This is a genomic window from Paenibacillus sp. BK033 (genome assembly GCF_004345425.1).
Taxonomy (GTDB): Bacteria; Bacillota; Bacilli; order Paenibacillales; family Paenibacillaceae; genus Pristimantibacillus.
Genome location: NZ_SLVP01000016.1, coordinates 1 through 57,476, shown reverse-complemented (window position 1 = coordinate 57,476; position 57,476 = coordinate 1). Strand labels below are relative to the sequence as shown.

At 48.8% G+C, this 57,476-nt stretch carries 63 protein-coding genes and 1 riboswitch (1 of these 64 running past the window's edge); of the genes, 11 read left to right on the top strand and 52 right to left on the bottom strand.

What is annotated here, in order from left to right:
- From gatA to EV294_RS28615, 21 genes are all read right to left on the bottom strand, one after another.
- Positions 1-162 carry the start of an Asp-tRNA(Asn)/Glu-tRNA(Gln) amidotransferase subunit GatA gene (gene gatA / locus EV294_RS28705; RefSeq protein WP_132313263.1) on the bottom strand. The gene continues 1,299 nt to the left of window position 1, outside the view, so 162 of the gene's 1,461 nt are visible here — the first part of the coding sequence; it begins with the start codon at positions 160-162; its stop codon lies off the left edge, out of view.
- Positions 163-194: 32 nt separating this feature from the next.
- The gene (gene gatC, locus EV294_RS28700) at positions 195-482 is read right to left on the bottom strand and encodes an Asp-tRNA(Asn)/Glu-tRNA(Gln) amidotransferase subunit GatC (protein WP_132313261.1); all 288 of its coding nucleotides are present in this window, start codon (positions 480-482) and stop codon (positions 195-197) included.
- A gap of 142 nt (positions 483-624) precedes the next feature.
- Entirely contained in the window at positions 625-1,005 is a 381-nt protein-coding gene (locus tag EV294_RS28695; protein WP_132313259.1) for an ATPase, read from the bottom strand.
- 99 nt (positions 1,006-1,104) lie between these two features.
- Positions 1,105-2,538, bottom strand: coding sequence for a PH domain-containing protein (locus EV294_RS28690; RefSeq protein ID WP_165930841.1), 1,434 nt, complete (start codon positions 2,536-2,538; stop codon positions 1,105-1,107).
- Positions 2,531-3,010, bottom strand: a complete 480-nt coding sequence (locus tag EV294_RS28685; protein ID WP_132313255.1) for a PH domain-containing protein — start codon at positions 3,008-3,010, stop codon at positions 2,531-2,533. The genes EV294_RS28690 and EV294_RS28685 overlap by 8 nt, the downstream gene beginning before the upstream one ends.
- A gap of 26 nt (positions 3,011-3,036) precedes the next feature.
- Positions 3,037-4,263 (bottom strand): M24 family metallopeptidase, encoded by a 1,227-nt coding sequence (locus EV294_RS28680; RefSeq protein WP_132313253.1) that lies wholly within the window; start codon positions 4,261-4,263, stop codon positions 3,037-3,039.
- A 134-nt stretch (positions 4,264-4,397) separates the two neighbouring features.
- The gene (locus EV294_RS28675; protein ID WP_132313251.1) at positions 4,398-4,883 is read right to left on the bottom strand and encodes a hypothetical protein; all 486 of its coding nucleotides are present in this window, start codon (positions 4,881-4,883) and stop codon (positions 4,398-4,400) included.
- 20 nt (positions 4,884-4,903) lie between these two features.
- The gene (locus EV294_RS28670) at positions 4,904-5,329 is read right to left on the bottom strand and encodes a hypothetical protein (protein WP_132313249.1); all 426 of its coding nucleotides are present in this window, start codon (positions 5,327-5,329) and stop codon (positions 4,904-4,906) included.
- Positions 5,326-5,472 (bottom strand): hypothetical protein, encoded by a 147-nt coding sequence (locus tag EV294_RS30510; RefSeq protein WP_165930840.1) that lies wholly within the window; start codon positions 5,470-5,472, stop codon positions 5,326-5,328. The genes EV294_RS28670 and EV294_RS30510 overlap by 4 nt, the downstream gene beginning before the upstream one ends.
- Positions 5,473-5,484: 12 nt before the next feature.
- Positions 5,485-5,646, bottom strand: a complete 162-nt coding sequence (locus EV294_RS30505; protein WP_165930839.1) for a hypothetical protein — start codon at positions 5,644-5,646, stop codon at positions 5,485-5,487.
- A gap of 60 nt (positions 5,647-5,706) precedes the next feature.
- Entirely contained in the window at positions 5,707-6,573 is an 867-nt protein-coding gene (locus EV294_RS28665; RefSeq protein WP_132313247.1) for a hypothetical protein, read from the bottom strand.
- 21 nt (positions 6,574-6,594) lie between these two features.
- Positions 6,595-7,539, bottom strand: a complete 945-nt coding sequence (locus EV294_RS28660; protein ID WP_243711831.1) for a type II secretion system F family protein — start codon at positions 7,537-7,539, stop codon at positions 6,595-6,597.
- The gene (locus tag EV294_RS28655) at positions 7,527-8,813 is read right to left on the bottom strand and encodes an ATPase, T2SS/T4P/T4SS family (protein WP_243711830.1); all 1,287 of its coding nucleotides are present in this window, start codon (positions 8,811-8,813) and stop codon (positions 7,527-7,529) included. The genes EV294_RS28660 and EV294_RS28655 overlap by 13 nt, the downstream gene beginning before the upstream one ends.
- Before the next feature lie 77 nt (positions 8,814-8,890).
- A complete protein-coding gene (locus EV294_RS28650; RefSeq protein ID WP_132313241.1) occupies positions 8,891-9,739 on the bottom strand; it encodes a CpaE/TadZ family protein in 849 nt (282 codons plus the stop codon).
- On the bottom strand, positions 9,736-10,449 hold the full coding sequence (locus EV294_RS28645; RefSeq protein ID WP_132313239.1) for a flagella basal body P-ring formation protein FlgA: 714 nt from the start codon (positions 10,447-10,449) through the stop codon (positions 9,736-9,738). Before EV294_RS28645 ends, EV294_RS28650 begins: the two co-directional genes overlap by 4 nt.
- A 348-nt stretch (positions 10,450-10,797) precedes the next feature.
- Positions 10,798-11,148 (bottom strand): type II toxin-antitoxin system PemK/MazF family toxin, encoded by a 351-nt coding sequence (locus EV294_RS28640; protein WP_015842701.1) that lies wholly within the window; start codon positions 11,146-11,148, stop codon positions 10,798-10,800.
- Between the two features lie 3 nt (positions 11,149-11,151).
- Entirely contained in the window at positions 11,152-11,433 is a 282-nt protein-coding gene (locus EV294_RS28635; protein WP_041613299.1) for a CopG family ribbon-helix-helix protein, read from the bottom strand.
- A gap of 216 nt (positions 11,434-11,649) precedes the next feature.
- The gene (gene alr, locus EV294_RS28630; protein ID WP_132313237.1) at positions 11,650-12,834 is read right to left on the bottom strand and encodes an alanine racemase; all 1,185 of its coding nucleotides are present in this window, start codon (positions 12,832-12,834) and stop codon (positions 11,650-11,652) included.
- Positions 12,835-13,001: 167 nt separating this feature from the next.
- Positions 13,002-14,237 (bottom strand): LolA family protein, encoded by a 1,236-nt coding sequence (locus EV294_RS28625; RefSeq protein WP_132313235.1) that lies wholly within the window; start codon positions 14,235-14,237, stop codon positions 13,002-13,004.
- 167 nt (positions 14,238-14,404) lie between these two features.
- Entirely contained in the window at positions 14,405-16,858 is a 2,454-nt protein-coding gene (locus EV294_RS31020) for an asparaginase domain-containing protein (RefSeq protein WP_132313233.1), read from the bottom strand.
- A gap of 34 nt (positions 16,859-16,892) precedes the next feature.
- Positions 16,893-18,266 (bottom strand): asparaginase, encoded by a 1,374-nt coding sequence (locus tag EV294_RS28615; RefSeq protein WP_132313231.1) that lies wholly within the window; start codon positions 18,264-18,266, stop codon positions 16,893-16,895.
- A 379-nt stretch (positions 18,267-18,645) separates the two neighbouring features.
- Here EV294_RS28615 and EV294_RS28610 point away from each other — a divergent pair, with 379 nt between their 5' ends.
- Entirely contained in the window at positions 18,646-19,392 is a 747-nt protein-coding gene (locus EV294_RS28610) for a YqaA family protein (RefSeq protein WP_132313229.1), read from the top strand.
- A gap of 98 nt (positions 19,393-19,490) precedes the next feature.
- Here the strand turns inward: EV294_RS28610 and pyk are convergent, their stop codons facing one another.
- Entirely contained in the window at positions 19,491-20,912 is a 1,422-nt protein-coding gene (pyk, locus tag EV294_RS28605; protein WP_132313227.1) for a pyruvate kinase, read from the bottom strand.
- A gap of 149 nt (positions 20,913-21,061) precedes the next feature.
- On the opposite strand from pyk, the gene EV294_RS28600 reads away from it, so the two are divergent.
- Both EV294_RS28600 and EV294_RS28595 read left to right on the top strand, forming a co-directional pair.
- Positions 21,062-21,841, top strand: coding sequence for an AraC family transcriptional regulator (locus tag EV294_RS28600; RefSeq protein ID WP_132313225.1), 780 nt, complete (start codon positions 21,062-21,064; stop codon positions 21,839-21,841).
- 121 nt (positions 21,842-21,962) lie between these two features.
- Positions 21,963-22,601, top strand: coding sequence for a hypothetical protein (locus EV294_RS28595; RefSeq protein ID WP_132313223.1), 639 nt, complete (start codon positions 21,963-21,965; stop codon positions 22,599-22,601).
- Between the two features lie 58 nt (positions 22,602-22,659).
- On the opposite strand, the gene EV294_RS28590 is transcribed toward EV294_RS28595, so the two are convergent.
- From EV294_RS28590 to EV294_RS28570, 5 genes are all read right to left on the bottom strand, one after another.
- Complete coding sequence (locus EV294_RS28590) at positions 22,660-25,083, bottom strand: EAL domain-containing protein (protein ID WP_132313221.1); 2,424 nt, start codon at positions 25,081-25,083, stop codon at positions 22,660-22,662.
- 303 nt (positions 25,084-25,386) lie between these two features.
- On the bottom strand, positions 25,387-25,866 hold the full coding sequence (locus EV294_RS28585) for a hypothetical protein (RefSeq protein ID WP_132313219.1): 480 nt from the start codon (positions 25,864-25,866) through the stop codon (positions 25,387-25,389).
- Positions 25,867-25,976: 110 nt separating this feature from the next.
- On the bottom strand, positions 25,977-26,981 hold the full coding sequence (locus EV294_RS28580) for a CobW family GTP-binding protein (protein ID WP_132313217.1): 1,005 nt from the start codon (positions 26,979-26,981) through the stop codon (positions 25,977-25,979).
- 138 nt (positions 26,982-27,119) lie between these two features.
- The gene (yjcZ, locus tag EV294_RS28575; RefSeq protein WP_015842688.1) at positions 27,120-27,242 is read right to left on the bottom strand and encodes a sporulation protein YjcZ; all 123 of its coding nucleotides are present in this window, start codon (positions 27,240-27,242) and stop codon (positions 27,120-27,122) included.
- 149 nt (positions 27,243-27,391) lie between these two features.
- Complete coding sequence (locus EV294_RS28570) at positions 27,392-27,871, bottom strand: GAF domain-containing protein (RefSeq protein WP_132313215.1); 480 nt, start codon at positions 27,869-27,871, stop codon at positions 27,392-27,394.
- Between the two features lie 108 nt (positions 27,872-27,979).
- On the opposite strand from EV294_RS28570, the gene EV294_RS28565 reads away from it, so the two are divergent.
- Complete coding sequence (locus EV294_RS28565) at positions 27,980-28,474, top strand: CAP domain-containing protein (RefSeq protein ID WP_132313213.1); 495 nt, start codon at positions 27,980-27,982, stop codon at positions 28,472-28,474.
- Positions 28,475-28,616: 142 nt separating this feature from the next.
- Positions 28,617-29,879 carry an alkaline phosphatase gene (locus EV294_RS28560; RefSeq protein ID WP_132313211.1) on the top strand — a complete coding sequence of 421 codons (1,263 nt, stop codon included), beginning with the start codon at positions 28,617-28,619 and terminating at the stop codon, positions 29,877-29,879.
- A 90-nt stretch (positions 29,880-29,969) separates the two neighbouring features.
- Here EV294_RS28560 and EV294_RS28555 read toward each other — a convergent pair whose 3' ends face one another.
- The 3 genes from EV294_RS28555 to EV294_RS28545 all read right to left on the bottom strand — a co-directional run bounded on the left by EV294_RS28555 (position 29,970) and on the right by EV294_RS28545 (position 32,298).
- Positions 29,970-30,692: an amino acid ABC transporter ATP-binding protein gene (locus tag EV294_RS28555; RefSeq protein ID WP_132313209.1), complete on the bottom strand. Its 723-nt coding sequence runs from the start codon at positions 30,690-30,692 to the stop codon at positions 29,970-29,972.
- Entirely contained in the window at positions 30,685-31,356 is a 672-nt protein-coding gene (locus tag EV294_RS28550; RefSeq protein ID WP_132313207.1) for an amino acid ABC transporter permease, read from the bottom strand. The genes EV294_RS28555 and EV294_RS28550 overlap by 8 nt, the downstream gene beginning before the upstream one ends.
- A gap of 81 nt (positions 31,357-31,437) precedes the next feature.
- Positions 31,438-32,298: an ABC transporter substrate-binding protein gene (locus tag EV294_RS28545; RefSeq protein ID WP_132313205.1), complete on the bottom strand. Its 861-nt coding sequence runs from the start codon at positions 32,296-32,298 to the stop codon at positions 31,438-31,440.
- Positions 32,299-32,543: 245 nt separating this feature from the next.
- On the opposite strand from EV294_RS28545, the gene EV294_RS28540 reads away from it, so the two are divergent.
- Positions 32,544-32,840, top strand: coding sequence for a hypothetical protein (locus EV294_RS28540; RefSeq protein WP_132313203.1), 297 nt, complete (start codon positions 32,544-32,546; stop codon positions 32,838-32,840).
- A gap of 71 nt (positions 32,841-32,911) precedes the next feature.
- Here the strand turns inward: EV294_RS28540 and EV294_RS28535 are convergent, their stop codons facing one another.
- Positions 32,912-34,186, bottom strand: coding sequence for a nucleobase:cation symporter-2 family protein (locus EV294_RS28535; RefSeq protein WP_132313201.1), 1,275 nt, complete (start codon positions 34,184-34,186; stop codon positions 32,912-32,914).
- 3 nt (positions 34,187-34,189) lie between these two features.
- On the bottom strand, positions 34,190-34,798 hold the full coding sequence (locus tag EV294_RS28530) for a xanthine phosphoribosyltransferase (protein ID WP_132313199.1): 609 nt from the start codon (positions 34,796-34,798) through the stop codon (positions 34,190-34,192).
- A gap of 140 nt (positions 34,799-34,938) precedes the next feature.
- Positions 34,939-35,042: riboswitch (purine riboswitch) on the bottom strand.
- Between the two features lie 93 nt (positions 35,043-35,135).
- On the opposite strand from EV294_RS28530, the gene EV294_RS28525 reads away from it, so the two are divergent.
- Entirely contained in the window at positions 35,136-35,663 is a 528-nt protein-coding gene (locus EV294_RS28525) for a DinB family protein (protein ID WP_132313197.1), read from the top strand.
- 102 nt (positions 35,664-35,765) lie between these two features.
- On the opposite strand, the gene groL is transcribed toward EV294_RS28525, so the two are convergent.
- From groL to EV294_RS28500, 5 genes are all read right to left on the bottom strand, one after another.
- On the bottom strand, positions 35,766-37,394 hold the full coding sequence (gene groL / locus EV294_RS28520; RefSeq protein WP_132313195.1) for a chaperonin GroEL: 1,629 nt from the start codon (positions 37,392-37,394) through the stop codon (positions 35,766-35,768).
- A 66-nt stretch (positions 37,395-37,460) separates the two neighbouring features.
- On the bottom strand, positions 37,461-37,742 hold the full coding sequence (gene groES / locus EV294_RS28515) for a co-chaperone GroES (protein WP_132313193.1): 282 nt from the start codon (positions 37,740-37,742) through the stop codon (positions 37,461-37,463).
- 218 nt (positions 37,743-37,960) lie between these two features.
- Complete coding sequence (locus tag EV294_RS28510) at positions 37,961-38,551, bottom strand: TetR family transcriptional regulator (protein ID WP_132313191.1); 591 nt, start codon at positions 38,549-38,551, stop codon at positions 37,961-37,963.
- A 34-nt stretch (positions 38,552-38,585) separates the two neighbouring features.
- Complete coding sequence (locus EV294_RS28505; protein WP_243711829.1) at positions 38,586-39,752, bottom strand: YhgE/Pip domain-containing protein; 1,167 nt, start codon at positions 39,750-39,752, stop codon at positions 38,586-38,588.
- A gap of 286 nt (positions 39,753-40,038) precedes the next feature.
- Positions 40,039-41,064 (bottom strand): aminoglycoside phosphotransferase family protein, encoded by a 1,026-nt coding sequence (locus tag EV294_RS28500; RefSeq protein WP_132313187.1) that lies wholly within the window; start codon positions 41,062-41,064, stop codon positions 40,039-40,041.
- A gap of 450 nt (positions 41,065-41,514) precedes the next feature.
- Here EV294_RS28500 and EV294_RS28495 point away from each other — a divergent pair, with 450 nt between their 5' ends.
- Positions 41,515-42,654 carry a winged helix-turn-helix domain-containing protein gene (locus tag EV294_RS28495; protein ID WP_132313185.1) on the top strand — a complete coding sequence of 380 codons (1,140 nt, stop codon included), beginning with the start codon at positions 41,515-41,517 and terminating at the stop codon, positions 42,652-42,654.
- A 66-nt stretch (positions 42,655-42,720) separates the two neighbouring features.
- A complete protein-coding gene (locus EV294_RS28490) occupies positions 42,721-43,962 on the top strand; it encodes an MFS transporter (protein ID WP_132313183.1) in 1,242 nt (413 codons plus the stop codon).
- 392 nt (positions 43,963-44,354) lie between these two features.
- Here EV294_RS28490 and EV294_RS28485 read toward each other — a convergent pair whose 3' ends face one another.
- A complete protein-coding gene (locus tag EV294_RS28485) occupies positions 44,355-44,645 on the bottom strand; it encodes a hypothetical protein (RefSeq protein ID WP_132313181.1) in 291 nt (96 codons plus the stop codon).
- Between the two features lie 186 nt (positions 44,646-44,831).
- Here EV294_RS28485 and EV294_RS28480 point away from each other — a divergent pair, with 186 nt between their 5' ends.
- Positions 44,832-45,221: a YmaF family protein gene (locus EV294_RS28480; RefSeq protein ID WP_207918208.1), complete on the top strand. Its 390-nt coding sequence runs from the start codon at positions 44,832-44,834 to the stop codon at positions 45,219-45,221.
- A gap of 117 nt (positions 45,222-45,338) precedes the next feature.
- On the opposite strand, the gene EV294_RS28475 is transcribed toward EV294_RS28480, so the two are convergent.
- The 5 genes from EV294_RS28475 to EV294_RS28455 all read right to left on the bottom strand — a co-directional run bounded on the left by EV294_RS28475 (position 45,339) and on the right by EV294_RS28455 (position 49,046).
- A complete protein-coding gene (locus tag EV294_RS28475; protein ID WP_243711828.1) occupies positions 45,339-45,641 on the bottom strand; it encodes a cation transporter dimerization domain-containing protein in 303 nt (100 codons plus the stop codon).
- Positions 45,642-46,456: 815 nt separating this feature from the next.
- Positions 46,457-46,981: a P-loop nucleotide/nucleoside kinase family protein gene (locus EV294_RS28470; RefSeq protein ID WP_132313179.1), complete on the bottom strand. Its 525-nt coding sequence runs from the start codon at positions 46,979-46,981 to the stop codon at positions 46,457-46,459.
- A 745-nt stretch (positions 46,982-47,726) separates the two neighbouring features.
- Complete coding sequence (locus EV294_RS28465; protein WP_132313177.1) at positions 47,727-47,957, bottom strand: hypothetical protein; 231 nt, start codon at positions 47,955-47,957, stop codon at positions 47,727-47,729.
- A 73-nt stretch (positions 47,958-48,030) separates the two neighbouring features.
- Complete coding sequence (locus EV294_RS28460; protein ID WP_132313175.1) at positions 48,031-48,504, bottom strand: GNAT family N-acetyltransferase; 474 nt, start codon at positions 48,502-48,504, stop codon at positions 48,031-48,033.
- Between the two features lie 209 nt (positions 48,505-48,713).
- A complete protein-coding gene (locus tag EV294_RS28455; protein ID WP_132313173.1) occupies positions 48,714-49,046 on the bottom strand; it encodes a hypothetical protein in 333 nt (110 codons plus the stop codon).
- Positions 49,047-49,346: 300 nt separating this feature from the next.
- On the opposite strand from EV294_RS28455, the gene EV294_RS31160 reads away from it, so the two are divergent.
- On the top strand, positions 49,347-49,559 hold the full coding sequence (locus EV294_RS31160; protein WP_132313171.1) for a DUF6199 family natural product biosynthesis protein: 213 nt from the start codon (positions 49,347-49,349) through the stop codon (positions 49,557-49,559).
- Positions 49,560-49,622: 63 nt separating this feature from the next.
- Here the strand turns inward: EV294_RS31160 and EV294_RS28445 are convergent, their stop codons facing one another.
- From EV294_RS28445 to EV294_RS28405, 9 genes are all read right to left on the bottom strand, one after another.
- Positions 49,623-50,165: an HAD-IIIA family hydrolase gene (locus tag EV294_RS28445; protein WP_132313169.1), complete on the bottom strand. Its 543-nt coding sequence runs from the start codon at positions 50,163-50,165 to the stop codon at positions 49,623-49,625.
- Positions 50,166-50,276: 111 nt separating this feature from the next.
- Positions 50,277-51,521: a group II intron reverse transcriptase/maturase gene (gene ltrA, locus EV294_RS28440; protein ID WP_279513633.1), complete on the bottom strand. Its 1,245-nt coding sequence runs from the start codon at positions 51,519-51,521 to the stop codon at positions 50,277-50,279.
- Positions 51,522-51,931: 410 nt separating this feature from the next.
- A complete protein-coding gene (locus EV294_RS28435) occupies positions 51,932-52,510 on the bottom strand; it encodes a GDSL-type esterase/lipase family protein (protein ID WP_132313165.1) in 579 nt (192 codons plus the stop codon).
- Between the two features lie 120 nt (positions 52,511-52,630).
- On the bottom strand, positions 52,631-53,176 hold the full coding sequence (locus EV294_RS28430) for a P-loop nucleotide/nucleoside kinase family protein (RefSeq protein WP_132313163.1): 546 nt from the start codon (positions 53,174-53,176) through the stop codon (positions 52,631-52,633).
- Positions 53,177-53,318: 142 nt separating this feature from the next.
- A complete protein-coding gene (locus tag EV294_RS28425; protein WP_132313161.1) occupies positions 53,319-53,801 on the bottom strand; it encodes a peptide ABC transporter substrate-binding protein in 483 nt (160 codons plus the stop codon).
- Positions 53,802-53,944: 143 nt separating this feature from the next.
- Positions 53,945-54,751: an imm11 family protein gene (locus tag EV294_RS28420; protein ID WP_132313159.1), complete on the bottom strand. Its 807-nt coding sequence runs from the start codon at positions 54,749-54,751 to the stop codon at positions 53,945-53,947.
- 529 nt (positions 54,752-55,280) lie between these two features.
- Entirely contained in the window at positions 55,281-55,760 is a 480-nt protein-coding gene (locus EV294_RS28415; RefSeq protein WP_132313157.1) for a hypothetical protein, read from the bottom strand.
- A 186-nt stretch (positions 55,761-55,946) separates the two neighbouring features.
- Positions 55,947-56,462 (bottom strand): hypothetical protein, encoded by a 516-nt coding sequence (locus tag EV294_RS28410; protein WP_132313155.1) that lies wholly within the window; start codon positions 56,460-56,462, stop codon positions 55,947-55,949.
- Positions 56,463-56,596: 134 nt separating this feature from the next.
- Entirely contained in the window at positions 56,597-57,250 is a 654-nt protein-coding gene (locus EV294_RS28405) for an rRNA methylase (protein ID WP_132313153.1), read from the bottom strand.
- Positions 57,251-57,476: the final 226 nt, after the last annotated feature.

The window sequence follows — 57,476 nt, the reverse complement described above, 5'->3', positions numbered from 1 at the left end:
CTGGCGGCGGGCATTCTCTTCATTTAATGTAAGGAAAGCTTTAATCGTTTCATCCGTTTCGGAAATTCGGCGGTAAGACGCATCCACCAAATCGGAAACCGTCAATTCTTTGTTATTGAGCTTGCTATGTACATCCTGTAGGCGTAAATCAAACAGTGACAACAGCAGTTCCTCCCTTCAAATACCCGTAAGTTCTATTCCAATACAGCCGGCACTTTGATCTGGCCGTCTTCTTCATCCGGTGCGTTAAGCAGCACTTTCTCAATCGGCAGCGATTCACGGGTAATGTCTTCCCGCATCACGTTCGTAATCGGCAGCACGTGGCTGGTCGGCTCTACATTATCCGTGTTCAGGCTGTCCAGCTTTTCCGCATATTTCAGGATCGCATTCAGCTGTCCCGTAAATTGTTCTTTTTCTTCATTCGAGAGCTCCAGCCGCGCCAAATTCGCAACATGCTCAACGTCTTTAATCGTAATGCTCATGGATGCTTCGTCCTCCCTTTCAAGCCTTCTACTCATTCCTCCTATTATAGCTTATAATCGCCATTTCACAAAGTGGTCAAGCAGGCAAAATGAAACGGAGCCTCTCCCGGTAAGGGATAAGCTCCGCCTAAGATGATTGCCGTTATATCCACGCCTTCAGATTAACCTGGCGAATAAAGTCTTCCGTTGTCTGGCTCTCGCCGCCTGCATTGTCCTTCTCCTCGAGCTTTTCTTCGCCTTTTACAATCCGGTTGAACAGCTCTTCGTTGAATGTGGCCAGCGCGTAATCAATCAGCGCCTCCCTCTCGACCCGGTCAACCTCTTCCTGCAGCAGCACTTCTTCCAGTTCAACATCCTCGTCAGGAACAAGGAAATTGCGGTTTGCCGCAGGCACTCTTACCACATAATCGAACACATTGTCCGGATTACGGTCGTAAGCGATTATATAACCATACTCCCCAAGAGGGAGATTTTGCTCGAATTGGTCAGCGATAATAACAACCTTTGCCCCTAAACTCAGCATTGTCTTCACTCCTGTCTATCAGCCGCTGTCTATCTCTATTATCCTACTAAAAAATAATAGCGGTGTCCAATTGCAGGGAGCAGACGGCTGCCCCCCATTTTATTTTCCTGCTTGATGCCGGCTGTACCAACGCCATGCCTTCTCGGCATCATCCCGCTCGAGGCAATGAACGCGGTAGGCCTGAGGACTGCCAAGCACATGGGCCGAGACCGTCAGCAGCCGTCTTTTCTGCTGCCCTCTCGTCCGCCTTGTCGTCATGGAGACAATCTGAGGCCTGCGCATGTAATAGGTCATTCTCGTCAGGCTCCGTTTGCGAAGGGTTAACTGTCCGTCCTCCAGACTCATCCCGGCCGCCGACAGACAGCTCCAGCTCCAGGCTGCGGCTAAGGGAAGCAGGATAAGAGACCATAGCCCGTGGATATGAAAAAAATAAATGAAGAAAGCGCATAGGAGAATCGTAACGAGCTGGCCTTTCCAAACGTAGTCGAAAAATGCGCGCTTCGGGGCGGATGCCCGAATCTCTGCGGCCGTAAACTGCGGCACATAACAGGCCAAAACGGATTGCAGCGACGCTGCGGAAATAAAAGGATGAAGCATCAGCCGCTCCGTTTTATCCGAGGATACAACCTGCAATTGAATTTGGGCAAATCCGATCCATTGATGAAGAAGCCCTTCCGCCACGATAACCGCCTGTACCTTGCCGGCATCGAAATGATGCACCTTCTTCTCCAAGAGACCGTAGGAGATCGAAATTTGATCATCCTGTTTATTAGCGGTAAACCCCGCAAACTTGATGACATACAAGACAAGGGAAAGCAGCCACGCAGCGGCAAGCCCGCATACCGCGATTACAGCTATAACGGTATAGCTTGGATTTACGCTGGTAGATTCCTTGTAAAGCGTGGAATAAAGGTTGGGAGCCAGCTCGTTAATGAAATCATCCGCCAGCGAGAATATCCCCGCGATAAAAGCAACAACCAGCCCAAAATTTAGCGAGGTCGCCGCCGCAAGCAGCAGCTGGCCAGGGGTTAGCTGATAGTTAGGCTGTTGCTGCTGTTGCACGGCTGCCTCCGCAGGCTGGTCATGCGGAGCCAGCAGAAGCCTCTGCAGCTGTCTTGCATCCTTCTCGTTCAGGGCCGCTAGAATCCCGTCGGCCTTCTTGTTGCCGCCAGGCGTCTCGATCTTGACCTGCGTGACGCCAAGCAGCCGCTGCAGAATGGGCTGCTCGAGGTTAACCGAATGAATCCTGCCGAAGTAGATCGTCTTCTCGTCCCTGAACAGGATCCCTTTGCGGATGACGATCCGGTCATCCTCCACCGTAAAGGAAAATTTGCGCCAGCCAAACAATCCAAGGAACATAAGCAAGGTTACGGCGGCCAGAATCCCGAGATAGACGTATCCGTTTACCCCCGACCAGTTCACGCCCTGCAGCAAAGTAATGATGATGAGCGGCAGCAGCCCTTTTACCGTATTGAACAGCGGGAACAGCATATAGATCGGATGCAGCCTGCGCGGTTTGTTTCTCTTAATCATCCTGATCATCTACCTTCGCAAGCTGGCCGATCCGCCTCTTCAGAAAATGCGCCTCGCTTTGCTTGAGGCCGCTGATCCGGTGCGTGGTTGCCGCGGTTACCACCGCGACGCTGGCAAGCTCGTATTTGCGCATGAGCGGTCCGCTCTCCAGCTCCACATGCTGGACGCGCACCATCGGAACAAGGACATTTCGGATCACGATAAGCCCGGATTTGATCTCCAGCTCCTCGTCAAACAGCTCGTATTGAAAACGCCGGTATTTGATCTCCGGAAAAAACCATACAAACAGCACGGCAGACAGACTTACAACAGCCAGCCCGATGAAGCCCGGGATATACGTCCAATGCTTCCAGGCCGCAAACGTCAGATAGGCAATAACAATCACATACAGCACAAGATGCGTAATAAGCGAGCTTAAGCGATACACGGTAATGTAATCCCGGTGAAGCCTTTTCGATAATAAACGGTCCATCCAGCAAGCCCCCTTGGCATACCTGATTATGGCAGTTGGATTAGTCCTTCTCTGGTAAATGTCAAAGCCCGAGGGCGGCCGTCCGTAATCAAATAGCTGTTCTCTATACCGACTACACCATCGCCTGGAAACGTAAACTTCGGTTCAACGGCGATCACCATTCCCGCTTCCAACGGAATATCAAAGCCTTTGGCTAGAACCGGCCATTCGTCGATCTCAAGCCCGATACCATGCCCAAGGAACTTGGCCTGATCAGCGCCATAGCCCATAAAATGCGGGGAGAGTCCCGCTTCATCCGCCTGCTCGAGAGCTCTCGCGTACAGAGCCGAGCAGATCGCCCCTTGCACCATTTCGTTCTCCGCTTCCCGGATTATGGCTTCGGATACGTTATAGGCATAAGCCAGCTTTTCCGGCAGTTCTCCAATAACCGCCGTACGGGTCTGGTCAATCACGTAACCGTCGATACAGCAGCCGATATCCATCAGAATAGGCTCATTTCGTTCAATCGCTCTGCGGCTGACGCTCTGCGGCGATGTTGCGCCAAGGCCAAGCCCGCCGGCGGGACCGTCGAAATACGTAGGAACAGCCGCTGCGGAGCCGGCGATAAACATACCCGTCGCAATTTCCTGATTATAACCCCGCATTCTCATCAAGCCGATATGTCCTCTAATACGCAGCTCGTATTCAACGCGTGCCATCCATTCCAATTCCGTTACGCCGGGCTTTAGGAAATTAAGCGCCTCGTTGAGCGCCTCGTCAACAACGGCGGCTGCCGATTCGAACCGGCTGATCTCAAGCGGCGATTTGATCATCCGCTGTCTTCGAATGACAGCCGAACCGTCAACAACCGGACCTGCACCGGCGGCCTGCAGCAATCCGGACAGCTTCAGATAGGTTTGAGCGGGAAGCACATCCAGGTCGGCGGCCACAACAGCCTGCTTTCCCGTTCCGGCTTTAAAGACCTGAGGATATTCCCGTGCCAGCGTCTCGCCAAACAGCCGGAACGTTCCAAGCTCCTTAACGGAAATGCCGCTCTCGAGCTTAGCCCGCTCAAGGCTCCTTTTCACAAAGAAAACCGGTTCCCCAAGCGACGGAATAAAAGCAAATCCGTTCTGCATAGAGCCGGTGTAGTAATAAAGATCTATGTTTTGGGTCAGAAGAAACCCGTCCATCGCCGAGGCGCGCATTGCTTCCTGCAGCTTGGTTATTCTTTCTCGAACAACTACCTCGGAAACGTCTTTTTTTATCTCCATTCAAAGCCAACTCCTAACTTCCGTATTCCCCCTTTATTAGATCAATTTTATGATGGATCGTCAACAGGAAGCGAAAGTTTCGCTTCGTTCTGGCCCCCTTAAACCAAATAGTAATCAAATTATATTCATTACGCCTACCTCACCGTCAGCTCCGACACGCCTTTGATGTCCCATTCGATTGGATCAAGCAGCGTAAACGCGCGCGGGTAGACGACATGGATAATTAGGACGACTCCCGGCCTTTGAAGAATGGCCTCGTAATCATATTGATCGTTTCTGTACGTATAAGGGAAAATACGATCATTGTTTATGACTTCGAATACGAGCACATTCACCCGTTCGCGGACGGGGGAGTTCGGCAGCGGATTCCCAAGCGCATCCAGCTGCAGGTTCGCCTGCAGATAAGCAGCAGCGGCCGATTCCGCCGCATCCGGATCGATCCTCATAACCCCCTCGGCCATGGCTGCCGGATCCAGCTGCTGCGAGGCTGCATGGGCAGCGCGGTTAAGGGCATGCTTCCCCTGATAAAGAAGCTTCATTGCCATCTCCTCGTCCGTTTGCAAAAAGTGCACCGAGACCCATACCGTCATCATCAATACGATCAACATCAGCTTGTACATGGCATCTCCTTGTCCGCGCCTTACGGCATGTACTCGCTCATCTTCATTCCTAACGTCCGCATGCGGCTGCCTTCCGTTATCGGCTCCAGCCCAATCAATCTGTCGATCTCAAACAAGTTCTCATAAGGATAGCTCATCTTCAGCATGATCCCGGTGCCCCTGGGAAGCGGAGAAGTTGGTTCCGTCGCTGCGAGGCCGTTATCAGCCGTCACTTCAAACCGGACAAGCTCGGGCCTCATCCCGAAAGCGGCCAGCCGCTCACGCGACTGCTCCATCATAACGGCATCGATGTAGCCGTAGCTCCCGCTGGCGCCAACCTCCAGCAGATAATCGGTCTCCTGCTGCAAGACCGCTTGCCTTGCAATCAGAACATGCTTATATATAGGCGAGAACATCATCCAGCACACCATAGCGGCAAACAACACAAACACCAATATATTTCTCATGGGCTCATCTGCCGGATATAGGCACCGATCGCCGCCCCGGAACGTTCCACCTGCCGCTTCGTGCCGCCTTCGCCTCCGGTAATGCCCGTATACAGCAAAATGACGGTCACCAGAAGCAGCATCGCTATTAGCAGACTTCGCATCGCTGCTCCCCCTTAGTCCGAACCGGTAGATAACATAGAGCCGATCTTCGTGTTAGCCGAGCTGCCTTGCGTCTGAATCTGCTTGCTTGTTCCGGTTGTATCGTTGGCGATAATGTTGTTGAACAGGATAATGACGACAACTAGCAGCATAACGGTCATCAGAATATTGCGCATATTTTGATTCACCTCCTTCGCGGCATTTTTCCGCATTTGGGCATCCGGGCGATTGCGCGTTCAGCCCAAAGATTCAAACAGCTTGCGCCCCTCCTGCACCCAGGGGTAAATAAAGATCTGGAAGGTGTACAAAATCGGTATTCCCGCAATGATAAACAAAAAGTAAGAGGTGGACTCCTTCCGGCTTTCCTTGGCAAGCTCCAGCTTCTCCTTGTAGTCCTGAATCCGCTCGCGGAGAAGCCTGTAATATTCCGGGCTCTCGTGAAGCCGCAAGGAATCGATCGTCTCCGCAAAGCTCATTCCGTCATCCGTGCCGATCCGGTGCTTGAACCGGCGCAGCGCCTGCTCCGCATCGTGATACCATTCGGCAAGCAGCCGTTCCAGATCCCCGCGCAGCGTCCGGGTAAACGGAACGCAGCGGGTCAGCTTGGTATGGATATGAAGAGCCGACTCGGATAGGTACAGCAGCTGGTTGCTCATTAAATAAATTTCCTTCGTAATCCTTTGCGCGCGCAGCCTTCGGAAAGAGCGCAGCCAAGGCAGATCCCAATACAAGAGCACAAATCCCGAAAGCACCAGCGTGTAGCATAGCCACGCCCCCCTTTCGAGAGACAAGCCGCGGTACAGGGCCGCAATGGCCGGAAGCAGAAAAAGCAGGATTCTTCTTGCCGCCGAGTACCAGGCCGCGTCCGCGGTAACCCCGCAGCCCGCGAGAAGGGTTGCCCGTTCGATAAAAGCCTCCTTCTCCCGCGATAAACGGAGCAGCTTCAGCCACTGATCCGGCACCTCGTCCGTCCTCCAGTTCAAGGCTTCCAGATGGAGCCATCTGGGTCTCCTGCGTGGCAAGGCTTGCAAAATCATATAAACGCCCAGAAAGCCAAACAGAAACTCCCCGGCGGCGATAAGCAGGCGAATAATCGACTCCATAAGGCAGCATAAGCCTCCTTTCTACATCTTTTTGCGCGACAGCCAAAGCCCCATTAGAAAAGAAGCAAATATTAGAACAATGGCGTTAAGCAGCATGTCTCTTCCCTGCGGATCGATCAGGTAGTAGTAATAGGAGTTCTCCCGGTTGTAGCGAACATTGACGCCGATATAAAATGCCAGGAACAGGACCGGCGTAAAGTTGGCAATCCGGATCTCCAGCAGCTTGTTCCGCTCCTGCTCGTTCGCCCGCCGCGCCTTGCGCATATCCCCGAGCAGTTCCTTCAGGCTCTCCGCGATAGGCGATCCCTCCGCTAAAGCTACCCGCATAATATTGACGAAATAGTCCCCCCACACATGGCCAAGCGCAGCCGAAAAAATGCGAAGGCTTGCCTCGTCGTCGCCGCGAACCGACAGGTTCCGGTACAGCTGTTCGAACACCGACTGCATGGGACCAAGCAGTCTCCGCTCTTCGACCGTGCGCTGCAAAGCCGTTCGAACCTGTCGACCTCCGGTGACCAAATAACATTGATAGAACAGCTCGATAGCCGGCAAAAAATCCATTTGCAGCTGCATCTGTCTCTGGACAAGCATGGCCCGCAGGACCGTATAGGGCAAGCAACCGACAACAAGGCCGAACAGCAAGGTTCCTTTGATGCTCTGAAAGAACAAACCGCCAATGGCAACGCCGGCCAGAAGGAGCAGCATGGATCCGATGACGAGACCGGATGGCTTCAGCTTGAGCTGAAGCGTCTCGAGCAGCTCGGACAGGTGGCGGTATACCCTCTCGAATCTTTTCAGCTTTTCGGTCAGCCGGTAACCCAGACGGTTCCTCGCTTGATATGTCAATCTGTCCCTTCGCTCCTGACGTTCCGTCCATACCAGCAGCCAGCTGGACAAGGAAATAAACCATAAGCTGAAGAGCAGTAGTGCCGACGCGGCGACGGACAGCTTGATCAAGTCCGCCACCCCCTCTCGGCAAGACGCGCCTTGGCTTTAGGCGAAGGCTTCTCGGGGTATATCCACTGCCCGCTTGTCTCATCGAATCGGGCCCAATCCCGGACAATGACCTCGTTATTCGCCCAGCTCAATTCACCGATTCGGGCGATAACCCGCCTGCCTCCCAAATAACGCATTTCAATGCCCACTTGGGTAACGTATTCCGCAATCCTCTTCGTCAAACGCTCCGGATTCATGCCTCTTCCGTCCAGCATGCACATGTCGGTAATCGCTTCCGGCACATCCTCCAGCGTATTGGCGTGAACCGTGGTCATGCTTCCGGAATGCCCCCTGGTGCATGCCCTCACATAAATATTGGCATCCATATCGCGGATCTCGGCATGCACGATTCGTTGCGGGGATTGGCGGAGCGCCAGCTTGAACGCCTGCTCGGCCTTGTGCTGCGGATCATCCTCGTCCGCTTCGTATTCAACCGTATTTTTGTTGGGAAAATCCCGCCCGAGCATCATCTCGAACCTTCCCTCAATCGTGACGATCCGCTCTTCATCCGGCAGCTCGGCAATCAAAGCCTTCATAAGATGCGTCTTGCCCGAGTTGGTCGGTCCGATAATGACCAGATTAAACCGCGCTTCAAGCACATCCAGCAGCATGTTCCTCATCTCATGGCTGAGCGTACGGTACGGAGCGGAGCACAAAGCTTCCAGGCTAAAGCACCTGACCGTAAAGAACCGAATCGTAAGCGTTGGCTTCGACGTAAAGCCAAAGCCGGTCATCGTGACGCGCGAGCCGTCCCTCAGCATCACCTCCGCCCACCGCTTCCGCGGATTGATCCGGTCGTTGTTGTACAGCACCAGGTTCTGCTGAATCCGCTCCACGTCCCTCTCATGGTCGAAGCGATAGGACGACAGCATGGTTTGACCGTCTCTCACTTCGTATATCTGCGAACCGACAACCTGAATCTCCTCGAGACCGTCCTTCCTGGCCAGTACAAGCTCAAGCACATTCAGTCCGATTACCTCCGCGAACAAGGCTTCGGCAAGCGTCGCGTACGGATGCTTATAGCCATCCAACTGGTGTATGCGGAGACGAATCAGCCTATCGGCTATAATCGCCAGCACCTGCTCCCTCTCCGATGCAAAGCCAAGCACGGCCCGGTTCAAGGTCTCGCTGTACTGCCGTCGTTCTTCCTCCGTCAGCCCTCTGGGGGCTGCCAGATAAGACCTGATCTCTTCGGCCAGCCTTCCGAAATCCGCTCCGCGTCCTGCCGTTTCCCCTCTATCCAAAGAATCCGCGACCGAAGATTGATCCAGCCTTAGCCGCGCAGAATAATCCGACGGTGAAAACCTGCTTGCCCCCGAATTCAAGAGCCTACACCGTTGCGGTGAGCCAGCAGCTTGCGGTACCAAGGCTGTACGGCAAGCGTTGGCGTTACCCTGCGTATATGATGACGGTCCATCAACCGTTCGGCGCTCTCCTGCATGGCAAGCTTGCCTGCAGGATCCTCCTTCAGCCACTGCCCGTAATGACCGCTGTCGAGCTGCGCATAGAATGAATGACCAAGCCGTAATTCTCCAAGTTTCGATGTGCCCATTTCTTTGCAAATGTCCTTCATCCGATATCCTCCTGTGCTCCATGGCGAGTAAATGACAACCGTGTGGTATTGATCCGTTGATAGTCCAAACAGCGGCGATACTTGGGAAATCCAGCATTTTCCGTCTTCCTGGAAGTGGGATAAGGCATCGGTTGTGACGATAACGCGCGTATCCGCCTCGCGCAGAGCGCATATCGTAGCCGCGTTATCCCAATAAGCGCCTACATCAATAACAACCATGGAGAACGTCTGCCCGGCGATCCGCAGCAAATGCTCCATCTCCTCCGGCGAATAAAATTCTGCCTGATCCCTCAGCATATTGCCGAACAATACATGCAGATTCGGCATTCCTCTAACCGGCTGCATTGCGCGCTGAAGCTTATCCGGCGTTAAGGATCCGGACTTCAGCTCCGGCCTCAGCTTGTCCAGCGTCACGGCGGGTTCGGCGATGCCCAAATACCGGTGAAGCTTTGCGCTCTTTAAATGCAGGCATAAATAACCGATCGCCCTCCCGCTTGCTTCCGCCACCCGAAACGCTGCGGCAAATGCGGCCGAGGTGGTTCCAATATTAGGCGTAGTCCCGACAAAGGTGATTAACGGTGCCGCGTTCGCATTCACGTATGATCCTCCTCCAGCTGCAACGATTCCGGACTGTAGGCGATAACCAGCTTATGAAGACCGTTCTTGCAATAACCGTCGATCTGCAGCCACTGCGATTCCGTCAGATTCAAATTAATGTATTCGATCATTCCGTTCGCATCGCGCCGGGAAGCATACATCCGTTCCTTATCCCCTTCCGCCAGCGACAGCAGGTTCGGATCCTTCATATTGTCAATCTCCACATTGCTTGAGGATTTAACCGACGCAACCGTCACAAGCGAATCGAATATCCGCCTGGAGGGCTCATTCTCGCCGGACAAATAGACGGTTACCTTATCGCCGGCGCGAATGCCGTTGGAGATGGAACGAACGTAGTCGCGCGGAATTTGAAAGGTGGATTCCGTGCCCGTCGGCAGCAGATGGTACTTATCGACTTTCCAGCCCAGAATAGGCTCGTTAGTCCCTAGCGGAATTACAGTCTCCATGCCTACCGCCTGCTTGGCGTCAACGAGCATTTCCTGCTCGTAGCCTTCGCGGGGGATCCGTTTATAGGCGATGTCCGCTTCCGTTAACCGCCTGCCCGCTTCAACAAACTGCTTGGCCACAACAACCTCCACCGTTTCCTCGCGTGTGAGCTGCAGCTTCTGCAGCTGAAACAAACCATACACCAGAACCCCTGACAGCAATGCAGCAAGCAATCCAATGCCTGCATTTCTCCTTTTGTTCATCGACTCTCCCCTCTCTAGTCCGCCCGGCCTAGCGTAAACGGCTGCGCCGTCCTTAGGAGGGGCAGCATACGTTTCGCGGATGAAATATAAGCGTAGTATATAAAAAACTTATACTTTCTTATATTTGACAAAAAAAAAGAACGCAGCAGTAGCCTAAATAAGGCTGATCTGCTAGCGTTCTTCGCTAAGCCGTGCACGTATATGTAATTTAACAACCAATTGACCATATAATAGCAAATTTATTAAATAGTTGTCCATAGGTTTTTTGAAATATCCATTTTTCCGATAAAATGCGACGACATCAAAAAAACAAGGACAGCACATGGCCGTCCTTGTTCCATCCCTGCGTTAAAAATCGATTAATCCAACGCTGATCAGCAGAGCATCGTCCACTTTACGCATCGTTTCATCGTCCAGGTGGGTGATCTTGTCGGTTAAACGCTGCTTGTCGATCGTCCTAATCTGCTCAAGCAGCACGACGGAGTCTCTGTCGAAGCCGTGAGCCGCCGCTTCCATTTCAACGTGCGTAGGCAATTTGGCTTTCTGGATTTGCGCCGTAATGGCCGCGACGATAACCGTCGGACTGAAGCGGTTGCCGATATCGTTCTGAATGACTAATACGGGTCTTACTCCGCCCTGTTCCGATCCGACGACTGGTGACAAATCCGCAAAAAACACATCTCCGCGTTTTACGATCAACCTCTACACCCCGCTTACGAGACGGCCTAACGTATGATCGGCTTCTTCCTCCGCTTGAAAAGCTTCGGAGGCCATGTTCAAGTTGATCTTCGCCATTTCCAGATACCCACGCTGCATGGACTCACGGATCTGCCGTTTTTTTCGTTCCACAAGATACAGCTTCATGGCCTGCCGAATAAACTCGCTGCGGTTGGAATTTTCCTTGGCGACGATGCCGTCGACCTCCTCCAGCAATTGATCCGGCAAGCTGATCATGATCCTCTTGGTGTTCTGCATATTGGCCACCGAACTAGCACCCCCAAAACTTTTCCAAAACCATTAATATTCATTATTGCATTAAATCGCTGTCACTATACTTTATCATAGCTATGTTATGCGTATATCAAATATGCTGCATGAATTTACTGCATCTCCGTGCATATCCAAATTGTCTTAACTAATTCGCGATCAACAACGGAAATCCTCTATTTTTCGCGAAAAGTTGCGATTAGTAAATAATTCCTAACCTAAAACGAGCGGATTCGATACCGCTGCCACCTGTCCGTCTCTTACGTAGACGCGGGGCACGCGGGCCGCAAGCATGCAGGTTACCTCATAGTTGATCGTTCCAAGCTGCAAAGCAAGCTCCTCCGCGGATATCTCTTCCCCGCCTTGCCGTCCGATCAGCACAACTTCCTCGCCCGGCTCAACAGCTGCATCCGCTGCCGCGGGATCCAAAGCAATCATGCACTGGTCCATGCAGATCGTCCCCCGCACAGGCACCTTTACTCCCCGTACAAGCACATGGGCCTTGCCGCTCAGCATCCGGCTGAAACCGTCGGCATATCCGATAGGCAGCGTGCCAATGCATTCTTCCTGGCTGGTCACATACCGGGTGCCGTAACTGATTCCCCAGCCCGGAGGGGTCTTCTTCACCATGACGACTTCCGTCTTGAGCGAAAGCACCGGTTCAAGCTTGATCCGCTCGCGGCTTACTTCATCCGAAGGATAAAGACCGTACATGCTGATGCCAAGGCGAACCATGTCGCCGCCGTATTCCGGCGTATCAATACCCGCTGCGCTGTTCGCGGCATGAAGGATACGGATCGGCAGCCGATGGCTGCGCACATACTCCGCAACAGCGTGAAAGCGCTCATACTGCTGGCGGGTATAGCTCTTGTCCGTCTCGTCCGCTTTGGCGTAGTGAGTGAACAGGCCCTCTACCTCCAGCTGCGGAACATCCAGCGCTTTGCGGATAAAAGCAATCGCCTCATCCTTGCCGATTATCCCAAGCCGCCCCATTCCGGAATCGATCTTAATGTGGACTTTCAGCTTCTTTCCATCGGCGTGAAGAGGAAGAGCCGCCGCCACCGTCAATATATCCTCGCGGAACAACGCGACGGTTATATCCTTGTCGCGCGCGATAGCCAGCGCAGCTGCCGGGACAAATCCAAGCACAAGAATCGGCGTCGCGATCCCGGCTTCCCGAAGCTGCAGCGCCTCATCCAGAAAGGCTACGCCCAAATAATCAACGCCGAACCGCTCTGCCTCGCGGGCGATTTCCACTGCGCCATGCCCGTACGCGTTCGCTTTGACCGAAGCCATCAGCAATCGCCCTTCAGGCATAGCGCTGCGGAACGCTTGCAGGTTGCGGTTCAGCGCATCAAGCGAAATTTCTACCCTTGTCGGGCGATAATACGATTCCAAGTCGGTTCACCTTCTCCTCATTCGGCAGCCCCGAGCAATCCCGAGCAACTGTAAACATCAATAGGATTAATGTTATACGTTGTCGCTTGGGCTGTCAATGAAATGGCGGCCTTAATCGGATAGCACGTCTTGGAAAAAAAATTCGTCCGCTCTAACCTAGCAGTATCTTATTTGGTCGTATCCGCTTGAACGGATTGGGCAATTCGGATCATTTCCGTCTCAGGAAGCGTGCTGCTTGTCAGACGAAGCTCAGTGCCGTCCACGATCCAAGTAAGCGTCTTCTGATCGTCTCCGCCGGTCAGCTCGCCAATCGTGAATCCGAGATCAAGGAAGGTGCCTCCCGAATAAGTTGCTGCCATATCTTTAGGCTGGGTCTGAATCAGCGAGAAGTCGTAAGTTCCCGTATAGCGGGATACAACGCCAGGCAAGCCGCCGAATACGATATCCATGCTATCCTTCATAACGACGCCTTCCGGGAGGTCCGTCGGAACCATAACCTGGAGATCGGCTGCCGCATCCGCCTGCGGGTTGGCTGCCGTATCGTCCGCATCCTCTTCGTCTTCCGCCGCCGCGTTCTTGTCGTCGTCTTTTGTTGCTTTATCGTCCGTTTTGCCGTCAGCCTTGCTGTCGTCTTTCGATTCGGTGGATTTATCCGGCGTTACGGCATCCTTGCTGTTGCTGTCCCCGGAAGTTTCGTTTGCGCTGCCGTTCACATCCGTTTGATCCGGATCGGCGAGTGTCGGCTGATCGCTGGTGCCTCCGCTCGAAGGCGAAGACTGCATGTTTGCTTCCGTCTCGAACGTCGTTTTGTCAAAGCTTGGACCAAATTCGAAGCTCGTAAAGTCGACTTGCACCATCACGGAAGCATTTGCGTCGCTGACTTGAACCTGAACCGGCTTGTAATCCGATTTGTTCAGCCAAATTTTTTGTCTGGCAAGCGTGCCGTTATTATAGTTGGCCATGACATCAAAGACGTAGGATTTATCGTCAACCGCGAACTGGCGCGAGTTGTCCGTCAAAATGCTTTGAATCAGCGTTTGATAGAGATATACCTGCCCTTGATTTTGCGGCCAGTCGCTTTGGAAGCGGAACACTTTGTTCAGACGCGGCGTAAGGACAAACACGCCGTCATCGTTGCGCAGAACAATTTGCGTAATATCCTTCTCTGCATTCGTCAATTTAATACGGTAATAATGGGGCTTCTGGTAAGAAACTTCAACGTTGTAAGTCAGCTCCTGCTGCCCCGTATGAAGCTTCATCGTGCCTGTCCCTTGGTAGCTCTCCATGTTGCTTACAACCTTGTCGAGCTCCTTGACCACGGACTCGGCGTCCTTCTTCCCGCATGCGCTAAGAACGAGTGAAAACACTAACAAGATTGCCGCTGCCCATGTCATGCGACGCATTACAATCATCCCCTCTTCACAATGTTTTTCCCACTGGTAACATGTCTATGAAGGGACTTGGCCAATTATGCGGACTAGTTTGACAAGCCGGAGCTTGTATGAAAAATAATCAAAAAGCTGCTCCGCTAGGGCCATGTCGAGCCATGCGGAGCAGCTTTTATCTCATCTTATTTGGCATCGAGCAGCTTCATGATAACCGTAATGGCTTCCGCTCTCGTTGCCGTTCCCGCGGGAACAAAACGGTTGTTCAGACGGCCCTGGATAATGCCTTTGTCCGCCACCGCGTTCACCGCGCCCCTCGCCCATGCCGGGATATCGGCATTGTCGGAGAAGCTCGTTGCGGCATTTTCCCCCGTTGTCAGCTTCAGAGCCTTCGCGATCATCGCGACCATCTCGGTGCGGCTGATCTTGTTGCCCGGCTTAAACGTTCCGTCCGGATAACCGCTTGTAATTCCTGCGGCGACCGCTTGCGCTACGGCTGCTTTCGCCCATGCGCCGATTGAACCGTTATCCTTGAAGGTCAAGTCCGCTCCTGGCTCTTCCGACTTAAGCGCGCGCATCAGCATCGCAATAAACTCTTCGCGGGTTACGGTAAGCTCCGGCTTAAAGGTGCCGTCGCTGTAGCCGTTGACGATACCGGCTGCTACCGCGGCGCGGATTGAAGCTGCTGCCCAGTGTCCCGCGATATCGGAGAAGTCCGGTGCCGCCGGATCCGCGTCTACCGCAAATACGGCAAACTTCGTGAAATGGTCGGTTGGCACGGAGATCGTGCTTCCGTTAACCGTTCCGCCCATTTCCACCCATTGCTTTTTCGTCTCATCATAATAGAAGACCGAAGGCTTTTTGCCTTCCTTCACTAACGAAGCATCAAATTTGAAGGTCAACGTTACCGGAACCAGGAAGTTGCCCGCTTGGTTTTTGAGCACTTCGAATATGGAGGACAGCAGCACATCATCCGCATCGATAAGGCCGCCGGCCTGCGTCAGCTTTTGAATGGAAACGATAAGCTGCTCCTTGGACGCTCCGCTTGGCACCTTCACCGTAAGACTGTTGTCAAAGACGCTCAGCTCGCCGGAGCCGCCAGGCGGAACGGTAAGCTCGTTGCTGCCCGGAGGAGTACCTGTTCCGCCGCCTGAGCCGGAGCCTGAGCCGGATGAGCCCGTCTTGAACGAACCGGTGAGGCCAACGCTCTCATTTCCTTTATCGTCAAAGGCTTTGACCGTAAAGGTATAAGACGTATTGGAAGAAAGACCTTTTGCTATATACGTTCTAGCCGAGGAAGCTACCTTGGCGATTGGCGTCTCTTCCGAACCTTGATAGATGGCGTAACCAGCCACGCGGGTAGAATCGGCAGCCTGAGGCCAGCTTAAAGCAATGCTGTCCGTCGTCTGCGTATCCGAGACAAGCGCCGCATTAGCCGGCCACACCGGAGGAGCCGGATCATCCATTACGATATCCTGCGCGCCTACGGTCTCGAACCAATCTTTTATCGTATTAAAATCATTTGAAAAGGACAGTGAAAGCAGAAGCATCATGCGAGCATGCTGCGGATTCAGGTTATCCCCGGCAATAATTCCGTTGCCGCTGCCGCTCATCGTGCCAGAGCCTGTCCGGGTTGTCGTAACAAAGATTACGCCCTTCTGAATCGCCGCGCTGCGCGCCTGGCTCATCTTCGAGGAAATGCCGCCCGCTCCGGTTCCGGCGGTGACAATCCCTTTGGCACCGTCTTCCACCAGCGCGCGAATCGCGCCGCCGCCCGCTTCCTGATAGCTGTAGGCAATCTCGACTAGCGGCAGATCATCCTTCGATATCGTCCGCAGATCAAACGGAGTCGACCATTCCGGCGTTCCCGCTTTCAGAGCCCGGGCATTCAGCCGGTACATCCGAACGGCTGGATCATCGACATACCCAAGCGCTCCAAACATCGGAGTATCAAAGGTATCGAGGCGATGGGCATTCGACTTGGTTACTTCGCGCGCCGCCTGGATGACATCGTTGAGCATAATAACCGTTCCGTACCATTTGGTCTTATTGCTGGCCGCTACCTTAATCGCTTGATAAAGGTTAGCCGGACCGTCCGTTCCGATAACATCCCATGGCCGCATAGCCCCTGTCACTACAACCGGCTTCTCGCTGCGCACCGTCAAATCTAGGAAATACGCGATTTCCTCCATCGTGTCCGTGCCTGTTGTTACGACTACTCCGTCGTAAACCGAAAGAGCCTGATCGACGGCCAGAGACAAATCGTACAGATCCTTCATCGAATAGCCGCCCGAACCTTTATTGCCGAACTGGAAAGTCGATACGTCGGCATTTTTATGGCTTGGAAGCTGCGCGACCATATCCGCCATTTTGTACGTGCCGGCCGCATAGTTCTGGAAATTTGTTTTATCCCCGCGCGATGCCGCTCCCGCGATAGTACCTCCGGTTGCCACAACCATAATATTGGGAAGCGGCGATGCCGCAGACTCCGCCGATAAGGCGGGGATATCAAAAGTGGGAAGCTGTGGAGCTGCTTCTTCCGCCGCTCGCGCATACCCCATAAATCCGGAGAGCAGCGCTAGGATCAGGAGAGGAGAGAGAAATCTCCGCAGCATTCGATTATTGCCGATGACAGTCATATCCGGTTACCCTCCCTTCGTGTACGGTTCCTGTTTAATGCGCGCCAACAGGCTCTTCTACCGCAGGCGCGGTTTCTACCGGCTCCGTCACAACGGGCTCGGCGGATGGCTCTGCCGAAGGTTCAACCGAAGGCTCTTCCGATGCAGGCACCTCTACCACCGGCTCTTCCGCTTCTTCTTCAACCGATGTTTTCAATACCGTATTTTCGTCAACCGAAATTTCAACATCTCCCGTACCAAACGATTGGAACCAGGAATGAATAGTCGGCAGGTCGCTTGTGAACGCCAAGGACAGCAGAAGCAGCATGCGGGCATGCGCCGCATTCAGGTTATCCCCGCCGATCGTTGCGCCCGTTCCGCTGTCGTACATCGTACCGGAGCCTGTCCGAGTAGTCGTAACAAATACTACGCCTTGTTGAATAGCTGCCGAACGCGCCTGACTCATCTTGGAGGAGATGCCGCCGGCGCCGGTTCCCGCTGTTACAATCCCTTTCGCGCCGTCTTCCACGAATCCGCGGATCGCGCCGCCGCCTGCTTCTTGGTAGCTGTACGCAATTTCCACAATGGGAAGGCTGTCTTTGGAGATCGTTTTCAGATCAAACGGGGTTGCCCATTGTTCCGTGCCGGCTTTAATCGCTCTGGCAGGCGCGCGATAAATCCGAACAGCCGGATCGTCCACATAGCCAAGGGCGCCAAACATCGGGGCATCAAACGTATCCAGACGATGCGCGTTCGTCTTGGTCACTTCGCGAGCCGCGTAAATTACGTCGTTAAGCATCAACACGGTGCCAAACCATTTTGTTTTATTGCTGCTTGCTACCTTGATCGCTTGGTACAGGTTTGCCGGAGCATCCGTTCCGATAACGTCCCAAGGTCTCATAGCACCCGTAACGACTACGGGCTTTTCGCTGCGGACCGTCAGGTCTAGGAAATAAGCAATTTCCTCCATCGTGTCGGTCCCCGTCGTAACGACTACGCTGTCATAGTCCGCAAGAGCGGTATCAACCGCCAGGGAGAGATCATATAAATCTTTTATCGTATAACTGCCTGAGCCTTTATTGCCGAACTGGAAAGTCGATACGTCCGCGGTCTTATGCACCGGCAGCTGAGCTACCATGTCCGCCATCGTATATGTACCCGCGGCATAGTTCTGGAAGTTTGTTTTGTCGCCGTTTCTTGCCGCTCCCGCAATCGTGCCTCCGGTAGCAATGACAAGAACATTCGGCTTTTCCGAAGCTTCGAATTCAGCAGAGACCGGCGGAATGTTGAACGTTGGGAGCTGCACGGGTTCGGCAGCATTCGCCAAGTTTCTCGAAACAACGATCCCAACCGTCCCTGCCGCCATGGAAAGCAGCAAAAGCAGTACAATAAACCTTTTACCCAACACATCTCTTACAACGTTTGTCATGATTTGTCTTCCTCCCTATTCTATCTATTTATGTCGAACATCTATAAGTCTATTTTATGTTACATATATTAACAAACCTCATTTAACACCATTTAAGCGTTATCATCAGCATATATCTAGGTTTTTCTTTATTTTTCCTGAACACTTGAGAAATTTTAGTAGATAATATTGTTAAATAAACTAACATGTATTTAACACAATCTGAACATAAAAGGTATCAAGCGTAACGGAGATACAAAATCGAGGCAGGAGAAGGCGTCGAAAATAAAGGAATTTACTTATCATTCTTGCGTGACCAGAAAAAAAGTGAAACCTAAGTCCTAAACTATCGTATAATTAACTACGGCTTTCCATGCGTAGAGAGGTGTGTGCCATTTTCATGCTCCAAGAAATTGTAGACTTCCTAATGAAATTTGGCCCCTGGGGTTTGTTCGTTCATTCCATGATTGATGCAATCATCTTTCCAATACCGGCCTTATTCCTCCAGGTTCCATTAAGCCTCGTAAATCCGCATGACGCGTTTATGCTGGCTACCGTAGGATATATCGGTTGTTTGATAGGCACCCCTATCGGCTATATGATCGGCAAATTATTGGGTAATTCCATTCTGTACAAAATCCTCAAAAAGGAATGGATCGAATCCGCTACGAACATGTTCCAGAAGAATGGAGACACCGCAGTACTGATCGGTTCTTTTACCCCCATTCCATTCAAAGTGTTTACGATTTTGTCGGGCGCGCTGAACTTTCCTTTGTGGCGCCTTATTATGTACGCGGCAGTGGGCAGAGCGGCAAAGTTTTATTTGGTCGGCGGACTGATTTACTTCTATGGCCAAGCGGCCGAAAAGATGGTCCATAACGCATCGTATTATTTGTTCGCTATCGCCGTCCCGCTAATCGTCTTGTTTCTGTTCTTCCGAAAAAGACACCGCAAGAAGAAAGCCGCTCAAGCAGCGGCGGAAGCGGCTGCGGCAAGCGCAGAAGAAGATACGGTTCAGGAGCATTCGGCGGTTGCATCCGCAGCCGCAGCGGAATCGGCTGAGCAAACAGATGAAGCTCCAAGCGAGACCCGCGAGACTGCCGGCGAACCCCCAATCCCTGCAGCAACTCCCGTAAGCAACGCCTAAGCGGATATACAACAAGCCCCTTCCCGGCCGGGAAGGGGCTTGTTGTGTCTTAAACGGTATTTACTGCAAATCTACATGTAACGCTTTATATCGATCTATTATAGGCCGTATTGAGCAATCTTCACAAGATTGGTAGCGCCTGCTTTGCCTGTTGGCGTACCCGCCGTAATAACAACGTAGTCGCCCTTCTCCAGAAGGCCCGTGCTGCCGCCGTTTGTTAAGGCCGATTCAAAAATATCGTCCGTCGAATTAGGCCGGCCGCCCTTAACAGGGATAACTCCCCACATAACAGCCAGGCGAGGCAGAACCTTCTCATCCGAAGCAACCGCAATGATTGGCGATTTCGGACGGTATTTCGATACCATGCGTGCCGTGAAGCCACTCTCCGTTGGGGTCACGATCGCTTTCGCGTTCAGCTCGAGAGACGAGCTTACGACCGCTTGGCTGATAACTTCCGTAATCGTGGTTGGTTGAGCGCCTCTGCGCTGCTGGAACTCATCGAAGTAATCCATCATGGATTCGGCCTTCACCGCGATCGAAGCCATCATGCTGACCGATTCTACCGGATATTTGCCGGCAGCCGTCTCGCCCGACAGCATAATCGCGTCCGTGCCTTGGAGGACGGCGTTCGCCACGTCGCTTACTTCCGCGCGGGATGGACGAGGGTTAACCTGCATCGAATCCAGCATTTGCGTCGCAACAATAACCACTTTGCCCGCCGTGTTACATTTCGCGATCATTTCGCGCTGGATCATCGGCACGTCCCAAGCCGGCACCTCTACGCCAAGGTCGCCGCGGGCAACCATAATGCCGTCCGAAGCTTCGATGATCGAATCCAGGTTATTAACGCCCTCTTCATTCTCGATTTTCGAGATAATTTGAATATGCCCTGCGCCGCCGTCATGAAGCAGCTCGCGGATTTGCAAAATATCCTCCGCTCTTCTCACAAAGGAAGGAGCGATGATATCAATCTGCTGCTCGATGCCGAATTGGATGTGGCGGATGTCGCGTTCCGTTACGCCGGGAAGCGTTGTGCGGATGCCCGGCAGGTTGACGCCTTTTCTTGCTTTAATGACGCCGCCGTTCAGAATCAAGCACTCGATTTCCGTTCCGTCCACCGACACAACTTCCAGTTCGATAAGACCGTCGTCGAGTAAAATTTTATTGCCTGGATTCACGACTAGCGGCAGCTCCGCATAGTTCACGTGAATACGTTCGCCGTTACCGATAATCTCTTCCGTAGTCAGCGTCAGCTTCTCCCCAACCTTCAGCAGGTAAGAAGCCTCCTCCAGCTTGCCGATCCGCACTTCCGGACCTTTAATATCAAGCAAAATCGCAACAATGCTATTCGTAGCCGCAGCAGCTTCGCGAATACGCGCAATACGCGCCGCATGATCCTCCAGCTCTCCGTGTGCCATATTCAAACGGGCAACGTTCATCCCCGCGTTAATCATGTCAATCAATACTTCCGTCGATTCGCATGCAGGTCCCATGGTGCAAACAATTTTCGTCTTGCGCATAATGTCGCTGATTCCTCCTGGTTGTACAAGTCTGTATTTGTGGTAAACAAGAATAACCTTATTGTAGCTCGTTTCTTCCCAATCGACCATGAAATATAGTACTCTTATAGAAATATAGTACACAACGGAATTGGAGGACATCGTTCTAGATGCTTACCCTGCAGCAAGTCAGACAAGACAGAGGCACCGACTGGTTCGACAACGGCAATCGCCCGGAGGGCGTATCCACGCTTGTATTGGCGAGTTACGGCAAGGTGGTATACTGGGTCGGGAACGAGAAAATTATTTTAGAAAAAGGCGATCTATTATATATCCCGGCTTGCCAATCTTACTATGGCAAATGTGTGCCTACCGTGTTTCATGAGAAGTATGTCATTGAATTTACCGCGGATACTCCGCCGCTCCCTCTCCTGCAGAACAATCATTGGGTGAAAGCGAGAACCGGCGCGTATGAGTTGATTCTGGAGCGGATCAAGACCATGCATAACGAATGGACGGAGAAGCATTTGTATGCCGATGTGCTTGGCCTTGCGATCTTGTACGAATGCCTGGCCCTCTGGAACAGGGAGCTTGACGAAGGACCGGCTACGTCCGCCGCCCATCAGCAGGTCGAACGGATGAAAAGCTATATCATGAACTACTATCAGCAGAAAATTACGAAAGAGGAGCTTGGCGAGCATATTCACAAAAGTCCGAATTACGCGGCTACGCTTTTCCGGCGGGTTACCGGACAGACCATAAGCGAATACGTCCATAAAGCGAGGGTGAAAAAAGCAATCTATCTCCTCGTGGATTCCAATCTTACGGTAGGGGAAATTTCGGAATCCGTCGGCTACCGCGACCTGTCTTACTTCCAGCGCATCTTCAAACGCGGGACCGGCAAAACGCCAACCGCGTACATGAAGGACCGCCCCAAGCCCTTGTCCTAAACAAAAGCCGTACAATAGCGGAAAACAAACGGCAGATGCAACATCCCGGTTGGATTTCCGTTTAATAGGATAAGAAAACAGGTAAGATAAAATAAAATACGCTGAAAATGGAGTGAGGCTTATGTGGCGTCTATTGAGTATTTTGGCCGTCATGCTGGTACTTGGCGGATGCTTGGGTCTAGGAGGTAATGATAATTCGCAGTCGGCCGAACCTACACCTACGCCTGCATCTACGCCTGCGCCAACTCCAACTTCGACGCCGGCGGCAACGGCGGAAGAAGCGGCCAAAGCTGTGATCAACGCCATAAAGCAGCACGACCTCGAGAAGCTGTCCGGCTATATTCATCCCGAGAAGGGACTATTGTTCTCTCCATACGGTCATATCGAAAAGGACGCCGCCTTGACCTTCAAGGCCGGCGAGCTGCCCGCTTGGGACGATCCGAAGCTATATACATGGGGAAGCTACGACGGCTCGGGCGAACCGATCAGCCTAGCGTTCCGCGATTATTTCAATAAATTCGTCTATGATCAAAACTTCGCGGAGGCCGATAAGGTCAAGCGTAACGAAATACTCGGCAAAGGCAATATGCTTGTCAATATTGAGGAGATCTATCCGGGCAGCACCTACTTTGATTATTATTTCAGCGGATTCGATCCGGAGCTTAGCGGCATGGATTGGGAAAGCCTGATCCTGGTCCTCGAGGAGCATAACGGCGCCTGGTACCTAATTGCCATCGTCCATTCCCAATGGACGATCTAACCATATCAAAGGCGCTCCTCCGTCTTCGTGACGGGGGAGCGCCTTTTCCTGTAAGCGTTTATTCTTCCGGGCATTTGTCCGACCGGAACAATTCAACGAAGCGTTCCGGCGTAACCGGCGGACTGAACAGATAGCCCTGCATCAGATCGCAATTATGCTCTTTTATAATCTGCAGCTCCTCCGCCGTCTCCACGCCTTCCGTGACCACCTTCATATTGAGATTATGCGCAATTACAATGATCGATTTGAAAATCATCTGCTTTCGGATATCCCTCACGATTCCCCGGATAAACGATTTATCCAGCTTCAAATAATGAATCGGAATGTTCTGCAGGTAGCTCAAGGAGGAATAGCCCGTACCGAAATCATCAAGCGACAGCTTTAAACCAAGCGCTTGCAGCTCATGCAGAATTCGCAGCGTATGCTCCGGATTTTCCATAAAGATCGACTCGGTGAGCTCCAGCTCGATTTGCTCCGGACGGACACCCGCCTCCTCAATAATCGACTTGATGCCGGCTACAATGTCCTGCTGCTGGAATTGGAGCATGGACATATTTACGCTGACGAGTATCGAATCAAGCCCCATCCGCTCCCACTGCTTCGCCTGCCGGCAGGCCGTCCTTAACACCCATTCCCCGAGCAAAATAATAAAGCCCGTCTTCTCGGCTATCGGAATAAATTCGAGCGGCGACACCATGCCAAACTCCGGATGCTTCCAGCGCAGCAGCGCTTCAACCCCGTGAATACGGCCCGTTCCAATCTCCAGCTTCGGCTGATAATGAAGCATGAACTGGTTGGACTCCAGCGCTTCGAACATACTGTTCTCCAATATAAGCTCTTTGGTCGGAACATTGTTCATCATCGGGGAATACAGCTTGTACGTATTGCGCTGCTTCTTCGCCACGTACAGGGCGATATCCGATTCCTTCACCAGACGGTCGCCGGTACCTGGCGTCCATTCCTGTTGAACGCTCATCCCGATGCTTGCGGTCAGGTAGAAGAGTCTTCCCTTCATCTTGATGGGCTCCGCAATAACGCTCAAAATCCGCGCCGCAACCGCCATTGCTTGTCCGAGGTAGCTGATTTCATCCAAAAGCACGACAAATTCGTCGCCGCCAAACCGGAATACCCGGCCGGCCTGACCCGTTACTTCAAAGATCCGATTGCCGACCTGCTTCAGCAGCATATCCCCCATCGTATAATCCAGCGTCTCGTTAATAATTTTAAACCGGTCCAAATCGATATACAGCAAGGCAAATTGCCCGTTGCTGCCCGTTATCGTCTCCGCATAGCGCGAATAACCGTAACGGTTGGGGAACCCGGTAACCAGATCATGGGTCGCCTGATGCTGGATCAGATGCTCGGCTTCCTTGCGGAAATCAACCATCCGGTTAAAGTGATTGGCCATCGTCTCGAACTCGTCGTTCGACCGGATATCGAGCTTCAGCTTTTCGTTGCCGATCGCAACGGCCGAGGTAACCTGAATCACCTTTTTTATATTTCCCAGAACAATTTTCTTAAGCATCAACCATGCCAGCAGAGACATCAGGATAACCGTTGCGGCAGCGATCAGAATCGAACTCCATAACGACGAGTAATACTGCGTCAGCATGTTGCTCTTTGGGATCACCATTTCGAAATGCCACGTAAAATCCTGAATCCGAATCGGAATCAGTATCCGGAGCATTTGCCCGTCTGCATGCCTGTCAGGCGTGTATTGAATGGTGGAGAAGCTCTTCTTATAGTCGTTAATGGAGTCTCCGCCCTCCCACATCTCATACGGCTTCATGACAAGGTCCGGATAGGCGCCGTTAGCCAGATAGTAGTTATTGGACGTAATGATGCTGGCATGGCCGCCGAGCGGCCGGATGCTGCGAATCTTGTCCTGTACCGTCTGGAGCGAAATATCGCCGCCGACAATTCCGAGAAACCGTCCGTTCTCGAGAATCGGCAGAATAAAGGAAGTAACGACAATATCCTTGCCGTTCAGATTGTAGGGGTAAGGATCAAACAAGGTGAATTTCTTCGATTGCTTGACGACCTGGTAAAAATCCCCGTCCCCGTTCAGCATGTTGTAATCAACGGTCGGTATGGCTTCAAGTCCGTTATTGGTTCGCACGACATAAGGCACAAAGCGCCCTGTCTCGTCATCGTAGCCGCTCGCCATGCGGTTCTTCGCATCCTGCCGATCAAAGGCATCCGGCTCCCACACCGTATAGCAGCCAATCAAATCCGGATTGTTGCGAACGACGGTTTCGAGCATATGCACGGCATAAGAACGGCTCTGCACGCCATCCGAGCGCATTTGAAGCAAAGCATCCCTTACCGTAGTAAGAGATGCTAGGCTTGTATTAATAGATGCGGTGAATTGGTCGATATATTGGATAGATTGCTTTTGCGCGAGCAGTTCGCCCTTCTCCAGACTGTTATGATAGAGCTTGGTGAGATAGAAAGAAACCAACAAAGAATAAGACGTCAGCATTAGAACTCCCAATGCAGTAATTAGTTTCTGTGCGATGCTGAGCCTTATTTTCCTCAAAATTCTATCCTCCTTCTCTTTCCAAAGACCTACTTATGCGTAATTTCCAATATATGATATGGTTCTAGTATACTTGACAAAATAAGATAAATTCAACGGAAGATCGGGAATTAATATGACAGAATAATCAATTCTTCGACATATTAATGTCGAATTTTGTAACTTATCGAAATTTCTGAAAACAAATAGAGGCTGCTCGCTAGCGGAGCAGCCTCTATCCTATTGATTCTATAGTCCTGGCTTCGTTCAGCCCTGTTTGACATCCCGCTGAGGCTCTTGCTGCGCATCGCTCTTGTGGTGCATCCGGTGAAGCTTATGAAGCTCCTGGCGAAGCTGCTCGGCCGTCTTGCCTTCCGTTGCAATGCCGTTTTCCTTGGCCTTCTGACGCAGATGCTCCAGCATTTTCGCTTTATGCTCCGTCTTGAAGGCTTCCCATTTCGCTTTATCCTTCTGCTTTGCTGCTTCCAGCTCCGTTCGGAGCTGCTCGGCCGTCTTACCCTCCGTCTTGATGCCGAAGTAATCGGCCATATAACGGAGCTTCTCCATCCGGTGCTCTTCTTTGTTCTTGCCGAACATACCGTCATGATGATGATGACCATGCTCAGGGCCATCCTCGATCCTGTTATCCTGAGCTGCAGGAGCCTTCTCCTCCGGCTGCGCCGCATAGACTGGAGCCGATAGCAGCAGCATAGTCGCTGCGAATGCGCCGATGATTTTTCTTTTCATGCCTTGCCACACCTTCCTATCCAATTCGTGATGCCGGAGCTTTGATGCCCCTCATGAATTATTTTTCCCAAGCATACGAATAGATAGACATGACCTTGTCGCATAGACGATTATTCTGTCGAATTGCTGGGCTCGCCCTCACGCTCGAGCTTACGAAGCTCCTCTAGCAAAGCATCCTTCGAGAAATGCTCGCCGATAAAGACGGCTACGTCATTCACTTCGCCCTGCGGCGTGATCCGGATAAAGTCCGTCTCCCGGTAAGCGTATTGGAACAAGAAGCGGCTGGCCGTATCCGAGAACGACACGATTCCTTTCGCCCGGTACACCTGATCCGGGAGCTGCTTCAAGAACGCCTCAAACGCTTCGCTGTCAACCGCCCCGTTCATGTAATGCGTCATAACCATAACATGCTCATGCGTGTGATGATGGTGATGACCTTCATGATGACCATGTTCGCTTGCCGCCTCTTCTCGATTCGCGCCGGATAGCCGCGGGGCCTCCCCCGCTTGCCGCTCGATGAAAGTCCAATCCTCCACCCGGCAGCGGACCGTTGTTAACACCGGAGCAACGGCATTCATCTCGCGGACCAGCTGCTGGGCCTCCACCAGTTCGTCCGGGGCCAGCTTGTCCGCTTTGTTCAGAAGCAGCCTTGTGGCGCACCGGATCTGGTCGCGCATGAGCTTAAACGTTTTGCCTTTCCCGCTCCGGCTCCGCTGCAGCAGTTCAGGACCATCCACGACGGTAATAACGCTCTGCAGCTCGATCCGGCAATACAAGGCTGCTTCCGTTACCCCGTCCATAATCTCCATCGGATTCGCCGCACCGGTCGATTCGATTACGATGACATCCGGCTGATGCGTATCGATGAGGGCTTTGATCTCCAGGCTGAGATCGCTTCGGATCGTGCAGCAGATGCAGCCGCTCAGCATTTCCGACATCGGTACCTTATCCCCGACCATCTGGCCGTCCAGATTAATATCGCCCAGCTCATTCATGATAACGGCCGCTTTCAGCCCTTGAGCCTGCCAGTGGTCCAGCAAACCGGTTAGAAGCGTCGTCTTGCCGCTGCCAAGAAACCCCGACAGCAAATAAATCGGTATAATGTTCGTGTTCATCGCTGTAGTTCCCTTCCGTCTGTCATTCCCTTCATTATAGCGCTACCGCGGCCGCCTGCAACCATGCCCCGCCGCAGCGGAAAGAAGACTGCCCGCGCCATGGGATGGCGCGGGCAGTCTTCTTTTATTTAATCGACATTAAAGCCATACGGATCTGATGATGATGACCAACAGAATGAAGAGGACAAGAATGAATCCGAAAGCACTGCCGCCGCCATATCCGCAACCGGCACCTGCAACAGGACCTACTCCGTAGCTCATTTGTTCATCTCCTTTAACTAATGTACAGTATCCTATGTTTAAAAACCCAAACGGTATAGGCATTCATCAAAATTGTGCGTTTGCTGAATTTTAACGAATGATGCACATTGCCAAGAAAACTGAGCATGTACCCCTTTTTTAGCAGGATATTATAGATACTCTCCTAAGCGCTCGCAAAAAATAGTCAAATACTTAAGATCCGTTTCGTCAAAGCGGCCAAACGACGGACTGTCGATATCCAGCACGCCGATCATCTGTCCGCCGCCGTATAGCGGAATAACGAGTTCGGAGTTGGAAGCACTGTCGCAGGCAATATGCCCCGGGAATTGATGGACGTCTTCCACCAGAACGGCTTCCTTGCGCGCCACGGCCGTACCGCATACTCCCTTGCCAACCGCGATACGCGTGCAGGCCGGCTTCCCCTGGAACGGCCCGAGGACAAGCGCATCTCCTTCCAGCAAGTAAAAACCCACCCAATTAATATCGTCCAGGAACTGCTGAAGAAGCGCCGAGGCATTCGCCAGATTGGCGATCCGGCTGCTCTCGTCCTCCACCAGGCCCGTTAATTGCTTGATAAGCAGCGAATAGTTTTCTTCTCTTGTGCCCGTATACAAGCTTGCGTTAAACATTTTATATCACTCCTACTCTATCAACCTGACCAACCATCCAAACCAGACTTGATCGTATGAATAGAATATCATATTCCGGAAGCACGAGCGATTAGGGGGATAATTTGGGTGACGAAGAAGAAAACCGCAACAAGGAAAAAATCTGGCGCAACGAAGAAAACGAACACGGAAAGCAAAAGCGCAAAAACGGATCTGCTCTATCCTTTGCAGGAAAACTTTGAGGACGAAGTGTTTGCCCTGGTCAATCAAGCAAGGGAGGCGGCCGGCCTGCAGGCGCTCACCAGACTGGAAGTGCTTTTCGAGGCGGCGGAAGCCAAGGCGCAGGATATGAGAGACAACCATTATTTCGATCATCTTTCTCCCACATGCGGCACTCCCGGGCAAATGCTGGCGCAATTTGGCGTGGAATGGACCGCTTACGGGGAAAACATAGCCGCAGGTCAGCGGACGGCGGACGCCGTCATGGAAGCCTGGATGAATAGTCCGGGGCATCGGGCTAATATTTTGTCTCCTAAATTCACGCATCTGGGAATCGGTTATGCACCCGGGACAACGGACAGCCGCTACCGGGCTTATTGGGTGCAGGAGTTTATAAGACTATAGTTCCGATTTTTCGCCAAAATCCAACTTTACTCCTATTTTTGTTACTAATTTACAAAACCTTCACCTCTCCTATACATTCTCCTAATAGAGGCTCGTTAAGATGCAATTGAATACGAGCGATCAATTAGGAGGAGATACAAGTATGAAAGGCAAAGTTTTGAAAACGGCACTCCTTGGCACAGCAGCAGCCGCACTTGTTGTTACCGGTTATACAGGTATTCAGAGCAGCAATCAGGTTAACGCTGCTAACCAAAAAGCAAAAAACGTTGTACTCTTCGTTGGCGACGGCATGGGCACCGCGCAGCGTGATGCCATCCGGCTGGCTACAGTTGGCGAAAGCGGACAGCTGGCTATGGATTCGATGCCTTACGTCGGCCTCATTCATACAAGCTCCACAACGGCCATTACGGATTCCGCCGCTTCCGCAACCGCATACGCGAGCGGCGTAAAAACGTACAACGGCGCAATCGGCGTGGACGCAAACAAAAAAAGCGTAAAAACGATCATGGAGTACGCGAAGGATAAAGGCATGTCTACCGGCCTTGTTACAACAAGCCAAATTACGGACGCAACGCCTGCGGCTTTCGCTTCCCATGTAGAGGACCGCTCCAAGCAAAGCGATATCGCCCTGCAATATTTGACGAAGTCGAAGGTTGACGTGCTGCTTGGCGGCGGCGAAGACTTCTGGTATCCTGCAGGCAACAAGGGCGCTTTCGATGATGAGACGGCGGCCGATCCTTCCGAGAAAAGCAAAGGAACGCAAGGCGACCTGGTGAAAAAAGCGAAGTCGCTTGGTTATACGTACGTAACGAACAAAACGGACATGACAAAAGCGAAGGGCAAGCTGCTTGGTCTGTTTGCCAACGAAGAAATGTTCCAGCAAAAGCCGGAAGGCCAAGGCGATGTCTACAACCCGATCGTGCCGCTTGCCGACATGACGAAAAAGGCGCTGGATACTCTGTCAACAAATAAAAAAGGCTTTTTCCTTATGGTCGAAGAGGAAGCAACGGACGAAATGGCTCACAACAACAACGCGAAGCTCACGATCAAAGCCGGTCAAGAGCTCGACAAATCGGTTAAAGTAGCGAAGGACTTTGCGAAGCAGCATCCGGATACGCTGGTGCTCGTTCTCGCCGACCACGAAACAGGCGGCTTCTCGGTTGAAGAGGTAGACGATTCCGACGAGTCTACGGACGGCAAGACCATCTCCGGCGAAGACGGTCCGTTCGCAATCGCGAACTCTAAATTGAACTTTGTCGTAGACTGGACAACTTCCGGCCATACGGGCGTTGACGTTCCGGTTACGGCAACAGGCGCAGGGTCGGAGCTGTTCACGGGCATTTTCGAGAATACCTCCATTTTCAACAAGCTGGCTCAGGCTTTGAATATTACGATCAAGAAGTAAACCCCGCTTGAACAATCCCCGTTAGGCAAAAAAGAGACTTCGTTTGGCTGATGCGCCATCCGAGGTCTCTTTCTGTATTTCTTATAATCCTTATAGCACTTTGCTGAGGAATTCTTTCGTTCTTGGATGCTGCGGATTCGCGAAAACTTCCCGCGGAGGTCCCTGCTCGACAATCTGGCCGCCGTCGATAAACAACAAGCGGTCCCCGACCTCGCGCGCAAAGCCCATCTCGTGGGTGACGATGATCATCGTCATGCCTTCCTTCGCGAGCGACTTCATGACATCCAGCACCTCGCCGACCATCTCGGGATCGAGTGCCGACGTAGGCTCGTCGAACAGCATCACATGCGGGCGCATCGCAAGCGCTCGCGCAATCGCTACGCGCTGCTTCTGGCCGCCGGACAAGCGGTTCGGGTACGTGTCGCGCTTTTCCTCAAGGCCAACGCGGCGCAGGAGCTCAAGACCGATTTTGTCCGCTTCCGCCTTTGCGACGTTCTGCACCTTGGTTGGAGCAAGCGTAATATTTTGCAGCACCGTCTTGTGCGGGAACAGGTTAAACTGCTGGAACACCATGCCCATGCTTTGACGAAGCTCGTTGATATTGGTGTTGCGGTCCGTTAGACGTTTGCCCTCGTATTCGATTACGCCGTCCGTAGGCGTCTCGAGCAGGTTCAGGCATCTGAGGAAGGTGCTTTTGCCGGAGCCGCTTGGTCCGATGACGACAACAACCTCGCCTTTCGCGATCTCCGCGTCAATGCCGTTCAGAATATTCGCTTTGCCGAAAGATTTCTTAAGTCCGGTTACTTTAATCACTTGTTTTCAACCTCCGTTCGCCAATGCCAAGCAGCTTGGACAACGTAAAGATCAAGACGAAATAGATCAGCGCCGAAACAAGCATCGGCTCAATGGAAATATAGGTCGCGCCCCTAATCGCATTGGCCTGGTAAGTCAATTCGGCGTACCCGATAACGGACAGCACCGATGACTCCTTCACTACAACGACAAACTCGTTGCCAAGCGCGGGCAATACGTTTTTGAAGGCCTGAGGAAGAATGATTTGACGCATCGCCAAGCCCTTCGACATCCCCAGAGAACGGGCGGCCTCCATTTGCCCTTTGTCCACCGCCTGAATCCCCGCGCGCATAATCTCGGCAATATAAGCGCCGCTGTTCACGGTAAGAGTCAGATAAGCGGCCGTAAAGATTCCGATATCGAAGCCAAGGAAGATCGGAAGCCCGTAATAGAACAAGAACAGCTGAACGAGAAGCGGTGTTCCGCGTATGATTTCAACATATACCGTTCCGATGAAACGAAGCAGCCACAATCCCGACAAGCGCAGAAGGGACACGAGAGTGCCAAGCACAAGACCGCTAAGCACGGCGAGCAGCGATACCTCTAACGTCTTTTTAATGCCGATCCAGTAGTACGAACCGTAGTCGTTTAGAAAAGAAAAATCCCAATGATACGCTAATTCCATGATGTCTACCCTGCCTTTTGTATTCGCGCAAGCGTAAACGTATGCGGCTTCCCTCTATCGGAGCCGCATACGTTTCGCGGTTTATTGTTCCGAGATTTGCGTCATTTCCGATACCCATTGATCGATCTTCTTGTCCGCGGTCAGATGATCAAGCGTTTTTTGAATCTCAGCCAGAAGGTCTTTTTCGCCTTTGTTAACCGCTACCGCGGAACCGCCGGACTCGTATTCAGGGGAAATGCTTGTCAACGCGAGATCCGAGTTTACGTTGGCATAGCCTTGCGCAACCGGAAGCTCGACAATCAGAGCATCAACCTTTTTCGATTTCAGCTCAAGTACCAAATCCGTTGTTTTGCCCAAGGATTTCAGCTTCGCGCCTTTGATGCCTTGAGCGATTTTCTCTTGCGTCGAGCCCATTTGAACGCCGATCGCTTTACCTTCAAGGTCAGCCATCGTCGTGAAGTTGTCTTTATCCTCCGCACGCACAAGTACGCCTTGCTTTGCTTCGTAATAAATCTTGGAGAAGTCTACCGCCTTCGAGCGTTCCTCATCCGGCGTCATGCCCGCGATAACGAAGTCGATCTTGCCCAGCTTCAGCTCCGCAAGCAGGTTGCCGAAGTCCATATCTTTAATCTCCAGATCAACGCCGAGGTCCTTGGCAACTTCCTTTGCGATTTCAATGTCGAAGCCTACGATTTGATCCTTGCCGTCAACATTCTTGTGGAACTCGTAAGGCGCGTATTCGGCGCTTGTGCCCAGAACGATTTTGCCTGCTTTCTTAATGTCGGCCAGCTTGCCTGTAGCCGCTGCGGCACCGTTATCCGCGGATGCAGCCGGGCTTTCGTTAGAGGAAGAATTATTCGCGTTGTTTTTACCGCCGCATGCTGCCAGCGTCATTACAACGACTAAAGTCAAAATAAAAACTAAGCTTTTTTTAAACGTCATGTCATTCAGCTCCTGATGTCTAATCATTAGAAAACCAGTTGATTATAATTCATTATCGCGTATAAAGATACAGGTTTTTTCTCCCATAATTTTCAGATTTACTAAGTCGTCAGCCCTACTATGGAAGCATTCCCAAATAACCTCATCCTCACTCGAGAGCACGAGTAATAGAAGCCAATATACGGCATACTCCTTTTTATAGTAGAATGAGGCGTGCTTCCCAATACGATAATGAGGTGCTTGCCATGTCCATCAGTTTCACGTCGTCGATCATCAGCCGGTTAAAACGAGATATAGCGGAAATAGAGCGGCAGATTGTTCAAGATAAAAGTAAAATCGCTAAAATAAACGCCAAAATCAAACAGCTGCAAACGGATAAACCGGAAGGCTCCTCGCCGGCGGACCAGAGTAAAATGACCCAAATCAAAAAGCTCAGCGCTCAAGCCGTGCAATTGGCCGAATCGCAAACGGGTCTGGCCAAGCAATTGTCCGTAAAAAACGCCGAGCTTCGGCTTCAACTGGCTAAGGAAAAAGGAATCTGAGACGATTTACTGAAGCAAAAAAGGATGTAACCCCTATCCTGTTACATCCCCATAAACAACCCGCATGAAACCTAAGCTTCTTCCGGGCTATTCTTGCCGGATAATAATAAATTCATCAAAATTGCCGTAAGCGAGCCGGTTACGATCCCGTTCTGCAGAAGCATCTTCGCAAAATCCGGCAGCTGGTCGAAGACTTGAGGGACCGCAGAGGATCCGAGACCAACGGCAATGCTGCATGCAACGATAAGCAAATTCCGCTCCTCGCGCAAATTGACTTCCGACAAGATCGAGATGCCGGATGCCGCAACGGAGCCGAACATCACTATCATTGCTCCGCCAAGCACCGCGTTCGGGATAACCGTTGTAATCGCGGCAAGCTTCGGGATCAGGCCAAGCACAACCATAATGCCGCCGGCCGCAAATATCACGTCGCGGGTCTTTACGCGGGTCAACGTGATCAGACCGACATTTTGCGAAAAGGCCGTATAAGGAAATGCATTAAATAATCCGCCAAGCATAATGGCCGCGCCTTCCGAGCGGAGACCGTTAATGATTTGCTTTTGCTCCACCTTCTGATTCGTCGCTCTTCCGACAGCCAGGTAAACGCCCGTGGATTCCACCATACTGACAATATTGACGATAATCATCGTGAACACGGCAGTCAGGCTGAATTGCGGCGTGCCGAAGTAGAACGGCTGAACCATGTTGAACCAGGAAGCATCGTTTACCGGCGCAAAGCTGACGATTCCCATCGCATACCCGGCGATCGTGCCAACGGCAAGTCCAATCAGCACGGAAATGGAGCGCAAGAAGCCTTTGGCGAAACGGTTAACGAGCAAAATCACGATAAGCGTGCCAAGCGCCAGCAACAGATTGCGCGGCAATCCGAAGTCATCGCTGCCCTGCCCGCCGGCAACGTTATTCATGGCCACCGGTATCAGCGAAAGTCCAATGATTGTAACGACCGAACCGGTAACGATAACCGGGAAGAACTTCAACAGCTTCCCGTATAGCGGTGCTGCCAATACAACGAATAAGCCTGATAAAATGATGGCCCCGTAAGCCGTAGCCAAATTCGAGGCAGACGCAACCGCTATGATCGGGCCAACGGCCGTGAACGTGCAGCCGAGAATAACCGGCAGTCTGCTGCCGAAATATTTGGTGCCCAGCACCTGCAGAATCGTTGCAAGACCGCAAGTGAACAGGTCCGCCGCAATCAGGTAAGCCATCTGTGCTGGAGTCAAGTGGAGCTGACCCCCAACGATTATCGGAACTACAACGGCGCCCGCGTACATCGCCAAGACATGCTGAAATCCTAATGTAAATGCCCTCTGTTTGCCCAGCATCTCTTATACCGTCTCCTTTACGAGCTTTTTGCTTATCGCAGGTTCCTCGAAATATATTTCCCCCGGCGCCATTCTGGAGATGGTTGCAAGCGACTCGACGCTGACATTCATTTGCTCCAGCAATCCCCTGCCCTCTTGAAATCCTTTTTCAATGACGCAGCCAACGCCGGCGAGCTCGGCACCGGATTCTCTCACGATCTCAACTAAGCCAACAAGGGCTGCGCCCGTCGCGAGAAAATCGTCTACGATAAGGACCTTGTCGCCGGGTCCCAAATAATTTTTAGAAACCGTCACCTGATACGTTTCTTGCTTGGTAAAGGAATGAACGGACGCCGAATAGACCTGCTCCGACTGCGTAACCGCCTTTTTCTTCTTGGCGTATACAAACGGAACCTTAAGCGCAATGCCCGCAGCCATCGCAAATTGAATGCCGCTCGCTTCGATCGTGAGCACCTTCGTAATGGTCTTATCCGCAAACCGGGCGACCAATTCCTTGCCAATCTCCAGAGCAAGCTCCGTGTCTACCTGATGGTTCAAGAAGGAATCCACCTTCAGCACCGTATCGGACAATATTAATCCTTCTTTGCGTATGCGATCTTCCAGCAGTTTCATCTTTTTCGCTCCTCTAGTTGATAAAAAAAGGGACAAGCCTATAATTGGCCTGTCCCTACGTTAAACGAATTCGTGCACGCTGAACTACATTCTTCCACTTTCCCACTACTTCCGGTACAGAAAAGCATAGCAAAGCTAAATGTAAAAAAGCGATCACTCATAGTCGGATAGTTGCAATGGTTATCCGGTAGAAACTTATGGGCCGTATTCCCATGATTATATGAGTCTTTTTAAAAATGCATTTCTAATCATACTAGGAAAGAAGCCTGGATTACAAGTGGTATTTTTTTATGATAGGCTATTAGGACAGAACGGTTTCTAGGAGAGGAGTAATCAAATGAATTTTAATCTCACGGAAGCGATCGAAGTATTGGAACGCACGCCCCAAACCTTACAGCTTTTTTTATCCGGTTTGTCTGATGGCTGGCTGGCATGCAGCGAAGGCGAAGGGACTTGGAATGCGCGGGAGGTCATTGACCATCTGATTGAGGGAGAGAAAAGCAATTGGATTCCGCGCCTCGAATTTATCCTTGCCGAAGGCGAACAAGCGCCGTTTCCCTCCTTTAACCGTTTCGCCCATTTGAAGCCTACCTCCCCCCGGTCAATTGAACAGTCTTTACTTGAATTTATTGAAATCCGGACCCTTAATATCGCGAGACTCGAGGAGCTCGTAAAGGATGAATCCATTCTTGAGAAGACCGGTTCCCATCCTGCATTCGGCGTCGTAAAGGTACGGGAGTTAATTGCTACTTGGGCCGTACACGACATGACGCATATCGCCCAAGTCGTCAGGGTTATGGCAAACCGTTATGTCGGGGACGTGGGACCGTGGCATGAATACTTGGGGATTCTGAATAGGAAATAATGCGGAATATAGTAAAGAGAGGCTGCAAACGCGCTGTAACAGCTCGTTTGCAGCCTCTCTTGTTAGATGACTGATTTCCGAATTGGACGTTCTGTCCAATTCTTACATCATGCCGCCCATACCGCCCATGCCGCCCATATCAGGCATAGCCGGTTTGTCTTTCTCAGGCTTGTCGGCAACAACCGCTTCGGTAGTCAGGAACATAGCCGCTACGGAAGCTGCGTTTTGCAGAGCGGAACGAGTTACTTTCGCAGGGTCAACGATACCCGCTTCGAACATGTTTACCCATTCGCCGGTTGCGGCATTGTAGCCAACGCCAACTTTTTCGTTTTTCAGACGCTCAACGATAACGGAACCTTCTTGACCAGCGTTCGCAGCGATTGTGCGAAGCGGCTCTTCGAGGGAGCGCAATACAATGTTAACGCCAGTTTGCTCGTCGCCAGCCGTTTGAACAGCTGCAACCGCTTTGTATACGTTGATCAGAGCTGTACCGCCGCCGGATACGATACCTTCTTCAACCGCCGCGCGAGTCGAGTTCAGGGCATCTTCGATGCGGAGCTTGCGCTCTTTCAGTTCGGTTTCGGTTGCCGCACCGACTTTGATAACCGCTACGCCGCCAGCCAGTTTAGCCAGACGCTCCTGCAGCTTCTCGCGGTCGAACTCGGAAGTTGTTTCTTCCAGTTGCACGCGGATTTGGTTAACGCGAGCTTGAATATCTTCAGGGTTGCCGCTGCCGTCCACGATGATCGTGTTTTCTTTCGTAATGCGGATTTGGCGAGCGGAACCGAGTTGGTCCACAGTAGCCGATTTCAGCTCAAGGCCGAGTTCTTCCGTTACTACTTGCGCGCCAGTCAGTGCAGCGATATCAGCCAGCATCGCTTTGCGGCGGTCGCCGAAGCCCGGAGCTTTAACGCCTACGCAAGTGAATGTGCCGCGCAGTTTGTTCAGGACGAGCGTAGCTTGCGCTTCGCCTTCGATATCTTCAGCGATGATCAGGAGCTGTTTGCCGGATTGAACAACTTTCTCGAGAACCGGCAGGATCTCTTGAATGTTGGAGATCTTCTTGTCCGTGATCAGAATGTATGGATTGTCGAGGACAGCTTCCATTTTATCTGTATCTGTAATCATGTAAGGGGAAACGTAACCGCGGTCGAATTGCATGCCTTCAACCACTTCAAGCTCGGTTACGAAGCCTTTGGATTCTTCTACTGTGATAACGCCGTCGTTGCCCACTTTTTCCATCGCTTCAGCGATCAGTTGGCCAACTTCGTCGTCAGCGGCGGAGATCGATGCCACTTGCGCGATCGATTGTTTGCCTTCGATTGGCTTAGCGATAGCTTTCAGCTCTTCAACCGCAGCTTTAACCGCTTTTTCGATGCCTTTGCGGATAACCATAGGATTAGCGCCGGCCGTAACGTTTTTCAGGCCTTCGCGGATCATCGCTTGAGCCAGAACGGTTGCCGTAGTCGTACCGTCGCCGGCAACGTCGTTTGTCTTCGTCGCTACTTCTTTAACCAGTTGAGCGCCCATGTTCTCGAATGCGTCTTCCAGCTCGATTTCTTTCGCGATGGAAACGCCGTCGTTCGTGATGAGCGGGCTGCCGAATTTCTTCTCCAGCACCACGTTGCGGCCTTTAGGACCAAGCGTTACTTTAACCGCGTTTGCAAGTTGATCAACACCGCGCAGCATTGCGCGGCGAGCGTCTTCGCTAAATTTAATTTCTTTTGCCATTACCAGTTACCTCCCAAAAAGTATAATAAGTATCTTCCGTCTTGCCCTCTATGTTAGAAAACGGGCTTATCCAAAGATCGCGTGAATGTCGCTTTCCTTCATAATCAAATACTCTTTGCCTTCGTATTTGATTTCTGTTCCCGCATATTTCGAGAAAAGGACGCGGTCGCCAACTTGAACTTCAAGCGCAACGCGAACGCCGTCTTTCAGCGTGCCGCTGCCAACTGCCACCACTTTGCCTTCTTGCGGCTTTTCTTTAGCCGTATCCGGCAGAACGATGCCGCTTGCAGTCGTTTCTTCTTTTGCGATCGGTTCGATCAATACGCGTTCACCTAAAGGTCTGATCATTGAAAATAGCCTCCTTAAAAAATTTGTCGCTTATTGTTTTAAATTAGCACTCGTAAGCTTTAAGTGCTAACAACCATTTTTATCATACTCATTTTCGGGTCTGATTTCAAGTGTCTTGAATCATTTTTGCAGTTATTTAACAACTGAGCGAAGGCACCTTCACCATTATAGCCCTAGCTAAAAGACGGCATACGCGATGATGCGCATGCCGTCTTCATTTACGGCTTGACTTGCAAGCCGCCTAAAATAAAATGAGTCATCTCTTCTATCGTGTATTCCAGCGTGTAAGGCCCCTCGCGGCGGATAACCTGCCAATACTCGGAGTTGCGGTTAAACAATAATACGCCCGCAATAGAGTACAGAGTAAGATCAACCGAATTGAACCGGAACACGCCTTGCTCGCGGCCCGCCTCCAGCCACTGCCGCAGCGCTTGCCACAGCGGCATGACGTAATAGCGGATCTTGTCGATACGGGAGGTGTTCAGCAGGATTTCATACTGGATGATTTGAACCAGCTCCGGATCGCTGTAACGGAACTTGGTTACCTCCGAGATTACCAGCTTGACGCCCTCAAGCGGAGGAAGGCTTTTGTCCACTTTGACAAATTGGTGACTAGGAAAATAGGCATCGAACAAAGCCGCGAACATATTCTCTTTCCCGCCAAAATAATACGAAATGAGAGCGACGTTAGCCCCGCCCGCTTCCTCGCAAATTTGCCTTACCGTCGTCCCGTCAAAGCCCTGGCTGGCAAACAGCTTCTTTGCCGCAAGCAGGATGCGGGACTTCACATCGCTCTCATTCGTTGTCATTTTCTTATCCTCCAAGCCTATCTATTAGAACGATTTATTTGGCCGCAACCGCTGCCTCATGCTTTCGGACGGCGCTGCGTTTCAGCCCCGTCGCTGCAGCGCTCACCGCTACCGCTACCGCCGTAATCAGGAAGAGAACCGCTACCTCATGGCCTACGCCTGGTCCGCCAAACAGTAAGTTCATGTTTCCTTCCACCGCATACGTTGCGGGAAGAACGGAACCAAGCCCGGTATAGAAATCCGATAACAGCTCCCGCGGCACAATCGTACCCGAAGATACCAGCTGCGCCGACAGAAGCATAATGTTAAACAGCATGCCTGCCATCCCGAACAGGTAGAGAAACATCTGCGATACGAACATAAAGGTGAGCAGGAACAGCATTTCAAACAACCACAGATGGAAAAAGCCCTGCTCGATTTGTCCGCCAAGCGATAACAGCAATGTCGAGCCTACTAATGATACAACAGCTGCTGCCGCAATATTAATGACACTCCTCGCGCCAAATCTTCTCCAGCGGCTTACCACGGCCGATACGGCCATCGCCGACTGCTCGAGGTTCATGCCCATAATCATGGCACCGACATAAGAAGCAAGCACCATCATCATCGGCACCATCTGATTGTTCATGCCATGAATGGCGTTAGTCGACTGAATATCCGCCGTTACGCGCTCAGCCAAACTTTGCGCAGCCGTTGCAGCTTGCTCCTCCGGCATCTTGGCAGCCTCTCCAAGCCTTGTCTTAACGCCGGCAGCTACTGCCTGCTTGTTGACCTCGGCCGTAACCTGCTCGGCTACCCCGCCCATCATACTTTTAATTAAAGCAGGATTCGACTCATTAATCCAATACTGAATGTTCGCGTGCCCGCCTGGAGACGCCGCCTTCTGCGTAAAATCCTCCGGCATATAAATAATCATCTGAAGCTTCCGGTCATCCAGCTGCTGCTTGGCAGCGTCCAAATCATCCAGCCGGGACATCCGGAAAGGCAGCTCTTTCAACAGATTTGCCGCTACCTGCTCTCCAAGCTGCTTATCTTTATTGACAACCGCAATATGCAGCTGATCGGCACGGTCCGTTACCCCGTCGTAGCCCGTCATCCAAATCAAAGAGAATATGATCTGGAACATCAGTGCCGTAATAATCCCGATCCATGTGGTCGGGCGCTTCATAAATGCCTGCAATGCTTGTTTCAATCTCTCCACTCCCTCTATCTATCTCTCGTTTTAAACATATGTTTAAAACAACTGTTTAATACATTATCAAGCAATTCTTCCCTTGTCAATGATGGCAAACAAATTCACCAGAGTCGGCGGTTCATAAGTACAACGACAAGAAAATCACCTCATTAGCGACATGAAAATCCCGATTAAGTTTTGAACCAGGCATTCAACTGCCCATAGTAGAGCAACGTCAGCAAGCAGCCTGGCATTATTGACCGGCTGCTGCACTGTTCCTATTAAACTAAAATTCCCAATTAATTTAGGCTATTTAACCAGATGTGACGATCAAGGGTATGGTCTTCATTTCATAGATTTTTTGGAGAGTTTGGACATGCTTCCTCTTCTCGTCATCAGCCTCATTGTGGAGATACCCCTCCACAAGCCTGTACCCGAATACAAGAAGGATTATCTCGTACACACAATGGTCGGCGATTCGGGATACATCCGCATACTCCGAAAAGCCTTTGTAATACGCAGGGATGCATCGCTGATAGTGTTCGACCATGTGATCGATATCCGGTTCATCCACGATCAGGCTTGCGAGATCCTCGCCCAGATAGCCCCATCCGCTGGTATCCCAATCAATGAGCGCGATATTCCCATCAGCATAGATAAGGTTGGTTACCCAGAAGTCCCTGTGACATAGAACGAGGGGCAATTTTTCAATACGGTCGAATATTTCGTCTGCTTGCTCATCGATTTCGATGAGCATTTGCCGTACGTGCAACAACAATTCGCAGTCCTCCGATCGTATATAATCGTAGACGACCGGCCATGATCTGTAATGCAAATACGTATTCTTCATAAGATCCACATGACTCAGGTTGGTCAAGCTCTGCAGCACGGCGGGTTGCTGCGCATACAGCTTTCCTTGAAAGCGCCCTAACTCCCTAGCGGCCTTTTCATACATGTCACTGGTTAAGTCTAATCCGGTTACACCATCGATGTATTCCAGCCACAACTGGTATTCATTAACTTCGGAATTGAACTCGGCATGATAGCATGTCGGCCAGCGGAGGGCTTCCGAGAAAGTCGCCCCCAAGTCAGACGAATACAGATCATATTCCCGACGCCATGAACCCGGATCACCATAACGCTCCCATTTCTTTTGGATCTTCAGTACAATACGGTACGGCAATATTTCACCTTCTGCGGTTTCGGCGGTCCCCGATACCAGGTACACATTTCCTACGGTCCCGCCCTGTAGAGGCATAGTTTGGCAGTCGGCCGTGATGATATCCTTCTTAAACCGTTTGTTTAAGGCATAAATCAGCTGTTCAAGTTTAATGTTCATTAATTCCTCCATCTTCTTCTTTGTCGATGAGGCAGCGCGTATTATCCTGGGCATAATCTTTCATCTACGAAAACAACAGCCGATTTACCAACTGCTTAGATGATTATATCAAATGTATTCCCTTATATTGGGAAGAGTTTTGTTATAACTAATTCGCCCTTTAGTTGAGAAAACGGAACGGCAGCTCTTCATTTGTGAGCTGCCGTGCTGTCTTTATTGAACTAAAGTTCCTCTTTAGCTTAAAGAAGCGGCGCCAGTTTAGTACTTTATTTTATCAGTCTACAACTCTATTTTCTTTGGACACCTGAGCTTGTTTCTTCTGGCTAGCTGCTACCGTAACCTATCATCTGCAAAGGATGGAAGACGCTTGCTTGCTTTCTCCGACCCGCCATGCCATCATCAAGAAAAGAACTATTGGCAAGCGTACAGTGAAAGGGCAGGGAGTTTGGCATGATTCATTTCAATTCGGATACCTATCAAGTCGCATATGCGGGAGAACGCGTGAATCTCTTGCCCAAGGAGTTCGCGCTCTTTCGCTTTCTATACGAGCATGCTGGACGTTCGTTCACCCGGGAGGCCTTGCTTGATGCCGTATGGCCGATGGAAGCCCCCACCGACCGGACCGTGGACGACCACATTTACCGCGTTCGGAGAAAATTGGCCGGCTGGAACCACCTGCTCCGCGTGGAAACCGTCCGGGGCAAGGGCTACAAGCTCGTGCGCCGCGCTCACGAGTCGAACGATAATCCGCTAAGCTACGACGAACAGTTCGCGGTGGACATGAAGCGTTTGTTCTCCAGGTATCACAGCCTTGGCATGGGAGCGGCCATGCAGTTGTTATCGGAGAACCGTGAAGTTTTAAGCTTGCCCGGCGACCCTTACAATGACGCCTATCTGCGTTTTATTCGCGGCGATTTCGAATGGCTCCTGACAACGGACAGCGTTTCCCTCTGGCAGAAGCTGACGTATGCCGTGTATATCCACTCCATCATTCAACCGGAGCCTGCAGCTACGCTCCCTTATATCGTAAAGCTTCTTGCCAAAGACAAAGCCAACACATTGGCATGGCGGTATGACTTGCAGCTTAGCCTCGTTCTCCTCTATACGGAAGCCGGCAAGCCGGATAATGCGCGGAAGGTTCTCAAAGCGATCCGGCAGGAGATTGAAGCGCTCGACTCGCCTAGCTTCAAGGCGCTCTTTCTGCTGAAGGAAACGTATCTGGCGATATGGACGGGGAAGCTTGAGACTGCGGACGCCAAGCTGCGCGAATGCGACGAGCTGCTGCTGCGTTATCCAATCAAGCGCGAGCGGGGAGCTTATCTTGTGGCCATGGCACTGCTCCTGTACCGGCAAAGCAACATTCCCGCCGCGAGACTTGCGCTGGATGAAGGGTTGGAGACGCTCCGCCATACGGAGTTCCTCCCCCATCTGCTATTTAGCTTAAGTATAATGCTGCGATTTCTGTCCATCCATGAATGCGATGAAACGTATCGGCTAGCCTATCAACGGCAGTGGGACCAGCTTGCTGTCCGTTACCGCTTTGAAGAGCTGCTGCCTCAAACGGAGCAGTTGCTTATAAAGCATCTCTGATCATTCTCTGACATTCCCCTGCTACGATTGGAATCATAACGATTTCATTCACGGGGGTTGCATCCAATGTTAAGAAAAAACCGATCGTTCGCCAAAATGTTCGCCGCCTACGGCCTCTCGGCTTTCGGCGATTATTTCGACTTTATGGCAGTCACGATTCTTCTCGGCTTCATCTGGAAGGAGGACGCGATGACGATCGCGCTGCTGCCTCTGTGTTTTGCCGTGCCCGGCATTGCATTCAGCCAGTTGGCAGGTATTTTGGCGGATCGTTGGAACAAACGGAATCTGATGATCGCCACCGATCTCCTACGCTCCGGATTAACCGTCATTCTCATCTTCGCCCCAAACGCGGGAGTTCTGCTCGGCTTGATCGCAATCCGATCGACCGCCCGCGTCTTCCACTTTCCCGCACAACAATCGATGACGCGGACCGTTGTTGCACCGGATCAACTCTTGCAGGCGACCTCTCTTAACGGCGCCATCTTTCAGCTGTCCAAAATATTCGGGCCTTTGCTTGGCGCCTCCGCGGCGTCTGTATTCTCCCCCTCTTTCAGCATGGCGGTGAACGCGGGCTGCTACGTCGTGTCCGCCTTCTTGCTCCTGCTTGTCCCCGCCGTCGATGGGCGCGTACCGGTCACAGCATCCGCAACCAAGGAGAAGAAGGGCCTGCGGGGCGAATGGCGTGATGGATGGCGCCTTCTCTGGCGCAGCCGCACCTTGCGCATGAGTATTCTCTTCAGCTTAATCGGGCTGGCCGGCATCCAAATGATTGATGCCCAATTCGCCATCCTCTTCCGCGAGATTGCCCCGGAACAACCCGATTTAATGGGCTGGCTCGTAACCGCGATCGGCGCTGGTGGACTCGTAAGTGTTACTTGGCTTCGCCGGTACCAAGAGCTTACGGCATATGGACGGCTGCTCGGAGGGGGCGTGGCGCTGATCGGCCTGATGTTCGCGGCTGCAGGCGTTTTCCGGCAAGACAGTCCACTGTGGCTTATGCTGCTGGTATTCTTCATCGGAGGGATCGGAACCGGCTTTACCTCCTCGGGCATGAACTACATACTGCAAAAAGAAACGCCACCCGATGCCGTAGGCCGCGTCAGCGGCATATTTGAATCCTTAAGTAGCGTCATCTTTGTCATCGCTCCGCTCAGCGGCGGCGCGCTGATTGGTCTAATGGGCGCGAGCCGCACGTTCTTGATCGTCGGGCTCTCGGTTGGGATAATCGGTTTCGTCGGAATTGTGCTGCGTTGGCAGCTGTGGGGAAGGTCGGATACCCGGAGGCCGGAGGTTTCGCGCAACGCTTAAATTTATTTTTAATAAAGCCAGTTACAAAACTAACCTCCCACTACTTCAACAACAAACCGGCAGTGAATCTCTGATCTGCTGCCGGTTTGTTGTGTTAAACTAACGTTCTTCTGCTAATGAAGAATAGGCTGTCACACTTTATTTTAGTGACTCTTTTGTCGTTAGTGCAGTATAAAGGGATATTCACGTCTTAAAACAAACGACAAGAAAATACGTACAAATGAAAAAGAACCTTGTTAATATCAAGGTTCTAAATCGGGAATATTATGTCGTTAAACTTCTTCTCCCGATTAAATTTTAGGCCGTCAAGAAACGTCTGAAGCCGGTCATTAATGACGGGCTGGCTGCACTCATTAAGCTATCGTCTCCCGGTAGCTTAATCTTGTAATGGATTATTGATACTGTTCAAAATACTGTTTTGGATTAGAGATTCCGTTTTCGATGAAGACTGATGCCCATTCTTGAAACATCTTCAAATAATCCTCTTCTGTCATGGACGGAGATAATTGAATTATGTCATCCCAATTGCCCTCTTGATTTTGTTCTCCAGTCTTCAAATCAGTAATTACCTCCATTTTTATATTGCCCTCTTGCTCTATCCTGGCTTCAACAAGTTTATTCTCCAAGTCCACCCATGGGTAGATTATTTTCATCCCTATTGGTTTAAAATCGCTTTGTCCCAATAACAACACCTCCATGCCGCCGGTTATCTTGTCTTAATTGAACTAAAGTTCTTACGTTAGCTTAATAGACCATTAGTTATTCTCGAGCAGCAGAACATTTAACTGATTGGGCTTAAGCCGCTTCCCACATCTTCCTTCTCCATACAATAATCCTGTATGTCATTACTGTTAAGAAGGGAGCCAATAATGAAAATTCCAGTTACTGGGTTCTTAGTGGATTCTGGTGATGATGATACTCAGCACTCACACAAACTGTATATAACTTCTTTCAATGGAAATCCGGTTCATGTTCATTCAATCTCCGGTATAACATCAATAAACGACGGACATTCTCATCAATATGCGAGTTGGACTGCCCCTGCCCCCACTGGTGTACCTCATGTCCACAGCTATAATACCTTTACTTCCATGAGTCAAGGCCATACGCATCGCATTCAGGGAACCACTGGCCCCGCTATTGCTCTTCCCGGCGGTGGGCATTACCACCTATTTGAAGGGTATACTACAATCGATGGCAGTCATCCACATTCGCATGCCTATAATGGGCGAACAAGTAATGAAGTCAGTAGTCGATAAGTTTTTGAAAGACATTCACCACACACTTGATTTTTTCCCGTCAATAAAGCGGCAACTGATCCTCTGATCGGCTGCCGCTTTTTAATCGAACTATCTTCTCCCGGTAGTTAAAAACTATTATTTCGCTGGCTCATAATGTACATGTACTTCTAATACTTCTGAAGTTTTTTTAAATTCATTCTCCACTTCTGTAGCAACATCATGCGCTTCATGAAAATCAAGGGTTTTATCAATCGATAGAACCACATCAATTACAGCATTACTGCCATAATTTCTTGCTTTAAGATCTTTTACATCCTTAACACCTTCAACCTGCTTTACCTTTTCTTTAAAATCTTGCAAGGCTGATTCATCAAATCCGTCAGATAAGTGGTGGGAAGCTTCACGGAAGATGTATAGAAGTTCTTGTCTTGAGCTCACGACAAAAACTTCTATACAAATAATAAAAGAAGCCGCAGTTTATGTCACTTCCATTGTATAGATGTTGTTGTCGTAATCCATTGAAGCTTCTCCTTTCCAAACAATTAACCATTGGCTTCTAACAAAAATTTAGGCATCTAGGCATTTGACTAAAGAAAGTAGGCAAATGACCGCATAGTATATTTTAATTTTTTTGAAATGAGGGCTTTCATGTACTCAAACATTAATCAGCAGTATCTAAATTCACAAAAACAAAATCTCTTGGACTTGTGTTGTAGAATTTGTACGGACGATATAGGGCGACAGCGGTGGTGCTGTCCCCCTTGCTATCTCCCTGCTCCGCCTTACCAGCCATATTACTCATATCCGCCTCTTGCCTCATTCTATCCGAAACAATATGTTTACTGAGTTACCCCCCAGAATGACTGTCAATAGGCAGTCCTTCTCACCATAATGTCAATTACCTTCCAGTGAACTGGACATTGGATATATCCTCTCAAAGCCTTTTATCAACGCTTCAATCTGAATTATTGCTGCAAAATACCACGACAATTCATACTTCACTTAACCATTTATACCATAAAACTACCACGCTATCCTGCCCTTTAGTTGAGAAACGGCAGCTCATGTGCGAGCTGCCGTGCTGTGATTGTTGAGCTATAGTCTCCCTTTAGCTTAATGACCTACGTGGTCGCCCCACAAAAAGAGAGAAGCACTTAAAGACATGTAATCAACAGTTTGCTTTGGAGTACCCTTTGTTGGATTGAAAGTATCCTGAATCGGCCTTTATTAGCCCATTAAGTGTACCAATACTTCTAACCGTGTATCCGAAATCTGGAATTTTTAATGATTTCTTCAGCAAGTTCATCCGGCTTCTTACCATCGGTGTCCAGTAGGAATAGCTCATTAACCGGTGAAGCCATCAACTTGCTCCGAAGGAAGAGCGAGCGGTCGATATATTGCGCATCTCCTCGCTGATGGAGTCGAGCGTTAAGGGTCTCCGGTTCCGCGTGCAGCACAACATAGTGAAGCGTTACATCGAGATCCGATAGTTGGTCAAAGAACCATTGAAGTTCATCTTCAACGACGAAATCGATAACCACGTCTAACCCGTTCACCAAAAAATTCCGCGTCACCGCAGCGATATTTAACCATGCCAGTCGGAGTCTTTCCTCCCAGGGCGGTTCGGTCTCCCCTCGGTAGACTTGGAGAAGGAGATCACCTTCAATCAAGACACATTGGTTCATCGCACTAGCCAGAGTCTTGGAGACGGTTGATTTCCCTACACCAAGTGGACCAGAGATAAGATAGACGGTTACTGTTTTTCTTGTTGTATGCATATAATCTCCTCCCCCATATTTTACGCATTCGTAACAAAGCTGCTTTTTCATGCCTGCAGCTTCGCACTAATCATGTTCAACTCTCGTTCTAGTTGAATCAGCCTCTTACTAATTGGTGTTTATATTCCGTACCAAATAACCACATTTAAACTATCTTTAAATGGGTCTCTCCTGTTTACTAAGATATGCTTTGGCTTGTTCGTAGAAGGTTTCACCGAATAATCCCCCAGAATCATTATTAGCTATCCGTTCTTCACAAATAGAGAATGAGGTCTCATATTCTTTCATTAAAATGAAAGTAAGAACTTGTTGCTCTTAGACTTACAGGTCGGTTAATGTTTTCTTCCATATTTAATATGGTCCAGTAAATGTCATCAAATTCAAATAGTTTGTAATTTAAGGAGTAGTGGAGCTCTTTTGTTTTGACGTTAGCTGTAATTATTAATATAAAAAAAACATCTCTTTTTTGATAAAAACATATCCGTAACTACTTTTCCATTTGTTCGTTTTAGCGGATTCTCTTATTGCTTTATCAAGTAATTTATTTAGGTCTGATTGTTTCAATAGTTTCCCTCGCTCATTGTTTTTCTGTCGATACGCATATTGAGGATTATATCATGGTTTTTAACTACGAATTATCACTAAACTGCCTCTACTCTAAAAAAAGCTGCAGTTGATCCTCCGATCTGCTGCAGCCTTTGATTGAACTAACGTTCTCCGTTAGTTTAATAAACTGTTGTTTGTCTTACCAATCTATCTCTCCCCATAATTCCTTAAGGTATTTATCACCTAATTTTGCGTTCTCAAAAAGTTCATCTGAATTACTAAATTCTTGAGTAAAACCATCGTGATTCCTTGTGAAATAAACCCCGTCTTTATTACGACTAATCCAATAACCAATCTCATTGTGATAAATGAGAAATTCCTCTCCCCAGCCAACTCGTTCCTTTAAATCTAGAAAATCCTCATGCGTCATTTGAATTCGCCCCCAGTCACTCCTGTAAATCCGTTGTTTTAAACTATCGTTCCTCGATAGCTTAACTAATGAACTAACATACAAATGAGTTTTTCATTACGTACCAATAATCTGTCTCATCTGGATACGCATGCTTCTCAATAATTTCATAATTTAATTTCTTGTAAAAAGCTACATTACTCGGTATAGATAAACGTACTTCTAATCTAGATTCATTTACACCCTCATTCCTAGCGTGAGTTTCAATGTACCTTACCATCATTTTCCCAATGCCCAATCCACGGTGAGAGGGGAGAACAGAAACCCTCCCTATGTATACATAATTATCTTGAAATAAATACTGTGCTGACCCGACGGGAATCCCTTCTACTTGGGCAATAATTGCTCCCCCGTTATTAGATAATTTCTTAATAATGTCACTAATAGTTTCTGAAAGTGCTCCAGATGGAGGGGTTAAGTTCCCCTGATACTCCTCAAATGCTTTTCCCATTACATCGTGAACGATTTGAATTTCTTCTAAACTGGCTTGTTTAATTAATGTTTCCATCGGACTTTTCCCTCCATCAAAACTTCACTAATTTTAACTTTTGAATTTCCAATTACTTTAACACAAAATGGTTTGAAAATATCCGTAAATATTTTTAATTGTTACGCTACCCTGCCCTTTAGTTCAACAAAAAAGCAACCGTACTTAATGTGCGCGGCTGCTGTCGTTGTGTTTTGAACTAATGTTCCTCGATAGCTTAATAAGATATTTCAACGGGAATTTGATTTTATAAATTTATATCGCTCATCGGTCCAAGGAAAATCGCTTAATGCGATGTACTGGATGTTGTTTTCCCGCAGTAACTCTACGGCTTCAATTGTGAAACAACCACCAAACGCAATCTTCTTGGATTCATCACTTGGGTCAAGAGAATGGATCGCGCCAAGAACAGTGGTTGATAGAATAACATCATTACGATCACATTTGAATTTAATAACAGTGCATATTTCAGGCCACGATGATGGGATAGATGTAAAGAATTTTGGCGGTACTAAGTTCCTTATCTTTTCCTTCCTGATTTGTTCAATAATTTTATATTTCACGCAAGTCCTCCATAATATTGTCATGTACCCCTGATTTATCTGCCGACTCTGTAAATGTAGAAACACTTCAATATTAACACATATTGGAACTATGCTGCCCGTTACTTTAATAATACGGCAGCTGACCATTATGTCAGCTGCCGTCGTATTGTTCTGGAGCTATCGTTCCTCGATAGCACAATAACTAATGGAAAATACTTATCCTGTTGGTTTTCGTTAGCTCCTCGCTAGAATGCATTGAATCACTGCGCAACATCTTGTTCCAAAGATCGTAATATTAGTTAGGAGGTGCGTTGAGGTATGATTTTCCTAATTATTATTCTTTTATTACCACTATATGCAGTATTAATTTGGAGTTACTTTGAGCCCAGAGAAAGTCTATTGTGGGGAAAAAGATGGACGTATAAAGAAGAACCTGAAATATCCGAAAGTGCTATTCGTTATACCAAAATAGCCTCGTTGGTAACCATTGTTTTTATTACACTCATAATTGTGCTTTCATTCTTTATCTAATAAATAAACCAACTCAACTTTTGCACATCGTGTTTAAGCTAAAGTTCCTCGATAGTTTAATAACTATTTTAATAGCCAGTTGACAGCATCTAATAAATCCTCAGCTATATAGTCTGGAGTAGCTTCAAGCCATTCATCAAAAAATTGATTATTAAGGTATCTCGCCAAATCCTTCTCACCAGAACCTGTTTTTACTAACACTTTGGTACATCCTGCCCTTTTGGCAGCAATCATATCGGTCCACCTATCACCAATAACAGCACAATTCTTCAAATCAAGATCATTCTCTTGTGCTGCCAGAGTAAGCAAAACTGGTGAGGGCTTACGACAAGAACAACGATCTTCATGTTGGTGTGGGCATATGTATACTTTATCAAAACCGAATGAAAGAAGTTCGTCCCGGAAGTCATTTATTGAAGCTTCACCTCGTGAAATTCCAGGTTGATTGGTAAACGAATAGATGGATACACCCGCATTCCTAAGTTTATCAATTGACTGTTTCGCAGAAGAAAATAATTCAAATACACCAGGATAAACAACTTGATCAGAACCACCTATAGTCCCATCTCTATCAATAAAAACAGCCTGTATTTTATGTGTTGACATATAATTGATCGCCTCCATTGAGTAGTTTAATTCAACGAAAACTCCGCTCTTAATAATACCACATATTGGAACTAAGTAGAGTAAAAGGCTGGGAAATCCAGCCCCTCCTCATCAAACCGTACGTGCGGTTTTCCCGCATACGGCTTTCCGACGTCCTTTATCTAGGGCAGTACGGATTTCCCAGGTACATACCGATTTCAATCCTGTACGAAGAAGCAGTTGTCTCATTTCATTCCAAGCCAATCTGCGTCTTTTGTGTTTCTTATTCCAGTAAAGTCTTAGCCTCCTGAGGATGTACCAATCCACTTTTGCCAGAAATCGATTTGCCATCTTCCGGTCCACATCCAGATGAGCATAATAGTTACGCCAACCTTGAATCATTGGATTTAGCAGATCGACCATAAACTTAAGCGGCCATTGCAACCGCCCTCTCGAAGCTGTCTCTTCTTTCACTCGTGTACGCATCTTCTTCATTGCCTTCTTTGATGGAAAGCAACGAAGTCGATACATCGCTCCCTTTTTATGGAGGTGCGGCATCTTTCGATAATCAAATCCGAGGAAGTCGAATCCTTCCCTGTTCTGCCAGAGACATACTAGCTTCGATTTTGATCTGTTTATGGTCAATTCCAATTTCCCAAAGATGGACTTCAGGGTACGGATCGCCTCAATCGCCTGCGGTTTGTATCGGCATAGAATGACTAGATCATCAGCGTATCTTACTAACTTACCGAGATGAGAAAAGCGTTTTTCCCAGATCGTATCGAGGTAGTTGAGATAGATGTTAGCCAAAAGTGGAGAAATTACGCCGCCTTGTGGGCTACCGATCTCTGTTTTGTGCCACTCGCCATCCTTCATTACTCCTGCTTCAAGCCATTGTCTAATTAACTTCAGAATGCGCTTGTCGCTGATACGTTCTTCAACTAGTTTCATCAGTTTGCTGTGGGAGATATTATCGAAGTAACCTGTAATGTCTACGTCGACTACCCAGTTTATGACACCCCAATTGATGCTTTCCCGAATGCTCTTAATTGCTTGATGGGCCGACCGCTTGGGGCGAAACCCGTACGAGCAATCTTTGAAATCCGCTTCGAAGATGCCTTCGATCACCAATTTAGTTGCCATTTGCACAGTCCGATCTCGGACGGTTGGAATACCTAAGGGACGCGTCTTTCCGTCCGGTTTCGGAATTTCTTTCCGTTTGACCGGGGACGGTCGGTATTCTCCGCTCATTAGCTGTTGCCGGATCTCTTCGATGAAGAATTCTTCGCCAATCTCTCGAACGATATATTGGATCGTCTGTCCATCAACACCAGCGCTGCCGCGATTGGTTTTCACTCGTTCCCATGCCTCATGCAGGATATCTTTACGGAATAGTTTGTCGTATAAGGCATGAAACTTACGTTTGGGGTTCTCCTTAGCCGCTAGATAGAGGGTATTTTGGAGTTGTCGAGCGTTTTCATTGGTGGCGTTGGCTCCCTCTTATCCCTTTCGGGTTCACTTTCACGATGCGGAAGGATTCATTTTCATTACGGCCTGTAGATTTGCTTCATCGCGCAGAGCGCGACTTTTCACAGGGCTTCAACCGTCGGATTTCGCCGACGTCTGCCTGCTAGCTACGGGGCGGCTTGGTCCTTACCCCGACTGAACTTGCATCAGTAAGTTGTGCCTAGCTTAGCTAGGCGCGCACTGCCCTTTAGTTCAACAAAAAAGCAACCGTACTTAATGTGCGCGGCTGCTGTCGTTGTGTTTTGAACTAATGTTCCTCGTTAGCTTAACATCTCTCTAGAAAGAATAATTAACTCTCTGCAAATCATATCTGCTAAATAATCATATCCAAGTTCACCAAAATGAAGTCCATCATTTCTAAGACCTCTCAAAATTTCAGACAAATTATCAAGGTTAATCATGCTTGAGAACAGGTCTATATAATGACTGCCAGTTGCTTCACTCACTGCTCTTATGATTTCTGTATATTGCTTAAGTACGGTGTTAGTCCGTGCATGTTGTAATTCTTCATCAACTGGAGTAGGACTAATAAGTATCGTCTTTGATGGAGTAATCGCCGTCACAATATTAGTGAGATTCCTTTCAAAGACATTCAGTGGAACCATTTTATGAAATGCAGCATCGTTTGCTCCAAATAAAACAGTCACTAAATCTGGATTATGAAGTATCACATCTTTCTTAACTCTATTGAGAGCATCGAATGTATTGTTACCCGGAATGCCAGCGTTAATTATATGCCAATTTCCGCTTAATTTATCTTCCAGTTTTATTGTCAGTAAAGGACGGTCGTGACCTTCTGTTCTTGCCGTGATACTATCACCAAATAAAACTAATTTCATTTTTTGATTCCTTTCTATGGCAAGTATTACTGAATATATTTTGACGTATTAACATTCAAATCCTACAGCTAAATGAAAAAGAAGCAGCTGCTGATGCGTGCTGCTTCTTTTTTCGTTGAACTAACGTTCCCCGTTAGCGTAATGCGCATTTTGTTCTAGGACAAATGTTTCGGCTTGAATAATCAGCCATTCTAATTCCTTGACCGTGTCAAGGACCAATTCCTTTTCAAGATATTCAGCACTTAAATTTCTATAATATTCCTTTAGCTCTGATAAATTTGTAATCAATTGATTAGGTAATGGATTTTTACTTCGTTCAGCCAGACGTTCCGACCATATTGTTTCATTACTACATATACAATGTATTATCTTTAATTCTCCCCCTCTTTCCCTTACCCATTGGTCTAAACTTAATACACTGTTATTGTCATTAAAGCCGAAATCGAGAATGATGCTCGCATCTGCATCTATAACCGTCTGTAATAATCTAAAGAGGAAGTCAAAACATAATTTGTTCCTTGAACTATGTTCTTGAATAACACTTGCTGAAGCGTCATAAATATCATCCTTATGCAGTACCACCAATTTCAGTCTCTTACTAAGCTCATTCGTTAATGTTGATTTTCCAGTTCCAGCCATACCCCTAACTAAAATGATTTTTGACATAGATTTCTCCCTTAGTTCAGTGGATAGATAATAAATATCTTCGTCATCATTATCCTACCAATTAGTTTAGAAAACGGCAGCTCAGTAAGTTGGGCTGCCGTGCTGTCTTTATTGAGCTAAAGTTCCCAGTTAGCGTGATGAATTAACTTTGCCAAGTGCCGTCTGCTTTTGATACTTTCCATTTACCCTTTTTGTATTCAACTATGACTTTTATTCCAATTGCTCCATCACCAGCTCTATATTTAGAGCCTTCAACAACAAACTTCTTGTTTTTTATCTCTGTCTTTTCGACTCGCAACAAAACACCGTCAAGGACCATCGTCTGAGGGTCATATAACCCCTCGGCCTTTAACTGGTCATATGTCGCTTCTATTACTTCAACATTGTATTTATTTAAATACTTTTTAATTCCTTCCTTGTCTGTATCATCTACGTCGTTAAAATTACTCATATCAATTGCAATATATTTCATATTTCCATTTAGACCTTCGTCAATCGGCATGTACGCATCTAATGCTAAGCTGTACAGTTCCCCCATATTTTTTGTTGGTTTGGTGTTCGAACAAGCAGTGGCAAACAATACATGGAGTAAAGTCAAACATAGAAACAACTTTGAGATTCTCATTTTATCCCTCCAATTTCATCAGACGAAATAAGTTGTTTTTATGTTTCAAACATATTCCTAGCAACAATTTCTCAATCCATTTAAAATCATTAAGCTAAACTACGTCGTCTTGCTGAACTATCGTTCACCGTTAGCTTCATACTTCATTTTATTTTAATTTCCGAATTCTCTACTACATGCCATTGGTAGCCTAATAATACAGGCGGAATAAATGTAGGCATAATCCAAGAATACACACAATCTTCTGTAAGGTCACCAAGCCAGAAGTTCCCTTTTGAATCTAATTGCATCTTCCACTTTCCACTGGCAAAGGCCAGTCCCTGATTGACCTGTTCTCTAGCTATGCGATAAGCTATTTCATCGCCTTTATTTTGTTCAATATCAGCAAGGACTGCAGTATACTTTAAATGTTTTTCTCGATCCTTTTCTTCAGTTAGTTTAGAATCCCATACCTGATTAAAAACAAAACCTGTTAAATTGGCCTGTTTAACGAGATTAATAAATTTTTCAGTGACATAAACGCTTGTTCTTATTTCAGGAACTTTAAAGATCAGAGTATCAACAGGTATTTTTTCTCTAATAAAATGTACCCTTTCTGAAGACTTAATTAGTCCTGATTCTGTTCTCTCTGTTCGATCAATATCAATACAATCAATTCTTTTTAAGACATGCAAGAAATGGATCGGGCGATCCAAGATGAAAAGAAACTCAGCCTCATCTCCAATTTGCGCAGTTAAAGCTTGTTTTGCATATTCTGAAATAATTGTGGCACCTGGTAAATAGCCGATATAATCCTTTTCTTTCCCTTTTCTAAGGAGATTTAAATATATACCGTTCCAGTCCTTTAAAGGATGTTCGTCATTCTTAATTGACCTAATCAAGTCATCTGCTTCTGGATTATCAGCCAATACATAGCTATCGTGATCAGAGTTCATTTCCCAAATTTTCATCGCTACACTCCTAGCTTAATTATCTAGATACTTAATTAAAGCCGACTGCCTTTATCACTCTGCTGGTTATTCAACTATAGTTACCCGTTAGAGCGTAATGCTTTATGGTTTGAATCCCGTTTGTAAAACATGAAAATATTCTTTTAATATCAAGTTGAAATCTGGTTCATCGGGTAGCTTCTCGATATATTTCCATAGAATCATTTCTTCAGTGCTTATATTTACTACCTCATATTCCATCTGTCTGGATTCCCAAACAATTACTTGTCCTAAACACACGTTAGACTCGTGAATAATGCCTGTATTCGGGTCGGGGATTTTACTCTCATCTGGTTCAAATCCAATGACTGAAGGGAGTAGCTATGCTAATCTGCACGTTACTTTAATAAATACGGCAGCTGACCATTATGCGCCAGCTGCCGTCGAATTGTTCTGAAGCTATCGTCTCTAGTTAGCTTGAAAATAAAAAGTGAAGATCCAATCCATCCGATTTCCCTTATAAACCAGAGCTTCATTCAGTGCAGTTCCTTCAAGTTACACTATTGGATGCGTATCCATCAAAATCCACGTTTACAGCAGCAGTGGAAGAGTGAAATTGGACGTTATAATCACCAGAGCGCATACCTTGCGGATATTGAGTACTGCTTCTCCACATATACTCTGCTCCTGGAGCTATATTTACTGCTACATATTCTAAGCCTGTAGCAACGTGTTGTACAGTAACAGTTACCGCGCCTTTACCTACGTTGTGAAAGTGAAGTTTTCCATAGCCGAAACCACCTGGCACTACAAAAGCAGAGCCAGCGCTAGTATCAGTACTGCTATAGTTTGTCAGTGGAACAATAACAATGAAATCGTTAGGTGATTCTGTCGACATGACTGGTGTTACAATTGGAAGATTGGATTCTGTCTGTGTTACCTCGGCAGAATCAGCGTTAATTATTGCTGGAATCGTTAAAGCTGCGGCTAGTGTTAGAGTTAGCACAATGAATTTAGTTTGCTTCATCATTTAATACAATCTTCCTATCTACTAAATTTTTTACTAACGGGTAATTGCATGGAGCAGCTGCCGCGGCGGAAACTGCTTCTAGATTGTTGAATTAATGTTCCCCGTTAGCCATCCATGCATCTGATATTTGCACCACAGAGCGTTAAAGTTAGTTCGTTCTTTCATGGTAGTTGAAGAAGAATTTATTTAATTATTCCACCTAGTAATTGCAAAGTGTATTTCTTCTGGATTGGGGTCGTGTTCTAAATATCCCGCATAACAAGAAACAATTACACCATAATTAAAATTTTGACCAATAATCCATACGTCTTCATTGTTAATAGAGTTCCATAACGTGTCAAAGTGTTGGATTACCCAATTTCCGTCAACAAGAAACATTGGACTATCATCTATCCCAAAAAATAAATAAGCAAGTTTCACTTCTATAACTATCCCTTGTACAAACTGAACTACTTCTTCTTCCCAGCTGAATTCATTTCTGAAATCTTTATATTTAAAAATAAAATCTTTACTATGTAATTCATGGTTCCATTTTTCGTGAATCTTATCCAAGATTTTATCTGATTCTGGTGACGTGATTAAATCACTTTTTTCTATAACATTAGACATATCCAGGGGAAGTGAGTTTATTAAATTAATCCTTTGATTTTTCTGCTTGTTTATCTTTAACTTTTGGCTTAAAAGCAATCTTCGTTCATCCATAGTCTCCCTCCTATATTTATAATACTCTAACTTCTTTAACTAATCTCCCATAAACGTAACAAAGCTACCGATCGTTACCCGGCAGCTTCATTGAACTATAGTCTCCCGTTAGTTCAATGAGTCAAGCTATTTAATCATGAGGTACTTTGCATTTCTGTCTCAAGCCTTAAACAATCTGTACACAAATAGAAAAAGATGAAGGATTCACCTATATGGAATGAGAATCCTTCATGTATCAGGCCCTCAGAATCATAATCTTCGCTACAAACGGTTGCTATGTACTGCATTTCCTTGCTGCAAGAGGAACACCGCTTTTGAATCTTATCTGTTGCGAACAAAGGCGGGCCGAGTAATCGGCATATGTATTCCGAACCAAATAAGGTAAAAGACTCGTCGTTGTCCAAGTCATCTAAAAGGATATCCTTCTTTGTTAAGGGTATTAATTTTACGTTGCTCAAAGGGAGAGGAACAGGTAATTTGTCTTCATCTTCCATAATCCAATGTTCAACATCAGTTTGTTTAACTATAGTTATAGCATTAGCTATAGGGTCAAGTTGGAAAACCTGTGGTGCCCAATACCCCGAACAGTTTAGGCATGTGACAAGAGGTAAGCTTTCCAATTTAACTTTGTAGTGTCCATTTAATCGAGGATCTGTAAGGTCAAAACAAAAGATTAGGTGCATTGGAGCGAGGCAATTCACACATACTGGTGTTTTCCAATTTACTCCTCCAAATGTGTGGTTAAACTGTTCTTTTCCCTTAATTACGCGATATCCAGAAATCTTCAAATTTAATTCTCCTCCTTAATTGGAGCAATAATTCGTTAAGATTATACTTTCATAATACCATGATTAATTCCCTTGATAGCAACAAAAATAGCAGCCATGAGGCTGCTATCGGTTGTATTAAACTATTGTTTCCCGTTAGCCATCCATGCCCCTCACGGGGCACCACAGAATAATGAAAATTTTGATGCGGCGTTTTATACTATTCTTACGGCTGGTGAGGAAGGTC

Coding starts and splice junctions, on each gene's coding strand:
- EV294_RS28545 (WP_132313205.1), bottom strand. CDS start 32,298: ATGACGTTTAAAAAAAGCTTAGTTTTTATTTTGACTTTAGTCGTTGTA.
- EV294_RS28465 (WP_132313177.1), bottom strand. CDS start 47,957: ATGACGCATGAGGATTTTCTAGATTTAAAGGAACGAGTTGGCTGGGGA.
- EV294_RS28675 (WP_132313251.1), bottom strand. CDS start 4,883: ATGTACAAGCTGATGTTGATCGTATTGATGATGACGGTATGGGTCTCG.
- EV294_RS28695 (WP_132313259.1), bottom strand. CDS start 1,005: ATGCTGAGTTTAGGGGCAAAGGTTGTTATTATCGCTGACCAATTCGAG.
- EV294_RS28585 (WP_132313219.1), bottom strand. CDS start 25,866: ATGAAAAGAAAAATCATCGGCGCATTCGCAGCGACTATGCTGCTGCTA.
- EV294_RS30505 (WP_165930839.1), bottom strand. CDS start 5,646: ATGCGCAATATTCTGATGACCGTTATGCTGCTAGTTGTCGTCATTATC.
- EV294_RS28435 (WP_132313165.1), bottom strand. CDS start 52,510: ATGAAATTAGTTTTATTTGGTGATAGTATCACGGCAAGAACAGAAGGT.
- EV294_RS28480 (WP_207918208.1), top strand. CDS start 44,832: ATGAAAATTCCAGTTACTGGGTTCTTAGTGGATTCTGGTGATGATGAT.
- EV294_RS28670 (WP_132313249.1), bottom strand. CDS start 5,329: ATGAGAAATATATTGGTGTTTGTGTTGTTTGCCGCTATGGTGTGCTGG.
- EV294_RS28445 (WP_132313169.1), bottom strand. CDS start 50,165: ATGTCAACACATAAAATACAGGCTGTTTTTATTGATAGAGATGGGACT.
- EV294_RS28425 (WP_132313161.1), bottom strand. CDS start 53,801: ATGAGAATCTCAAAGTTGTTTCTATGTTTGACTTTACTCCATGTATTG.
- EV294_RS28595 (WP_132313223.1), top strand. CDS start 21,963: ATGTGGCGTCTATTGAGTATTTTGGCCGTCATGCTGGTACTTGGCGGA.
- groL (WP_132313195.1), bottom strand. CDS start 37,394: ATGGCAAAAGAAATTAAATTTAGCGAAGACGCTCGCCGCGCAATGCTG.
- EV294_RS28525 (WP_132313197.1), top strand. CDS start 35,136: ATGAATTTTAATCTCACGGAAGCGATCGAAGTATTGGAACGCACGCCC.
- gatC (WP_132313261.1), bottom strand. CDS start 482: ATGAGCATTACGATTAAAGACGTTGAGCATGTTGCGAATTTGGCGCGG.
- EV294_RS28680 (WP_132313253.1), bottom strand. CDS start 4,263: ATGGAGATAAAAAAAGACGTTTCCGAGGTAGTTGTTCGAGAAAGAATA.
- EV294_RS28535 (WP_132313201.1), bottom strand. CDS start 34,186: ATGCTGGGCAAACAGAGGGCATTTACATTAGGATTTCAGCATGTCTTG.
- EV294_RS28415 (WP_132313157.1), bottom strand. CDS start 55,760: ATGATGAAGCAAACTAAATTCATTGTGCTAACTCTAACACTAGCCGCA.
- EV294_RS28580 (WP_132313217.1), bottom strand. CDS start 26,981: ATGAACACGAACATTATACCGATTTATTTGCTGTCGGGGTTTCTTGGC.
- EV294_RS28430 (WP_132313163.1), bottom strand. CDS start 53,176: ATGTCAAAAATCATTTTAGTTAGGGGTATGGCTGGAACTGGAAAATCA.
- EV294_RS28570 (WP_132313215.1), bottom strand. CDS start 27,871: ATGTTTAACGCAAGCTTGTATACGGGCACAAGAGAAGAAAACTATTCG.
- EV294_RS28495 (WP_132313185.1), top strand. CDS start 41,515: ATGATTCATTTCAATTCGGATACCTATCAAGTCGCATATGCGGGAGAA.
- EV294_RS28510 (WP_132313191.1), bottom strand. CDS start 38,551: ATGACAACGAATGAGAGCGATGTGAAGTCCCGCATCCTGCTTGCGGCA.
- EV294_RS28470 (WP_132313179.1), bottom strand. CDS start 46,981: ATGCATACAACAAGAAAAACAGTAACCGTCTATCTTATCTCTGGTCCA.
- EV294_RS28550 (WP_132313207.1), bottom strand. CDS start 31,356: ATGGAATTAGCGTATCATTGGGATTTTTCTTTTCTAAACGACTACGGT.
- EV294_RS28625 (WP_132313235.1), bottom strand. CDS start 14,237: ATGCGTCGCATGACATGGGCAGCGGCAATCTTGTTAGTGTTTTCACTC.
- EV294_RS31160 (WP_132313171.1), top strand. CDS start 49,347: ATGATTTTCCTAATTATTATTCTTTTATTACCACTATATGCAGTATTA.
- EV294_RS28690 (WP_165930841.1), bottom strand. CDS start 2,538: ATGATTAAGAGAAACAAACCGCGCAGGCTGCATCCGATCTATATGCTG.
- EV294_RS28530 (WP_132313199.1), bottom strand. CDS start 34,798: ATGAAACTGCTGGAAGATCGCATACGCAAAGAAGGATTAATATTGTCC.
- EV294_RS31020 (WP_132313233.1), bottom strand. CDS start 16,858: ATGACTGTCATCGGCAATAATCGAATGCTGCGGAGATTTCTCTCTCCT.
- EV294_RS28600 (WP_132313225.1), top strand. CDS start 21,062: ATGCTTACCCTGCAGCAAGTCAGACAAGACAGAGGCACCGACTGGTTC.
- EV294_RS28460 (WP_132313175.1), bottom strand. CDS start 48,504: ATGGAAACATTAATTAAACAAGCCAGTTTAGAAGAAATTCAAATCGTT.
- EV294_RS28665 (WP_132313247.1), bottom strand. CDS start 6,573: ATGGAGTCGATTATTCGCCTGCTTATCGCCGCCGGGGAGTTTCTGTTT.
- EV294_RS28645 (WP_132313239.1), bottom strand. CDS start 10,449: ATGAACAAAAGGAGAAATGCAGGCATTGGATTGCTTGCTGCATTGCTG.
- groES (WP_132313193.1), bottom strand. CDS start 37,742: ATGATCAGACCTTTAGGTGAACGCGTATTGATCGAACCGATCGCAAAA.
- EV294_RS28590 (WP_132313221.1), bottom strand. CDS start 25,083: ATGCTGACGTCTTATTCTTTGTTGGTTTCTTTCTATCTCACCAAGCTC.
- EV294_RS28560 (WP_132313211.1), top strand. CDS start 28,617: ATGAAAGGCAAAGTTTTGAAAACGGCACTCCTTGGCACAGCAGCAGCC.
- EV294_RS28685 (WP_132313255.1), bottom strand. CDS start 3,010: ATGGACCGTTTATTATCGAAAAGGCTTCACCGGGATTACATTACCGTG.
- pyk (WP_132313227.1), bottom strand. CDS start 20,912: ATGCGCAAGACGAAAATTGTTTGCACCATGGGACCTGCATGCGAATCG.
- EV294_RS28500 (WP_132313187.1), bottom strand. CDS start 41,064: ATGAACATTAAACTTGAACAGCTGATTTATGCCTTAAACAAACGGTTT.
- EV294_RS28540 (WP_132313203.1), top strand. CDS start 32,544: ATGTCCATCAGTTTCACGTCGTCGATCATCAGCCGGTTAAAACGAGAT.
- EV294_RS28615 (WP_132313231.1), bottom strand. CDS start 18,266: ATGACAAACGTTGTAAGAGATGTGTTGGGTAAAAGGTTTATTGTACTG.
- EV294_RS30510 (WP_165930840.1), bottom strand. CDS start 5,472: ATGCGAAGTCTGCTAATAGCGATGCTGCTTCTGGTGACCGTCATTTTG.
- EV294_RS28610 (WP_132313229.1), top strand. CDS start 18,646: ATGCTCCAAGAAATTGTAGACTTCCTAATGAAATTTGGCCCCTGGGGT.
- yjcZ (WP_015842688.1), bottom strand. CDS start 27,242: ATGAGCTACGGAGTAGGTCCTGTTGCAGGTGCCGGTTGCGGATATGGC.
- EV294_RS28410 (WP_132313155.1), bottom strand. CDS start 56,462: ATGGATGAACGAAGATTGCTTTTAAGCCAAAAGTTAAAGATAAACAAG.
- EV294_RS28420 (WP_132313159.1), bottom strand. CDS start 54,751: ATGAAAATTTGGGAAATGAACTCTGATCACGATAGCTATGTATTGGCT.
- EV294_RS28490 (WP_132313183.1), top strand. CDS start 42,721: ATGTTAAGAAAAAACCGATCGTTCGCCAAAATGTTCGCCGCCTACGGC.